We start from the raw sequence: 42,377 nt of genomic DNA, 5'->3' as shown, positions 1-42,377 counted from the left end.
CCCCCGGCCTGCCCAGAATCCGCCCACCGCCCTGGCACCCCGGAGACCCGCGATGACCGAACCGACGAAGCGATCCCTTTGCGCCGCCCTCATGGCCGCCGCCCTGCTGGCCGGGCTGCTGCCCGCCGGCGCCGCGGCCCAGGCGTACCCGACCCGGCCCGTGCGCCTGATCGTGCCGTGGGCGCCCGGCACGCCGGCGGACGTGGCGGGCCGCGTGGTGGCCGAGCGCATGGCGGGCGGGCTGGGCCAGACCGTGTTCGTCGAGAACCGGCCGGGCGCGGCCGGCACCGTGGGCCTGGGCGAGGTGCTGCGCCAGCCGGCCGACGGCTACACGGTCTACATGCTGTCGTCGGCCTCGCTGGTGGCGCCGCTGCTGTTCCCCGGCCAGTCGCTCGACCTGCTCAAGAGCCTGGAGCCGGTCGGCATGACGGCCTGGAGCTACAACGTGCTGGTGGCGCCCGCCGCCTCGACGCTGGGCTCGCCGCGCGAGCTGGAGGCTGCGGCCAAGGCCCGGCCGGGCACGCTGAGCTTCGGCTCCGGCGGCAACGGCACGCCGGCGCACCTGGCCGGCGCGCTGTTCGCCCAGCAGACCGGCAGCCAGCTCACGCACGTGCCGTACAACCAGTTCCCGATGGCGGTGGGCGACCTGCTGGCTGGCCGCCTGGACACCATGTTCCTGACCGCGTCGGCGGCGCTGCCCCACATCCAGGCCGGCAAGCTGCGCGCGCTCGCGGTGACCGGTGCGCACCGCCTGCCGGCCCTGCCCGCCGTGCCCACGATGATCGAGCAGGGCTACGCCGGCTTCGAGCTGCGCTCCTTCGACGGCATGACGGTGCGCAGCGGCACGCCGCGCGAGATCGTCGAGCGGCTCAGCGACGCGCTCGCCAAGGCGCTGGCCGCGCCCGAGGTGCGCGAACGCCTGGCCACGCTGGCGCTCGAGCCGGAGCCGATGACGCCGGCGCGCTTTCGCACCGTGCTGGCGGCCGAGTCGGACAAGTGGCTGCGCCTGGGCCGCAACGCCAGCATCAAGGCCGACTGAGCGCGCGATGCAGGCAGACATCGTGATCGTCGGCGGCGGCTCGGCGGGCTGCGTGCTGGCCGCCCGCCTGAGCGAAGACCCCGCGCTGCAGGTGGTGCTGGTCGAGGCGGGGCGGCCCTCGCGCAACCCGTGGCTGCGCATTCCCATCGGCTACTTCAAGACCGTGGGCCACCCCCGGCACGACTGGCGCTTCGAAACCGACCCCGAGCCCGACATGGCGCGGCGCCGCCTGCCCTGGCCGCGCGGGCGGGGGCCGGGCGGCTCCAGCCTCATCAACGGCATGCTGTACCTGCGCGGCCATCGCGCCGACTACGACCAGTGGGCCGCCCTGGGCAACCCGGGCTGGGACTGGGACAGCGTGCGCCCCTACTTCGACCGGTCGCAGCCCGCGGCCGACGGGCCGCTGTGGGTGTCCGAACTGCCGCGCGATGCCCTGTCCGATGCCTTCATCGCCGCGGCGGCGCATGCCGGCATCGCGCCCACGGCCGACTTCAACGGCGGCGACAACAGCGGCGCCGGCTACTTCCGGATGACGACGCGCCACGGCCGGCGCATGGACACCGGGCGGGCCTTCCTGGCGCCGGCGCGGGGCCGGCCCAACCTGCGCGTGCTGTCGGGCGCGCAGGCGACCCGCGTGTGCTTCGAGGGGCGGCGCGCCGTCGGCGTGGACTGTGTGCGCGACGGCAAGGCCGAACGCGTCTCGGCGCGGCACGAGGTGATCCTGAGCGCCGGCGCCATCCAGTCGCCGCAGCTGCTGCAGCTCTCGGGCGTGGGGCCGGCCGGGTTGCTGGGCCGCCTGGGCCTGCCGGTGGTGGCGCCGCTCGAGGGCGTGGGTCGCAACCTGCAGGACCACCTGCAGGTGCGGCCCAGCTACCGCTGCCACGGCATCGAGACGCTCAACGACATCGCCCACAGCCGCTGGCGCAGCGCGCGCGAGTTCATGCGCTACCTGCTGACGCGCGGCGGCGCGCTCAACGGCGGCGTCTACCGCGCCGGCGCCTTCTTTGCGGCGGGCGACGACGCCGCGGGGTGGCCCGATGCGCAGATCCACTTCGGGCTGGTGAGCTTCGAACGGCCGCACCAGCCGCCGCATCCGTTCCCGGGCGTGACGCTGTCGGCCTGCCTGCTGCGCCCGCACAGCCGCGGCGAGATCATGCTGCGCTCGGCCGATCCGCTGGCGGCGCCGTCGATCCAGCCGCGCTACCTGTCGCACGAAGCCGACCGCGCGCTGGCCGTGCGGCTGGTGCGCAAGATGCGCGAGATTGCCGCCGCGCCGCCGCTGGCGCGCTACTTGGCGCAGGAGCACGAACCCGGGCCCGCGCTGGCCAGCGACGCGCAGCTGCTGGACTGGGTGCGCCGCCGCGCCGGCAGCATCTTCCACCCGGTGGGCACCTGCGCCATGGGCCCCGCCGACGACACCGCAGCGGTGGTCGATGCCCGCCTGCGGGTCCACGGACTGCAAGGGCTGCGCGTGGTGGACGGCTCGGTGATGCCGCGGCTGGTGTCGGGCAACACGAACGCGCCGATCATCATGATCGCCGAGCGCGCCGCCGACCTCGTCAGGCACGACCTGCGCGCCTGAGCGGCCAAGCGCCAAGCCGCTTGGGCGATGAGGTTAATGCTATTTATCTAGTAGCACCGCAAAGCATCCACACGCCGGTGTCGGCGGACGAGAGCGCCTAGAATCGGCCGGTGTCTTCTACTCTCAATGCCGATCTTCACTGCCACTCCGTGGTCTCCGACGGCACATTGACGCCCGAAGCGCTGGCCGCCCGCGCCGCCGCCAACGGGGTCGAGCTCTGGGCCCTCACCGACCACGACGAGGTCGGCGGCCAGCACCGCGCTGCCGCGGCCGCGCGCGAAAACGGCATGCGCTACCTCACCGGCACCGAGATCTCGGTGACCTTCGCGAACGAAACCGTGCACATCGTCGGCCTGGGCTTCGACCCCGACGACGCCGCCATGTCTCAGGGCCTGTACGACACGCGCGGCGGGCGCGGCAAGCGCGCGCAGGAAATGTCCGAGGGGCTGGCCAAGGTCGGCATCCACGGCGCCTACGAAGGCGCGCTCAAGTTCGTCGGCAACCCCGAGCTGATTTCGCGCACGCACTTCGCGCGCTTCCTGGTCGAACAGGGCCATTGCCGCGACACCCCCGAGGTGTTCCGCAAGTTCCTCACCGAAGGCAAGCCCGGCTACGTGCCGCACCGCTGGGCCTCGCTGAAGGACGCCGTGCACTGGATCACCGCCGCCAAGGGCATGGCCGTGATCGCGCATCCGGGCCGCTACAAGTTCACGGCCAACGAGGAGTACGCGCTGTTCCTCGAATTCAAGGCGCACGGCGGCCAGGCGATTGAAGTCGTCACGGGCAGCCACACGCCGGCCGAGTTCGTCGAGTACGCCGACAAAGCGCTCGAGTTCGATTTCGCCGCCTCGCGCGGCAGCGATTTCCACAGCCCCGACGAGAGCCACTGCGATCTCGGCAAGCTGCCACCGTTGCCCGGCAGCCTCACGCCGGTGTGGGAACTGCTCGGCCACCGCATCCAGCAGTGAGCCAGAGCCCCGGGCCCGGCATCGACAACGCGGCCAGCGCCGCGCTGGCCCAGGCACGCGCCGCAGCGCAGACCCGCCGCCGCACCGAATCCGAACGCATCCTGGCGGGCATCGGGCTGGTCATCCTGGCGGTGGCCTGCTTCGCCACGCTCGACACCGCCACCAAGTACTCGACGCTGGCCGTGCCGATCCTCATGGGCGTGTGGTTCCGCTATGCCTTCCAGGCCATCGCCACCACGCTGGTGCTGCTGCCGCTGCGCGGCACGGCCCTGCTGCGCACGCAGCACCCGCGCTACCAGGCGCTGCGCGGGGCGCTGCTGCTGGGCTCGAGCCTCTTTGCCTTTTTGAGCCTGCGCTACATGCCGTTGGCCGAGTTCACGTCGATCGTGCTGATCGCGCCGCTGGTGATCACGCTGCTGGCCGCCACCACGCTCAAGGAGCAGGTGTCGCCGCTGCGCTGGACGCTGGTGGCCGGCGGCTTCATCGGCACGCTGGTCATCCTGCGTCCGGGCGGCGGCAGCTTCAGCTGGGCCGTGCTGCTGCCGCTGGGGCTGGTGCTGACCAACGCCTGGTTCCAGGTGCTCACCAGCAAGCTCGCGCAGACCGAGAACCCGCTGACCATGCACTTCTACACGGGCTGGGTCGGGACGCTGCTGGCCTCGGTGGCCGTGCCCTTCGCCTGGACCGCCCTGCCCTCGTGGGAATGGTGGGCGCTGCTGTGCCTCATGGGTTTCATGGGCACGGTGGGCCACTTCATGCTGATCCTGGCTTATCAGCGCGCGCCGGCGTCCACCCTCACCCCGTACCTGTACGCGCAGATCGCCTTCGCGATGCTGGGCGGCTGGCTCATCTTTTCCCACGTGCCCGACCGCTTCTCGCTGATCGGCATGGCGATGATCGCCGTGTGCGGCGCCGCCGGTGCGTGGCTCACCGTGCGCGAGCGGCGCGTGCCGATCGAACCGGCGGAATCCTGATCAGGAGCAATTCACCATGGCCCAGTACTTCGAAGTCCACCCCGAGAACCCCCAGCAGCGCCTCTTGAAGCAGGCCGTGGCGCTGCTCGCGCGCGGCGAGGTCGTGGCGGTGCCCACCGACTCCAGCTACGCGCTGGCCTGCCACCTGGACGACAAGGACGCGGTCGACCAGCTGCGCCGCATCCGCCAGGTCGACGACAAGCACCACCTCACGCTGCTGTGCCGCGACCTGAGCGAGCTGGCCAACTACGCGCGCGTCGACAACAAGCAGTACCGCCTGCTCAAGGCCGCCACGCCCGGCCCCTACACCTTCCTGCTCGAAGCCACCAAGGAAGTGCCGCGCCGCGTGAGCCATCCGCAGCGCAAGACCATCGGCCTGCGCGTGCCCGACCACAAGGTGCTGCTGGAGCTGCTGGAACTGCACGGCGCACCGCTGCTGGCCACCACCCTCATCGCCCCCGGCGAGACCGAGGCGCTGAACGATGCGCAGGAAATCCGCGAGCGCTTCGAAAAGCAGATCGGCGCCGTCATCGACGCCGGCGCCTGCCCGTCGCAGCCGACCACCGTGGTCGACCTCACGCCCATGGGCTCGGGCGACGACCCGGTCGTGGTGCGCCAGGGCCGGGGTGCGCTCGCGGTGCTTGGCCTCTGACGAACGGCTCGGCCGCCTCTTTCCTCTCTGACACAATCGCGCAGTGGATATTTCCAATCTGATACAGACGGTTCTGATTTACGCACTGCCGGTGATCTTCGCGATCACCGTGCACGAAGCGGCGCATGGCTACGTGGCGCGCCACTTCGGGGACAACACCGCCGCCATGATGGGTCGCGTGACGCTCAACCCCATGAAGCACATCGACCCCATCGGGACCATCCTGATGCCGTTGATGCTGTACTTCGCGACCTCGGGCGCCTTCTTGTTCGGCTATGCCAAGCCGGTGCCGGTCAACTTCAACCGCCTGCGCCATCCCAAGCGCGACATGGTGTGGGTCGCGCTCGCGGGCCCGGCCTCCAACTTCATCCAGGCCATCCTGTGGGCCGTGCTGCTCATCGTGATCGTCGCGGCCGGCGTCAGTGAAACCTTTTTCATCAAGATGTGCCAGGGCGGCGTGCTGGTCAACCTCGTGATGTGGGCCTTCAACCTGTTCCCGCTGCCCCCGCTCGACGGCGGCCGCGTGCTGGCCGGCCTGCTGCCCAGCGGCCCGGCGCAGAATTTCCTGGCGCGCATCGAGCCCTACGGTTTCTTCATCGTGATGGCGCTGGTGCTCGCCGGCATCGTCAGCAACTACTGGCTGCGCCCGCTGATGGATGCCGGCTACTTCGTGGTCAACCTGCTCATCACGCCGCTCAAGGCAATGCTGCTCTAAGTTTCTCCTTCCGTCCCATGGCTTCGTCTTCTCCAGCTCCCCTGCGCGTCCTGACCGGCATCACGCCGTCGGGTACGCCCCACCTCGGCAACTACGTCGGCTCCATCCGCCACTCGGTGCGCCAGAGCGTCGCGGCCGGCGTCGAGAGCTACTTCTTCCTGGCCGACTACCACGCGCTCATCAAGGTGCAGGAGCCGGCGCTCATCCAGCGCTCCACGCTCGAAATTGCCGCCAGCTGGCTGGCCTGCGGGCTCGACCCCGAACGCGTCACCTTCTATCGCCAGTCGGACATCGCCGAGATCACCGAGCTCACCTGGTTCCTGACCTGCGTCACCGGCAAGGGCGTGCTCAACCGCGCCCATGCCTACAAGGCCCAGCTCGACAAGAACATCGCCAAGGGCGAAGAGCCCGATGCCGACGTCACGGCCGGCCTGTTCATGTACCCCGTGCTGATGGGCGCCGACATCCTGATGTTCAACGCCCACAAGGTGCCCGTGGGCCGCGACCAGGTGCAGCACATCGAGATGGCGCGCGACATGGCGCAGCGCTTCAACCACCAGTACGGCGAGCACTTCACGCTGCCCGACGCCGAGATCGACGATGCGGTCGCCACCTTGCCCGGCCTCGATGGCCGCAAGATGAGCAAGAGCTACAACAACACGATCCCGCTGTTCGCGCCGCGCGCGCAGCTGCAAAAGCAGATCGCCAGCATCGTCACCGACTCGCGCGCGCCCGGCGAGCCCAAGGACACCGAGGGCTCGGCCCTGTTCCAGATCTACCAGGCCTTCGCCAGCGCCGAAGAAACCGAAGCGCTGCGCAAGGCGTACGCCGACGGCATCGCCTGGGGCGACGCCAAGCAGGTGCTGTTCGAGCGCATCGACCGCGAGGTGGCGCCGCTGCGCGCGCGCTACGAAGCGCTCATGAACGACCCGGCCGAGATCGAACGCATCCTGCTGCTGGGCGCCGAGAAGGCGCGCAAGCTGTCGCGCCCCTTCATGACCTCGCTGCGCCACGCGGTCGGCCTGCGCAACCTTGCGGCAGGCCGCGACGGCGCCGGTGCCAAGGCCGCCAAGGTGGCAAAGCCCAGCTTCAAGCAATACCGCGAGAAGGCCGACGGCCTTTTCTATTTCAAGCTGCTCGATGCGCGCGGCGAAACCCTTTTGCAAAGCCGTGGATTCGCGTCGCCGCAGGAAGCGGGCCGTACCATCGCCGACTTGCAGGCGCAACGCGGCGCGGCGCTCACGGCACTGGCCGCGCAGCTCGAACCGGTCGACGCGCAACAGGCTCGCGCCGCCACCGAGGCGCTGGAGGCACTGGCGGAGGCAACGTCCACCACCCAGGGACATTGATCCGGCAACAACCCGCGGGCCATCCGCCGGCGGGTGTGACAAGAGAGAAGACGGTGCGATCACAAAGGAAGAAAACATGAGCATTTATGTCATCGACGACCACCCCCTGATGCGCGACGCGATCGTGATGGTCCTGCGTCGCCTGCGCCCCGCCGAGAACATCGTCGAGCTCGAGCGGCTCGACAAGCTCGCCAGTTCGGTCCAGCAGCGTGGCGCGCCCACTCTCTTCTGCCTGGACCTGAAGCTGCCGGACACCAATGGCGTCTCGGGCGTGATCGCGGTCAAGCAGGTCTATCCGAACGTGCCGATCGCCGTGTACTCGGCAGCCCCGGCCGCCGACATGGAAGACGCCTGCATCGAGGCTGGCGCTGATACCTACATCGAGAAGTCGGCCAGCTCCAACGAGCTGGCAGCCGCCCTGCGCGGCCTGCTGATGGCCGGGTCGGAAGACGACACCGAGGAGATGCCGGCCGCTAACAGCGGCAAGCTCTCCAAGCGCCAGACCCAGCTGATCGCCATGCTCGACAAGGGCATGAGCAACCGCGACATCGCGACCGACCTGGAGATCAGCGAACACACGGTGAAGGTGCACCTGTGGCGCCTGTTCCGCCGTCTGGGCGTGAAGAGCCGTACGCAGGCCCTTCACTATGCACGGACGAATGGATTGCTGTCGGGCTGAGCCCGCGAAGCTGCTGGCTTGATCAGGAACCGCGCCTCGTGCGCGGTTTTTTTATGGCCGGGGCAACAACCGTCGCTCAGCCGCCCGACGCACTCACCCGCGCCTGCGCCACCGCCTCGTCGGCGTCGTGCAGCGCCACGCGGAACACGCTGCCGCTGCCCAGGCGCGAACGCACGCTGACCGGGTGCCCAAGCACGTGCGACAGCCGTGCGACGATGGCCAGGCCGAGGCCGAAGCCGTCGGAGGTGCCGGCGTGGTCGGCGACCTTGTAGAACTCCAGGAACACGTCGCGCAGGTGCTCGGGCGCGATGCCGATGCCGGTGTCCCACACCTCCACGCGCATGCCCTCGCGGGTCTGGCGCGCGGCCAGCAGCACGCCGCCTTCGGTCGTGTACTTGATGGCATTGGCCAGCAGGTTGCCGATCATGCGGCGCACGCGGATCGGGTCGGTGAGGAACGAGCCCTCGGTCACGTGCACCCGGAAGTCCAGGCCCCGGCTCTCGGCCACGGGGCGGTACTGCAGCTCGAGGTCATGCAGCAGCTCGGCCACGTCGACGCGCTCGATGTGCAGGCGCACCTGGCCCGCGTCGATGCGCGCCAGGTCGAACATGGAGTCGAACAGCGCATTCACCGCGTGGGTGGCGCGCACGATCTTCGGGGCCAGTTCGAGCACCAGCTCGGGCTCGTTGCGCAGCCAGTCGGCGTACAGCGACAGCGCCAGCACGGGCTGGCGCATGTCGTGCGCGGCGCTGGCCAGGAAGCGGTTCTTCATGGCCACGGCCGACACCGCCGCCTGCCGCTGCTGCGTGAGCGACTTGATCAGGATGTGGTTGTGGAACAGCAGCTCCAGGCTGTTGCGCGCGGTCTCATGGATGTTGCGGCCGGCGCGCAGCAGCAGGAACCAGTGCAGCGCCGGCAGCAGCGGCATGAGGTAGCCGTACTGGAAATGCGGGTGCTGCATGGTGACGGCCACGAGGCGCACCAGCACCGCGCCCAGCATGGTGATGAACAGCGTGTTGACGTAGCGCTTGAGCAGCGGCGGGTGCAGCGCCAGCCCGTTGAGCGGGAAGGTGCCCACGCCGGCCACGATGAGCCAGCTCATGAACTGGTTGACCTGCGGCGTGCGCTCGAAGAACAGCAGCACCGAGCAGCCCCAGACCACCGCGCTCGTGCTCCACACGAAGCCGTAGCGGTCGGTGAACTGCTGCTGTGCGACCGCGCTGCGCCCCGCATAGCGCACGGCGTACACGCGCGCGCCCCAGGCCCGGCAGGCGGTGGCGATGATGCCGGCGGCCAGCCAGGTCAGCAGCTCCCAGCGGGGCACGTGGCCCCAGCTCAGGCCGACCATGGCGGGCATGAGCGCCGCCGAGACGAGGTAGGAGCCGCGCGCCGAGCGCATCAGGCTGCGGATGAGTTCCCCGCGCACCCACGACTCGGCCTCGTCGGCCGACGCCGGAGCGGGTGTCACGCTTGCGATCGACGCATTCGCCATGGATGCATGACCGTGGTGGATTCGGCCAAACCAGAGAAAGATGGAGACAGGCGCCTGCGCAGGCGCCGGAAGTTCGCGATCTTAACGGCCTGTCGGCCATGGTTTCGGGAAGTAACCGCAGAAAATCCGCCCGCCCCGCGCAGCGGTCCGTCGCGACGCCCCGTTTACCATGCGGGCTGCCGACACACACCGCATGCCATGCTGAACAACATCACCCCTTTCCTCGTCCACTGGGCCATCACCGGCATCTCGCTGTGGGTCGCCAGCCATCTCTTCAAGGGACTCAAGTTCGACAGCACCTCGGCGCTGATCGTGTCGGCGCTGCTGCTCGGGCTGGCCAACGCCATCGTCAAGCCGCTGCTGATCTTCCTGACGCTGCCGCTGACGCTGCTGACCTTCGGCCTGTTCCTGCTGGTCATCAACGCGCTGATGATCCTGCTGGTGGCGGCGCTGGTGAAGGGCTTCAAGGTGTCGGGCTTCTGGACCGCGCTGTTCGCGAGCATCTTCGTCTCGCTGCTGAGCATCGTCATCGGCTCGTTCGTGACGGGCGGCGACCCGGCCGAGCAGATCCAGATGCCGCAGGGCGGCAACTGGCTCTGAGCGAGCCCCCGCCGGCGGAGACGGTGATGATCCCGTTCCACATCGAGCAGCGCGAAAGCGCCTGAGGCGGTTGCGCGCGAAATGCCGCGCGCTCTTCGGAATCAGTGCGACGACCGGTGTGGCTTCGCGGGAAACCCGTGCGCACGCGATGTCCAGGCAATCAAAAGGCCGGGAAGCAGCAGCACCAGCAGTGCCCATGGAAAAGCGCCGACGCCCGATGTCTCCAGCAGCACGCCACCGACGATGCCGCCGCCCGCGATGGCGATGTTCCACACCGTCACGAGAATGGATTGCGCCACGTCCGCGCCGGGGCCGGCTGCTTCGGCCGACGCGGTCTGCAGCAAGGCCCCGGAGCCGCCGAAGGTCAGCCCCCACGCGGCCACCGCGACATAGACCACCACCGGTTGCGTGCCGGCGACGCCCAGGGCCAGCGACGCCAGCGCAAAGCCCGCGAGGGCGAGCAGCACCAGCGAGCGCAGCATGCGGTCGATGAGCAGCCCGCTGATCCAGATGCCGGCCAGCGATGCCACGCCGAAGACCAGCAGCACCGCATCGACCCGATCGGACAGGCCGGCCGGCGCCAGGAACGGCATCACGTAGGTGTAGAGAATGCTGTGCGCCAGCACCCACAGCGCAAGCACCGCCAGCACCGGTCGCACGCCGGGCGTGACGAAGACCCGGCGCACCGGCGCGCGCTTTTCGGCCGCCTGCCCCGGATAGTCGGGCACCTGCAGGAAGACCCAGGCCATCACCGCCAGCGTGAGCAGCGACATGCCGCCGAACGCGGTGCGCCAGCCCAGCGTGGCGCCCATCAACGTCCCCAGCGGGACGCCCAGCGACAACGCCAGCGGTGCGCCCAGCCCGGCCACTGCCAGCGCGCGCCCCTTGAGGTGCTCGGGCACCATGCGCCGCGCATAGCCCGCCAGCATCCCCCAGATCAGGCCGCCCGCCATGCCGGCCATGAAACGCGCAACCAGCGCGACTGGATAGCTCGACGTCAGCGCCGTGAGCGTGTTGAAGGCCAGCACGGCGACCAGCGCCGCGATCAGCAACGGTCGGCGCCGCCAGCCCAGCGTCGCCGCCGTCAGCGGGATGGCCGCAACCAGCGAGCCGATGGCATAGAGGGTCACGAACTGGCCCGCGAGCGCTTCCGACACGCCCAGGTCCTGGCTGATGCGCAAGAGCATGCCGGCCGGCATCGTTTCCGTCAGCAGTGCCAGGAAGCCGGTCATCGACAGGGCCAGCAAGGCGGCCACGGGCAGTCGTTCAGTGCGCTCGCCCCCGGTGGCGGTTGTGGTGGTCATTCAGTTGTTTTCCATCGTCTGTGCCCGCGTTGGCCGGGTGGCCCGCGTTGGCGTTCACCGCAGTGTGGGCGGGAATGCATCAATGAAAAATGGGCTAAAGTTTCAAATACATATGACTCTCCAGTCATCAATCAAAGTCGCTCCATGGAAAACCTGGGTTCGCTGAACGTCTTCGTTCGCGCCGGCGAAACGCGCAGCTTCACCGCCGCGGGGCAGCAGCTGGGCATCTCGGCCTCGGCCGTCAGCAAGGCCATCGTGCGGCTCGAAGAACGGCTGGGCGTGCGGCTGTTCCATCGCTCCACGCGCACCGTCCACCTGACGCCGGAAGGCGCGCTGTTCCTGGAGCGCTGCCGGCGCATCCTCTGCGAGGTGGAATCGGCCGAAGCGGAACTGCTACAGACACAGAGCGCACCTCGCGGCAAGCTGCGCATCAGCCTGCCGTCGGTGGGCACGCTGTTCATGCCCAAGCTGGCGGCGTTCAAGCGGCTCTACCCCGACATCGAACTGGACATCGACTACGCCGACCGGCTGGTGGACGTCATCGAGGAAGGCTTCGACGCGGTCATCCGCACCGGCGAGCCCAGCGATTCACGGTTGATGGCGCGCCGCATCGGCTCCTGCCGCAAGGTGATCGTCGGTGCGCCGGCCTACTTTCGCCGGGCCGGCGTGCCGCGCGAACCGCAAGACCTGGCAAGCCACGCCTGCCTGCTCTATCGCTTTCCCAGCACCGGCAAGCTGGACGTGTGGCCGTTGGGCCTGGCGGCCGGCGCGCCCGCCATCGACCTGCCGGCCAGCATGGTGACCAACACGCTCGATCCGCAGGTCTGCTTTGCCGAGCAGGGGCTGGGCATTGCCTGCGTGCCGGAGATCGCCGTGCGCCCGCAACTGGAACAGGGCCGCCTGGTCACGGTGCTGGACGACTACAACCGCGAACACATGATCTTCCACGTGCTGTGGCCGTCGAGCCGGCAGCTGTCGCCCAGGATCCGTGTGTTCGTGGACTTCATCGCGCAGCACCTGTTTCCGCTTTCGGATGCGCTGGAGCAGCCGATTCGCTCAGGTCAGCGCTGCGCGCCCGCCATGTAGTCCACCGTGAGCTGCGTCAGCGTGCGCACGCCCACCAGCAGGCTGGCCTCGTCGACGAAGAAGCGCGGCGAGTGGTTGGGCTCGGCCTTGTTCGCGTCGCGGCCGGGCGGCGTGGCGCCGATCATCACGAACAGGCCGGGCGCCTTCTGCGCGAAGAACGAGAAGTCTTCGCCGCCCGTGCCCTTGGGGATCACGATCGGCGTGGCGCCGGGCACGCGCTGCAGGCTGGGCACCATCTTCGCGGTCAGGGCCGGGTCGTTCACGGTGGGGGCGTAGCCATCGGCCTCGACGCGGACCTCGGCCGTGCCGCCGCCGCTTTGCGCGATGTGCGAGGCGGTCTCGCCCATGCGCTTGATGATGAACTGGCGCATCTCGTCGTCGTAGGTGCGCAGCGTGCCGCTCATCTCCACCGAGTCGGGAATGATGTTGTAGCGCGTGCCCGCGTTGAAGGTGCCCACGCTGAGCACCGAGGGCTCCTTGGTCACGTTGACCTGGCGGCTCGCGATGGTCTGGAAGCCCAGCACGATCTGCGAGCCCAGCACGATCGGGTCGACCCCGCTCCAGGGCTGCGAGCCGTGCGTCTGGCGGCCCTTCACGCTGACCTTGAAGGTGTCCGAGCTCGCGGTGATGGGGCCGCTCTTGTAGCCGATCTGCCCGGTGTTCAGCGCCGAGACCAGGTGCAGGCCGAACACCGCGTCGGGCTTGGGCGCGTCGAAGGCGCCTTCGGCCAGCATGCGGCGCGCGCCGCCGATCTCGGCATTGGGCAGCTTCTCTTCGGCCGGCTGGAAGATCAGCTTCACGGTGCCGGGCAGCTGCGCCTTCATCGAGGCCAGCACCTCGGCCACGCCCATGAGGATCGCCACGTGGCCGTCGTGCCCGCAGGCGTGCATGACGTCGACCGTCGCAAAGCCCCACTGGGCGCGCGCCTTGGAAGCAAAGGGCACGTCGACCTGTTCCTTCACGGGCAGCGCGTCCATGTCGGCGCGCAGCGCCACCACCGGGCCGGGCTTGCCGCCGCGCAGCGTGGCGACCACGCCGGTCACGGCCACGCCTTCGCGCACCTCGTAGCCCAGCGCCTTCAGGTGGGCCGCGACCAGCGCGGCGGTGCGCTTTTCCTGGTTGCCCAGCTCGGGGTGCTGGTGGATGTCGCGGCGCCAGTCGATCACCTTCTGCTCGATGGCCTTGGAACGCTCGGCGATCAGCGGGTACAGCGGCACGGCGGCGGCCGGTGCGGGCGGCGTGGCCGCAGCAGGCGCCTCCTGCGCCGAGGCGCACAGGGACGAGACGGCAAGGACGATGGGCAGGCACAGGCGCGCGGCCGGACGGAATCGGTGGGACATGGTGATGTGTTGTGAGAAAAGCAAGAAAGGGAAGGACCCGCCGGGCGGGAGCCCTTCGTCCGCACGGCCCCCTCGGGCCGGCAGCCGATGCGCCCTTGTCTGCCGCCCGACCCCGTGAGCGTAGGAAGGCCATCGATTGGCGTCCAATCGCTTTTGCATCGACTGATAATGATTGCCTATCGATGGCCGCCGACACGCCCACACCCTCTTCCGTGCTGCACGAGCGGCTGCTCGCGCGCCTGCGCCTGCGCCACCTGAAGCTCATCGACGCGCTGGCCGCGCACTCGCACCTGCGCCGCGCGGCCGAGGCGATCCACATCAGCCAGCCGGCGGCCACGCAGATGCTGCAGGAGGTCGAGGGCCTGCTCGACACGCCGCTGTTCGAGCGCCACGCGCGCGGCATGCGCATCACCGAGGCCGGGCGCCTGCTGGCGCTGCACGCGCGCATGGTGATCGACGCCATGCGGGTGGCCAGCGACGGCCTCGCGGCGCTGGCCGCGCAGGAGACGCGCGCGCTGCGCATCGGCGCCATCGAGGCGGCCATCGCCAGCGTGCTGCAGCCCGCGCTGAACCTGCTGCATGCCCAACACCCCAAGCTGCGCCTGTTCATCGAGGAAGGCAACATCGAGCGGCTCACGATCGGCCTGCGCGCGGGCGCCTTCGACGCCGTGCTGCTGCGCCAGCCGGCGCGCGTGCCCGACGCCCACCGCTTCGTGCCGCTGCGCAGCGACGAGGTGGTGGTCATCGCCGGCATCGGCCACCCGGCCGTGCAGCGCAAGCGCCTGCGGCTGCGCGACCTCGCCGATTCGCGCTGGGTGCTGCCGCCCGCGCACTTCGCGGTGCGCCAGGTGATGGAGGCCGCCTGGGCCGCCGAACGGATCGTGCCGCGCCCGCATGCCATCCAGGTGCTCACGCCGCAGCTGGTGCGTGCCCTGCTCTCGCAGCCCGACGTGGTGGTGCCGGTGCCGCGTACCGTGCTCGACCAGCTCGACCGCGCGGCCGTGGCCGAGCTGCCGCTGCGCATGAATGCGCCCATCGCGCCGCTGGGCATCCTCTACCGCACCGACAACGAGGTCGGCCCGCTGCCGCTGCTGGTCGATTTCCTGGTCGCGCAGGCGAAGAAGAAGCCATAGAGAGCGCTTCAGGCGGGTTTTTCATGCGGGCAATGCCCCGCTTCACACCCGCTTAACTGTGGGGCCGCACACTCGACGCCACCCGCCAGTCCCCTCGGGACATGGCACGGTTTCCGCTCTGTAAAGTTCGCCGCCCTCGCGCCGCGGCATTGAACTCGACGGCGCGAGCCCGCTCCATCTTTGGCTTTCGTTACTTCTGCCTGTCCATGCCCGTCCACTTTGCCTCCCGCTCCGCCCCGCTCCTCACGGCCCTGTGCATCGCCGCCGCCCTCGCGGGGTGCTCGCGCACCAATGTGGAGGCCCCCGGCGCGGCCAAGGCGGCCAACGCCCCGGCAAAAGAAGTCGGCATCGTCACGCTCAAGTCCGAGGTGCTGGCCCTGAGCACCGAGCTGCCCGGGCGCACCGCGGCCCCGGTGATCGCCGAGATCCGCCCGCAGGTCGGCGGCATCCTCAAGGAGCGGCTCTTCACCGAAGGCTCGCAGGTCAAGGCCGGCCAGGTGCTCTACCAGCTCGACCCCGCCTCGCTGCAGGCCGCCCATGCCAGCGCGCAGGCCAGCGTGCGCAAGGCCGAGTCGGCACTGGCCACGGCCCGCACCGTGGCCAAGCGCAATGCCGAGCTGGTGAAGATCGACGCCATCAGCCGCCAGGTGTTCGACGAGACCCAGGCCGCCGAGCAGCAGGCCGAGGCCGACCTCGGTGTGGCCCGGGCCGCCGAGCAGACCGCGCGCATCCAGCTGGGCTACACGCGCATCACCTCGCCGATCACCGGCTGGGCCGAGCTGTCCACGGTCACGCCGGGCGCGCTGGTCACAGCCAACCAGGCGGCGGCCATGACCACCGTGCAGCAGCTCGACCCGATCCACGTGCACGTCACGCAGTCCAGCAGCGAGCTGCTGCGTCTGAAGCGCGAGCTGGCCAGCGGCCGGCTGCAGCGCGCCAGCGAGGCCGAGGCGCGCATCCAGCTGCTGCTGGAAGACGGCAGCCCCTACCCGCACGCGGGCCGCCTCACCTTCAGCGGCGTGACGGTCGATGCCGGCACCGGCAGCGTCACGCTGCGCGCCGTGGTGCCCAACCCCGACAAGCTGCTGATGCCCGGCATGTACGTGCGCGCCGTGCTGCAGGAAGGCGTGAACGACGCCGCGCTGCTGGTGCCGCAGCAGGCCGTCACGCGCGCGCCCGACGGCAGCGCCTCCACGCTGGTGATCGATGCCGAGGACAAGGTCCAGAAGCGGCCCATCCGCATCGGCCGTGCCATCGGCACGCGCTGGCAGGTGATCGACGGCCTGGCCGCGGGCGACCGCGTGCTCATGGAAGGCTCGCAGCGCGTGAAGGTGGGCGACAAGGTGCGCACGGTCGACCTGGGCGCCAGCCCGGCGGGTGCCGCCGTGGCGAGCGCCACGCCCGACGCTGCTTCCACCACCCTCGCACGCTGAGGCCGACCCATGGCCCAGTTCTTCATCGACCGCCCCATCTTCGCGTGGGTGCTTTCCATCGTCGTCATGCTCGCCGGCCTGATGGCCATCCGCACGCTGCCTCTCGAGCAGTACCCCGACATCGCGCCGCCGCGCGTGTCCATCAACGCCACCTACACCGGCGCCTCGGCCAAGACGGTCGAAGACTCCGTCACCCAGGTCATCGAGCAGCAGATGAAGGGGCTGGACAACCTGCTGTACATGCAGTCGACCAGCAACTCCTCGGGCGTGGCGCGCCTGTCGCTCACCTTCAACGCGGGCACCAACATCGACGTGGCGCAGATGCAGGTGCAGAACAAGCTGCAGCAGGCCATGTCGCGCCTGCCGCAGCAGGTGCAAAGCCGCGGCGTCACCGTCACCAAGGGCGGCAACGACTTCCTGCTGATCGTCTCGATGTTCTCCGGCGACGGCAGCGCCTCGGCGGTGGACGTGGGCGACTACATCAGCAGCAACCTGGTCGACGTCATCAGCCGCGTCGACGGCGTGGGCGAGGTGCAGACACTGGGCACCGGCTACGCCATGCGCCTGTGGCTGGACCCCGACAAGCTGCGCAAGTACGCGCTCATGCCCTCCGACGTGGGCAACGCCATCACCGCGCAGAACGCGCAGGTCTCGGCCGGACAGCTCGGCGCGCTGCCGGCCGGTGCGCAGCAGCAGCTCAACGCCACCATCACGGCGCGCAGCAAGCTGAAGACGGTCGAGGAGTTCGAGAACGTGGTGCTGCGCGCCACGCCCGACGGCGCCGTGGTGCGCCTGCGCGACGTGGCGCGTGTCGAGCTGGGCGCCGAGAACCTCACGGTGCGCTCGGTGCTGGGTGGGCGCCCGGGCGCCGGCATGGGCATCGTGCTGGCCGACGGCGCCAACGCGGTGCAGGTGGCCGAGGCCGTGAAGGCCAAGGTGGCCGAGCTGCAGCCGCTCTTTCCGAACCAGATGCAGACCTTCGTGAGCTACGACACCACGCCCTTCGTGAGCGCGTCGATCGACGAGGTGGTGAAGGCGCTGGCCGAGGCCATGGTGCTGGTCGTGCTGGTGATGTACATCTTTCTGCAGAACTTCCGCGCCACGCTGATCCCGGCCATTGCCGTGCCGGTGGTACTGCTGGGCACCTTCGGCGTGCTCTCCGTGGCGGGCTACTCGATCAACACGCTCACCATGTTCGGCATGGTGCTGGCCATCGGCCTTTTGGTGGACGACGCCATCGTGGTGGTGGAGAACGTCGAGCGCGTGATGCACGAAGAGGGCCTGTCGCCCAAGGAGGCCACGCGCAAGTCGATGGCCGAGATCACGCCCGCGCTCGTGGGCATCGCGCTGGTGCTGTCGGCCGTGTTCATCCCGATGGCCTTCTTCGGCGGCTCGACCGGCGTGATCTACCGCCAGTTCTCGATCACCATCGTCTCGGCCATGGCGCTGTCGGTGTTCGTGGCGCTCACGCTCACGCCGGCGCTGTGCGCCACGCTGCTCAAGCCTGTGGCCAAGGGCGGCCACGCGGCCCCGCGCAAGGGCGTGCTGGGCGCGGTCGACCGCTTCTTCGCGGGCTTCAACCGCCGCTTCGATCAGGGCGCCGACCGCTACCAGGGCATCGTCGGCGGCATCGTGCGGCGCGGCAAGCGCAGCCTCGTGGTGTACCTGCTGATCGCGGCCGTGATGGCGCTGCTGTTCATGCGCCTGCCCACCTCCTTCCTGCCCGATGAAGACCAGGCCTTCCTGCAGGTGCAGGTGACGCTGCCGCCGGGCGCGTCCGACGCGCGCCTGCAGCCGGTGGTCACGCAGATGCAGGACTACTTCACGAAGCAACCCGAGGTGGTGAGCGTGAACGTCATCACCGGGCAGAACGGCGACCAGAGTTCGGCGCGCGCCTTCGTGAAGCTGAAAGACTGGGCCGAGCGCGAAGGCGCCGGCCAGTCGGCCGCCGAACTCGCGCGGCGCGCCAACAAGGAACTCTCGACCATCCGCGACGCGCGCATCTTCGTGCTGCTGCCGCCGGCGGTGCGCGGGCTCGGCGCCAACGCGGGCTTCAACTTCCACCTGAAGGACATCAACGGCCTCGGCCACGACGCGCTGGTGAAGGCGCGCGACCAGCTCATCGACCTGCTCTCCAAGCGCCCCGAGGTGGCGAACGTGCGCAGCAACAACCTGGACGACACGCCGCAGTTCGCGGTGGACATCGACGACGCGCGCGCCGGCGCGGCCAGCCTGGCCACGTCCGACATCGACAGCACCTTGTCGAGCGCGATGGGCGGCACCTACATCAACGACTTCCTGGACAACGGTCGCGTCAAGCGCGTGTACATGCAGGGCGACACGGCCTTTCGCATGCTGCCCACCGACATCGACCGCTGGAGCGTGCGCAACAGCCTGGGCCAGATGGTGCCGTTCCCGGCCTTCTCCAGCTCGCGCTGGACGTACGGCTCGCCGCAGCTGCAGCGCTACAACGGCAGCCCCAGCTATGAGTTCGTCGGCGATGCCGCGCCCGGCGTGAGCTCGGGCGACGCCATGGCCGCCGTCGACGAAGTCATGAAGCAGATGCCCGCCGGCATCGGCTACGAATGGACCGGTGCCTCGTTCCAGGAGCGCCTGTCGGGCGCACAGGCGCCGCTGCTCTACGCCATCTCGATCCTGTTCGTGTTCCTGTGCCTCGCGGCCCTGTACGAAAGCTGGTCGGTGCCGTTCTCGGTGATCCTCGTGGTGCCGCTGGGCATCGTCGGCGCACTGCTGTTCACCAGCCTGCGCGGGCTGAGCAACGACGTGTACTTCCAGGTCGGCCTGCTGACCACGGTGGGGCTATCGTCGAAGAACGCGATCCTGATCGTCGAGTTCGCCAAGCAGCTGCAGGAGCAGGGCAAGGGCGTGATCGAGGCCACGCTGGAGGCCGTGCGGCTGCGGCTGCGGCCCATCCTCATGACCTCGCTGGCCTTCGGCTTCGGCGTGCTGCCGCTGGCCATCGGCACGGGTGCGGGCGCAGGTGGCCGCCAGTCGATCGGCACCGCGGTGCTGGGCGGCATGGTGGTCGGCACGGCGCTGGGCATCTTCTTCGTGCCGCTGTTCTTCGCGATGATCCGCGGCTGGCTGGAAGGCCGCCGCAAGCCGGCCGACACGCCGCCGGATGCCTTGCCGGCAGAGCACGGAGCCCAGTGATGAAGCGCACCACCCTGCCCCGCCTTCCCCTGCGCGCACTGGCCTGCGCCGCCCTGGCCTCGGCCGTGCTCGCGGGCTGCGTCAACCTCGCGCCCGCGTACGAAACGCCGGCCTCGCCGGTGCCCTCGGCCCTGCCCTCGGCTGGCGTCGCCACGGCCACGCCGCTGGACATCGGCTGGCGCGACTTCTTCGTCGACAAGCAGCTGCAGGGCGTGATCGAACTCGCGCTCGCCAACAACCGCGACCTGCGCGTGGCAGCGCTCAACATCGAGCGTGCGCGCGCACAGTACGGCATCGCGCGGGCCGACCTGTTCCCCACCGTCAACGCGGGCGCCGCCGGCACGCGCTCGCGCACGCCGGGCAGCCTGTCGACCAGCGGCGAATCGCGCATCACCTCGCAGTACAGCGCCAACCTCAGCATGACGGCCTACGAGCTCGACCTGTTCGGGCGCGTGCGCAACCTCGGCGAATCGGCGCTGCAGGGCTACTTCCAGACCGAGGAGACGCAGCGCAGCACGCAGATCAGCCTCGTGGCTTCCGTCGCCACGGCGTGGCTGCAGCTGGCCGCCGACGAGCAGCGCCTGCAGCTCGCGCGCGGCACGCTCGAGAGCCAGCGCAAGTCCTTCGAGCTGGTGCAGCGCAGCCATGCGCTCGGCGCGCAGTCGGGCCTGGCGCTGGCGCAGGCGCAGAGCACCGTCGATGCCGCGCGCGCCGACGCCGCGGCCTTCGACAGCCAGGTCGAACAGGACCGCAATGCGCTGGCGCTGCTGGTCGGCGCCACGCCGCCGCCCGAACTGCTGCCGACCGCCGCCACGACCGCCGACGTCGCGCAGCTGCTCGTGCCGCCGGCCGGCCTGTCGTCGAACGTACTGCAGCAGCGGCCCGACGTGCGCGCCGCCGAGCACGCGCTGCGCGCGAGCAACGCCGACATCGGCGCGGCGCGCGCGGCATTCTTCCCGCGCATCGCGCTCACCGCCTCGGCCGGCACCGCGAGCAGCACGCTCTCGGGCCTGTTCGCGAGCGGCAGCAAGGCCTGGAGCTTCGCGCCATCGATCAGCGTGCCGATCTTCGACGGCGGCGCCAACCGCGCCAACCTGCAGGTGGCGCAGGCGCAGCAGAAGATCCAGATCGCCACCTACGAGAAGGCCGTGCAGACCGCCTTCCGCGAAGTCGCCGACGCCCTGGCCGAACGCCGCACGCTGGCCGAGCGCCTGGACGCACAGCGCTCGCTGCGCGCCGCGACCTCGCGCAGCTTCGAGCTCTCGCAGTCGCTCTTCAAGAGCGGCGCCGCCAACTACCTCGACGTGCTGGACGCGCAGCGCAGCGACTATGCGGCGCAGCAGACGCTGATCGGTTTGCAGCTCACGGAGCAGACGAACCGGCTGGCGATCTACAAAGCGTTGGGGGGCGGGTGGAGCGAGGCGTCCGGCACGCAGCAGCCTGCGCAAGGCGACTGACGCACCACCGCCCTACGCGCCGGCCACGGCATAGGGCGTGAACCGGCTTTCGTTCTCGTTCACGTCCAGCGGCCGCCCGATGAACGGGAAGGCCCGCTGCGGGCAGGCCACGCGCTCGCACACCTTGCAGCCCATGCCGATGGGCGTGGGCACGTCGGGGTCCTTCAGATCCAGGCCCTTGGCGTAGACCAGGCGCGGGGCGTGGCGGATGTCGCAGCCCAGGCCGATCGAGAAGGTCTTGCTCGGCGAGCCGAAGCCGCGCTGGCCGTGCGACACGGTGCGCGCGATCCACAGGTAGGCGCGGCCGTCTGGCATGCGCGCCAGCTGCGGCAGCACGCGCCCGGGCTGCGCGAAGGCCTCGTACACGTTCCACAACGGGCAGGTGCCGCCGGTCTTCGAGAAGTGGAAGTGCGTGGCCGATTGCCGCTTGGAGATGTTGCCGGCCCGGTCCACGCGGATGAAGAAGAAGGGCACGCCCGACGCGCCCGGGCGCTGCAGGCTGCTCAGGCGATGGCACACGGTCTCGAAGCCGACGCCGAACTGGCGCGCGAGCAGGTCGATGTCGTAGCGCAGCGCCTCGGCCGCCTGCAGGAACGGGCCGTAGGGCAGCAGCACGGCGGCTGCGAAGTAGTTGGCCAGCCCGATGCGCGCGAGCGCGTGGGCCGGGGCGTCGCCGAAATCGGCCTGCACGACCAGCGACTCGATGAGCGCGGCCTGCTCCAGCAGCGCGAGCTGCGTGGCCAGTTGGAAGGCCTGCTGGCCCGGCTCCAGGCCGGCCGACAGGCGCAGCACGCGGCGGGCCGGGTCGTAGCGGCGCTGGCTGTCGAGCGCGCCCTCCCCTTCGTCGCCCGGCACCACGCGCACGCCGTGGGCCGAAAGAAGCCGCTGCTGGAGCCATTCGGCGAGCGGTCCGCCGTTCGCACGGGCCTCGGCGGCGAGCGATTCGGCGGCGGTGTCGAGCGGGTCGAAATGGTTCTGGTGGGCAAAGAAGAAATCGCGCACCACCTCGAAAGGCATGGGCCGGCTGCGCGAGATGTCGCCGCGCCCGTCGCCGAGTTCGGCGGCCATGAGCTCCAGCCGCTCCTGCGCCTCCTGGTGGCGGCGGTGCAAGGCGAGCAGCGCGCGCGCCACGGCCGGCATCTGCGACGCCACCTCGCGCAGCTCGGGCAGCGCCACGGCCTCGCCGCCGGGGTTGTCCGCCAGCGCCTCGCGCATGCTGGCCACGAGCCGCGCTTCCTCGTCTTCGGAGAACTGCTGCACGTCGACGCCGAGTGTCTTGCTGATGCGCAGCAGCACCGCCACGGTGAGCGGGCGCTGGTTCTGCTCGATCTGGTTCAGGTAGCTCGGCGACAGGCCCAGCATCTGGGCCAGCGCCACCTGCGTGAGGCCGCGTTCGGCGCGCAGCGTGCGCAGGCGCACGCCCATGAAGGTCTTGCTCATCGGGTCACCTCGTGGGTCTTTGCGATATTCGCAATATTTGCAAAATCAGCCGTCTTCATTCGCAATGATTCGCCAATTCAGGCCTTCATTATGGGCGTTGGATTGCGTAAATTGCGAAGCATGACCAACCGATCCGCCGCCATCGAGCTGACCGACATCGTGTTCCCCGAGCACGCCAACCACTACGGCACGCTGTTCGGCGGCAACGCCCTGCTGCTGATGTCGAAGGCCGCGTTCCTCGCCGCGCGTGCCTTCGCGAAGTCCGACGTGGTGATGGCCAGCCTGGGCGACGCGCAGTTCCTCGCGCCCGTGCCCGTCGGCCATGTGCTGCGCCTGCGGGCCTGGGTGACGCGCGCCGGGCGCAGCTCGCTCACGGTCTGCGTCACCGGCGCGGCCGAGCCGCCTGACGGCGAGGCCCGCCCTTCGCTGAAGGGCCTGTTCGAGATGGTGGCGGTCGACGGCCGCGGCCGTCCCGCGCGCCTGCGCAACGCCTACCTGCACACCGACAAGGAACCCGCATGAACGACACCGCCACCCCCACCGGCTTCAAGCCCAAGAAATCCGTCGCCCTGTCGGGCGTGACCGCCGGCAACACCGCCCTGTGCACCGTGGGCCGCACCGGCAACGACCTGCACTACCGCGGCTACGACATCCTGGACATCGCCGAGGTCTGCGAGTTCGAGGAAATCGCGCACCTGCTGGTGCACGGCAAGCTGCCCACGGCTGCCGAGCTGCGCGCCTACAAGGCCAAGCTCAAGGCGATGCGCGGCCTGCCCGCGAGCCTGAAGGAGGCGCTGGAACAGCTGCCCGCCAGCGCGCACCCGATGGACGTGATGCGCACCGGCGTCTCGTCGCTGGGCTGCCTGCTGCCCGAGAAGGAAGACCACAACCTGCCCGGCGCGCGCGACATCGCCGACCGCCTGATGGCTTCGCTCGGCTCGATGCTGCTGTACTGGTACCACTGGTCCACGCAGGGCCGGCGCATCGAGGTCGAGACCGACGACGACTCGATCGGCGCGCACTTCCTGCACCTGCTGCACGGGCGCAAGCCCAGCGCGCAGTGGGAGCGTGCGATGCACACCTCGCTCAACCTGTATGCCGAGCACGAGTTCAACGCCTCCACCTTCACGGCGCGCGTGGTCGCGGGCACGGGCTCGGACGTGTACTCGGCCATCACCGGCGCCATCGGCGCGCTGCGCGGCCCCAAGCACGGCGGCGCCAACGAGGTGGCCTTCGAGATCCAGAAGCGCTACGACGCGCCCGACGAGGCCGAGGCCGACATCCGCCGCCGCGTCGCCGCCAAGGAGGTCGTGATCGGCTTCGGCCACCCGGTCTACACGGTGAGCGACCCGCGCAACGTGGTCATCAAGGGCGTGGCGCGCACGCTGTCGCAGGAGGCCGGCTCGACCAAGATGTTCGACATTGCCGAGCGGCTCGAGGCCGTGATGTGGGACGTGAAGCAGATGTTCCCCAACCTCGACTGGTTCAGCGCCGTGAGCTATCACATGATGGGCGTGCCCACCGCCATGTTCACGCCGCTGTTCGTCATTGCGCGCACATCAGGCTGGGCGGCGCACATCATCGAGCAGCGCATCGACAACAAGATCATCCGGCCGAGCGCCAACTACACGGGCCCCGAAGACCTGAAGTTCGCGCCGATCCAGGATCGGAAGTAAAAACACGAGAAGAAGAAAAGCGCCCGTGCCTGCGCGCGGGTGCCGAGCGACAAGCGCCCCCATGAACACCGACTACCGCAAGAACCTTCCCGGCACCGCGCTGGACTACTTCGACGCACGCGAAGCCGTCGAAGCGATCCAGGCCGGCGCCTGGGCCGCGATGCCCTACACCGCGCGCGTACATGCCGAAAACCTCGTGCGCCGCTGCGACCCGGCGATCCTCGTGCAGAGCCTCACGCAGCTCGCCCTGCGCCAGCGCGAACATGACTTTCCGTGGTTCCCCGCGCGCGTGGTCTGCCACGACATCCTCGGCCAGACCGCGCTGGTCGACCTGGCCGGCCTGCGCGACGCCATCGCCGAACAGGGCGGCGACCCGTCGCAGGTGAACCCCGTGGTGCCGGTGCAACTCATCGTCGACCATTCGCTGGCGGTGGAGTGCGGCGGCTTCGACCCCGATGCCTTCGCGAAGAACCGCGCCATCGAGGACCGGCGCAACGAAGACCGCTTTCACTTCATCGAATGGACGAAGCGGGCCTTCCGCAACATGGAGGTGATCCCGCCGGGGAACGGGATCATGCATCAGATCAATCTGGAGCGGATGTCGCCCGTCGTGCATGCGCAGGACGGCGTGGCCTACCCCGACACGCTGGTGGGCACCGACAGCCACACGCCGCACGTCGATGCGCTGGGCGTGGTCGCCGTCGGCGTGGGCGGGCTCGAGGCCGAGAACGTGATGCTGGGCCGCGCCTCGTGGATGCGGCTGCCCGACATCGTCGGCGTGCGCCTCGCGGGCCGGCCGCAACCGGGCATCACGGCCACCGACGTCGTGCTCGCGCTCACCGAGTTCCTGCGGGCGGCGAAGGTGGTGGGTGCGTACCTGGAGTTCCACGGCGAAGGCGCGGCCAGCCTCACGCTGGGCGACCGCGCGACCATCTCCAACATGGCGCCCGAGTACGGCGCCACCGCCGCGATGTTCGCCATCGACACGCAGACGCTCGACTACCTGCGCCTCACGGGCCGCGCCGACGAGCAGGTGCGCCTGGTCGAGGTCTATGCGAAGCAGGCGGGCCTGTGGGCCGACACGCTGAGCGAGGTCGTGTACGAGCGCGTGCTGCAGTTCGACCTGTCGACGGTCGTGCGCAACATGGCCGGCCCGTCGAACCCGCATGCGCGCGTGGCCACCGCCGACCTCGCCGCGCGCGGCATCGCCGCCCCGTGGGACGAGGTGCCCGGCCAGATGCCCGACGGCGCGGTGATCATCGCGGCCATCACCAGCTGCACCAACACCAGCAACCCGCGCAACGTGATCGCCGCGGGCCTGCTCGCGCGCAATGCCAACCGCGTGGGGCTGACGCGCAAGCCGTGGGTCAAGACTTCGCTGGCGCCCGGCTCGAAAGCGGTCACGCTGTACCTGGAAGATGCGGGCCTGATGCGCGAGCTCGAACAGCTCGGCTTCGGCGTGGTCGCCTATGCCTGCACCTCGTGCAACGGCATGTCGGGCGCGCTCGACCCGGCCATCCAGCAGGAGATCGTGGAGCGCGACCTGTACGCCACGGCCGTGCTCTCGGGCAACCGCAACTTCGACGGGCGCATCCACCCGTATGCGAAGCAGGCCTTCCTGGCCTCGCCGCCGCTGGTGGTGGCCTACGCGATTGCGGGCACGGTGCGCTTCGACATCGAGAAGGACGTGCTCACCGTCGTCGACGGCAAGGAGATTCGGCTCAAAGACCTCTGGCCGACCGACGAAGAAATCGACGCCATCGTGAAGGCCAGCGTGAAGCCCGCGCACTTCCGCCAGGTGTACGAGCCGATGTTCGCGATCCAGCCTGACACCGGCGAGCAGGTGGCGCCGCTGTACGACTGGCGCCCCGCCTCCACCTACATCCGCCGCCCGCCTTACTGGGAAGGCGCGCTGGCCGGCGAACGCACGCTGAAGGGCATGCGCCCGCTGGCGATCCTGCCGGACAACATCACGACCGACCACCTGTCGCCATCGAACGCGATCCTGCTGGACAGCGCGGCCGGCCAGTACCTGCACCGCATGGGCCTGCCCGAGGAAGACTTCAACTCCTACGCCACCCACCGCGGCGACCACCTCACGGCGCAGCGCGCCACCTTCGCCAACCCCACGCTCAAGAACGAGATGGTGCGCAAGGCCGACGGCACGGTGCGCGCCGGATCGCTGGCGCGCGTGGAACCCGAGGGCGAGGTGATGCGCATGTGGGAGGCCATCGAAACCTACATGCTGCGCAAGCAGCCGCTGATCATCGTGGCCGGTGCCGACTACGGCCAGGGCTCGTCGCGCGACTGGGCCGCCAAGGGCGTGCGGCTGGCCGGCGTGGAAGCGATCGCGGCCGAAGGCTTCGAGCGCATCCACCGCACCAACCTGATCGGCATGGGTGTGCTGCCGCTCGAATTCAAGCCGGGCACCAACCGCCTCACGCTGGGCCTGGACGGCACCGAGACCTACGATGTGACCGGCGCGCGCACCCCGCGCGCCGACCTCGTGCTGGTCGTGCACCGCCGCAATGGCGAACGGCTCGACGTGCCCATGACCTGCCGCCTCGACACCGCCGAAGAGGTCTCCATCTACGAAGCCGGCGGGGTGCTGCAGCGCTTCGCGCAGGACTTCCTCGCCGCCACGAAAGCCGACTGACGATGCCGCACACCCCGCAGATCAAGATCCCCGCCACGTACATGCGCGGCGGCACCAGCAAGGGCGTTTTCTTCCGCCTGCAGGACCTGCCCGAGGCCGCGCAGGTGCCGGGCCCGGCGCGCGACGCGCTGCTGCTGCGCGTGATCGGCAGCCCCGACCCCTACGGCAAGCAGATCGACGGCATGGGCGCCGCGACGTCGAGCACCAGCAAGACCGTGATCCTCTCGAAGAGCGAACGGCCCGGCCACGACGTGGACTACCTGTTCGGCCAGGTGTCGATCGACCGGCCCTTCGTCGACTGGAGCGGCAACTGCGGAAACCTCTCGTCGGCCGTGGGCCCGTTCGCGATCAGCAACGGCCTCATCGATGCGGCACGCGTGCCGCGCGATGGCGTGGCGGTCGTGCGCATCTGGCAAGCCAACATCGGCAAGACCATCGTCGCGCACGTGCCGATGACCCACGGCGCGGTGCAGGAGACCGGCGACTTCGAACTCGACGGCGTGACCTTCCCCGCGGCCGAGGTGCAGCTCGAGTTCATGGACCCCGCCGCCGAAGAAGACGGCGCGGGCGGCGCGATGTTCCCGACCGGGAACCTCGTCGACGACCTGGAGGTGCCCGGCCTCGGCACGCTGCGGGCCACGATGATCAACGCCGGCATCCCCACCGTCTTCGTGAACGCCGAGGCGCTCGGCTACACGGGCACCGAGCTGCAGGACGCGATCAACGGCGACGCCGCCGCGCTCGCCCGCTTCGAAGCCATCCGCGCGCACGGCGCGCTGCGCATGGGCCTCATCCGCACGCTCGACGAAGCCGCCAGCCGCCAGCACACGCCCAAGGTCGCCTTCGTGGCGAAGCCCGCGGGCTACACCGCATCGAGCGGCAAGGCCGTGGCGGCCGGCGACATCGACCTGCTCGTGCGCGCGCTGTCGATGGGCAAGCTGCACCACGCCATGATGGGCACGGCGGCCGTGGCCATCGGCACGGCCGCCGCCATTCCCGGCACGCTGGTGAACCTCGCGGCCGGCGGTGGCGCGCGCGAGGCCGTGCGCTTCGGCCATCCCTCGGGCACCTTGCGCGTGGGCGCGCAGGCCAGCCAGGTCGAGGGCGAATGGCAGGTGACCAAGGCGGTGATGAGCCGCAGCGCCCGCGTCTTGATGGAAGGCTGGGTCCGTGTGCCCGGCGACACCCTTTGAGCTTTCAGATTCATTCACAGGAAATCCCGATGTCGACTCGCAAGACCCTCCGTTCCCTCGCCGAGGCCCGCCGCGGCGTGCTGGTGCCGGGCGCCTTCAACGCGCTGTCGGCGCGCGTCATCGAAGACCTGGGCTTCGAAGCCCTCTACGTCACCGGCGCGGGCGTCACCAACATGTGGTTCGGCCTGCCCGACCAGGGCTTCATGGGCCTGCACGAGATCGCCGACCACACGGCGCGCATCCGCGACGCCGTGAACCTGCCGCTGATCGTCGATGCCGACACCGGCTTCGGCAACGCGCTGAATGTGCGGCACACGGTGCGCGTGCTGGAGCGCGCGGGCGCCGACTGCATCCAGTTCGAGGACCAGGTCGCGCCCAAGCGCTGCGGCCATTTCTCGGGCAAGGAGGTGATCTCCACCGAGGAAGCGGTCAACAAGATCAAGGCCGCGGTCGATGCACGCACCGACCCCGACCTGCTCATCATGGCGCGCACCGATGCGGCGGCCACGCTGGGTTTCGAGGCCGCGATCGAGCGCGCGCAGAAGTTCAGCGAGGCCGGCGCCGACATCCTCTTCGTCGAAGCCGTCACCACGGCCGACGAGATCCGCGCGCTGCCGCAGCGGCTGGCGAAGCCCCAGCTCATGAACATGGTGATCGGCGGCAAGACACCGATCTTCGGCGCCGAGGAACTCGGCGGTCTCGGCTACGGCATCGTGCTGTACGCCAACGCCGCGCTGCAGGGCGCGCTGGCCGGCATGCAGAAGGCGCTCACGGTGCTGCGCGACACGCGGCGCATGGACGAAGACCCGGCGCTGGTCGCGCCCTTCGCCGAGCGGCAGCGGCTGGTGCGCAAGCCCGAGCTCGATGCGCTGGATGCACGCTACGCCAGCTGAGGTTCTCTACAAAGAGTCCTTCAGCTTCGCACGCAGCCGGCTCACCGCCTGGCCGTGCAGCTGGCACACGCGCGACTGGCTCACCTCGAGCACCGCGCCGATCTCGCGCAGGTTCAGCTCTTCCTCGTAGTAGAGCTTGAGCAGCAGCTGGTCGCGCTCGGGCAGCGCGCCAATGGCATCCACCAGCTGGTGGCGAAAGCCGCTTTCGAGCAGGCGCGCCAGCGGGTCGTCGAAGTCGCCGCGCCCCTTGCGCACCTCTTGCGCATGCAGGTCGAGAAAGGGGTTGTCGGGGTCGCCCTTGGCGAAGTCTTCGACGTACAGCAGCTGGCAGCCCTGGATGTCCTGCAGCATCGACTGGTAGGTGTCCAGGTCGACCTTCAGCTCCTTCGCGATCTCGCCTTCGGTGGGCGCGCGGCCCAGCCGGTGGCCCAGCGCCTGGATCGCCTTCTCGATGCCGCGCGCCGACTGGCGCAGCCCGCGCGACCCCCAGTCGCTGGCGCGCAGCTCGTCGAGCATGGCACCGCGGATGCGCTGGCTGACGAAGGTCTCGAACTGCGCGCCGCGGTGGTCCTGGTAGCGGCTCGACGCATCGAGCAGGCCGAGCATGCCGGCCTGGATCAGGTCGTCCAGCTCCACGCTGGCCGGCAGCCGGGCCATCATCTGCAGCGCGATGCGGCGCACCAGCGGCTGGTGCTGTTCCAGCAGATGCGATTTCTCGATGGTGCCCTGTGCGGTGTACACGGCCGTCCGTCCTCGTGGTCGTGTCTCAGGCTGCGAGCGCCTGCGGGAACACGGCCGGCCGCGCGGGCGTGCGCCAGGTCCAGCGGCCCATGTCGTCGGCGATGGCGCGGAAATCGACCGCCGCCGCGCTGGCCGGAAAGGCCTCGACCACGGTCTGGCGCAGCCGCGCCGCATCGGCCAGCCACGGGTCGGTGCGCACCCAGCCCACGGGCAGCAGCGACAGCGCGAGGTAGCGGCTGGCGGCTTGCGCGAGGTTGTGCATGACCTGCTGCGCCGTGCCCGCATCGGCCACGCCGTTGAGCATAAAGCGCAGCTGCTTCAGCGCATGCGCGCGGTGCAGGCGCTTGATGCCCGCGTAGGCCGAGGTGATGGCCGCCGGGTGCGGCTGCAAAACGAGCAGCAGTTCGTCGGCGCCCTGCGCCAGCGGCGACAGGCAGCCTTCGTCGTCGAAGGCCGCATCGACGAGCACGATGCCGCGCGGCCACAGCGTGCGCGGGTCGATGCTCGCGCCGGGCGATGCGGGCAGCACCTGCACGCCGCACACCGCGCTCGCAGCGGCCTGATCGATGCGCAACCGCCGACTCGCCACATCGGCCAGCGTGCCGCGTGGGCCGAGCGCCCATACATCGCACACCGAGCGCATCGTCGGATGGTGCTCGTCGAGCAGAAGAACGTCCTTGCCCTGCTGCGCCAGCGCCGCGGCCAAGCTCATCGCGGCCGTGGTCGCACCCGCGCCGGGGCCCATGCCCGCGACGGCGACGACGCGCACCGGCGCCTGCCCGAGCAGCCGGCGCAGCCCGTCGGCCTGGTCCGTGACGCGTGCGCTCATCGCCTTCAGCCCAGGCGTTCCAGCGCGCGCGGCGCTTGAGCTGGTGCTGCCGATTCGGTGCCCAGTGCATCGAGCAGCAGGAACAGCTTGCCCACGCCCGCGTACAACGCGCCGCCCGTCAGCGCGCGGCCGGCGCGCGTGGCGCGGCCCGTGAGCTGGCCCAGCAGCAGGCGCGTGCGGTCGGCCCACTCGCCCTCGGCCTGCAGCAGGCGCCACACGGTGGTCGTGACCTGGCCGGCAACGAGCAGGCGCTTCATCATGTGCGGATCGCCGGGCTCGCCCATGCCGCCCACGAGCTGCACGCCGTCGCGCAGCAGGCGGAAGCACGGCTCGGCGTCGGCGGCCCAGCCCTGCCATTGCGCGAGCTGCGATGTGTCGACCTCGGCACCGAGGTTGGTGAGCACGCAGGTGTGCGACAGCAGCTTGCGGCTGCGCGCGTCGACCACACGCACGGCCACGCAGCGCAGCGTGGGCAGGGTGTCGCGGTCGAGCGCGGTACGTGGCAACACCTCGACCTGCGCTTCGCATTGCAGCGCAGCCTTGCCGCGATAGCGCACGGGCCGTTCGGTCGTGTCGTCGAAAACGAAGGCCAGGCGCGCGAGCGTGGTCGCGGCGCCGGTGTGCGCATCCGTCACGGCCGTGCTGCCCGGCGCGCGCGCCAGCCACTTCGAGCCCTCGGCCTGCCACGACAGCATCTGTTCGACCGCCGGTGGCTTGCCCAGCACGTGCACGAGCCGCTTGCCGAAATCCTGTTGCTGCAGCCACTGCACCTGACGCTGGCCCGGTGCAGCCGCCTGGCGCGCCGCAGCGGTCGAAAGCCACTGGTTCGGTGCCGCCAGCGGCAGGCCGCTGCGATCGGACAGCAGCAGGCTTCCATGGCACACGTAGGCATCGCCGCTGTCGGTCGCACGCAGGCCCACCTGCCCGGCCAGCGCGAGCACATGGGTGTCGCATCCCGCAGCCACCTCGCCGCGCGCAAACGCCGACAGCTCGTGCAGCACAGTCTTGGCATCGACAGCCTCATCACCGGCCTGCCCCCACAGCGTGCGCGCGCCATCGAAGCCGATGTGCGCACCGGCCAGCGCGCCGGCCGTCGTCGCCAGTTCCTGCGCGTCGTGCGCCATCGCACGGATCAGGCTCTGGTAGCGCAGGCGCAGGCGATCGGTCTCGCCCTGTGCCTGCGGCGAAGGCGCGGCCTCGTCGGGCAGGTCGGCTTCGGCCGGCACGAAGAGCGGGCTGTGCTGGCGCGGCTGGAACACGCTGTCCACCAGCTGCACGCGGTCGGCGCGCACCAGGTTCTCGGGCACCTTCTGGCCGCCCGAGATGTAGTGCACCGGCAGGCGGTGGCGGATCACGGTGTCGATCAGCGCGCCCGGGTGCGTGGCCTCGTCGACCTTGGTGAAGATGCAGCCCGCCAGCGCATGGCCCTGGCGGTAGGCGTGCACCACCTCGTTGAGCGTGTCGCCGTGGCTGGTGGCGTTGAGCAGCAGCAGCCGCTTCACCGGGCGCTGGCTGCTGCCGAGCATGGCGATCTGCTCGGGCACGGCGCGGTCGCGCTGGCTCATGCCGACGGTGTCGATGAGCACCATGTGGCGGTCGCGCAGGTCGTGCAGCACCAGCTGCAGGTCGGCCGCGTCCTTCACGGCATGCACCGGCACGTTGAGGATCTGGCCGTAGATGCGCAGCTGCTCGTAGGCGCCGATGCGGTAGCTGTCGGTGGTGACGAGCGCGAGCTTGTCGGCGCCGAAGCGCATCACGCAGCGCGCCGCCAGCTTGGCGGTGGTGGTGGTCTTGCCGACGCCGGTCGGGCCCATCAAGGCATAGACGCCGCCCTGCGCGAACAGCGCGTCTTCGTCTTCATGCACCGGCACCGCGCGCACGAGCTCGGAACGCACGAAGGCCATGCCGTCGGCGTAGCTCTGGCCCGTGGGCAGCTTCTCGAGCATGGCCTTCGACAGGCGCGCGCTGAAGCCCGCGCCCAGCAGCGTGCGCAGCAGGCGACCGCGCACCGGGTCGCGGCGCTGGCTGTCGCTCCAGACCACGCTGGCGAGCTGTTCCTCGATCATGCCGCGCATCGAATGGAGTTCGCTGAGCACGGTGGGGTCGGCGGAAGCGGCCGTGGCAGGTGCGGCTGCGGGCACTGCGGCCTGCACCGTCTGCTGCACATCGCCCTCGGCCATGGCGACGATCTCGACGCCCTGCGCGGTGGCGCGGTGCGTGAGCACGATGGCCTCGGCGCCGAGCGATTCGCGCACCAGGCGCAGGGCCTCGCGGCCGGTGGCGGCGACGAATTTGCGTGCGGTGGTGCGCACGTCGGTCTGTGGATTCAAACGGCTCGTCCTCCAATGGCGGCGGTGATCTTGATGGTCCGGGCGTCAGGGATCTCGGCGTGCGAGAGCACCTTCAGCTGCGGCAGGCTGCGCCGCAAAAAGCGCGACAGCAGCACGCGCAGCGCGTGCTGCACGACCAGCACCGGCGCCAGCCCCATCTGCTCCTGGCGCACCATGGCGGCCTGCGCCTGCTTGAGCAGGTTGTCGGCAATGCCCGGCTCGATGCCGCTGCTGTTGTTCAGGGCCTGCTGCAGCACGCTGTCGAGCGAGCCGTCCAGGCCGATCACCTGCATCTCCTCGTCGCCCGGGAACAGCTGCTGCGTGATGGCGCGGCCCAGCGCCAGGCGCGTGAGCGTGGTGAGCTCGGTCGGGTCTTTCACCGTGGGGGCGTGCTCGGCCATCACGTCCAGGATGGTGCGCATGTCGCGGATCGGCACCTCTTCGTCGAGCAGGTTCTGCAGCACCTTGTGCAGCGTGCTCAGCGACAGCACCTTGGGCACCAGGTCTTCGGTGAGCTTGGGCGCGGTCTTGGCGATCTGGTCGAGCAGCTGCTGCACTTCCTGGCGGCCCAGCAGCTCGGCCGCGTGGGTATGGATCAGGTGGTTCAGGTGCGTGGCCATCACGGTGCAGGCATCGACCACGGTGTAGCCGTACACCTGCGCCTGCTGGCGCAGGCTGGCGTCGATCCAGGTGGCCTCCAGGCCGAAGGCCGGGTCGCGCGTGGGCGTGCCCGTCAGCGTGCCCGTCACCTGGCCGGGGTTGATCGCCATCCACTGGTTGGGGAAGGCCTCGCCGCGGCCGATCTCCACGTCCTTCAGGCTGATGACGTAGGCGTTGGGCTTGATCTCCAGGTTGTCGCGGATGTGGACCACCGGCACCAGGAAGCCCAGCTCCTGCGCGATCTTCTTGCGGATGCTCTTGATGCGGCCCAGCAGCTCGCCCTGCTGCGACTGGTCCACCAGCGGGATCAGCCGGTAGCCGACCTGCATGCCCAGCGGATCGACCATGGCCACGTCGTCCCAGGTGGCTTCGGCCTGCTCGGCCGAGGCCGGCACGCCCGCCCCTTGCGTGGCGGCGGCAGCGGCGGCCTGCTTCGCCGCCTCCTGCGGCTTGCGCTGCACCAGCCGCCGCCCGAGCCACACCAGGCCGCCCGCGATCAGCAGGAAGGCCAGGTTCGGCATGCCGGGGATCATGCCCAGCAGGCCGACGATGCCGGCCGTGAGGAACAGCACCTGCGGGTTGGAAAAGAGCTGGCCCGTGAGCTGGCTGCCCACGTCCTCGTCGGTGGTCACGCGCGACACGATCACGCCGGCCGCAGTCGAGATCACCAGCGCCGGAATCTGCGCCACCAGGCCATCACCGATGGCCAGCAGCGTGTAGGTCTTGCCGGCGGTCGAGAAGTCGAGCCCGTGCTGCAGCATGCCGACCACGAGCCCGCCGATGATGTTGATCACCATGATGAGCAGGCCCGCGATCGCGTCGCCGCGCACGAACTTGCTGGCGCCGTCCATCGAGCCGTAGAAGTCGGCCTCCTGCGCCACCTCGGCCCGGCGCTTGCGGGCGATCTCTTCGCCGATCAGGCCGGCGTTGAGGTCGGCGTCGATCGCCATCTGCTTGCCCGGCATGGCGTCGAGCATGAAGCGCGCCCCCACCTCGGCGATACGGCCCGCGCCCTTGGTGATCACCATGAAGTTGATGAGCACGAGGATGATGAACACCATCACGCCCACCGCGAAGTTGCCGCCCACCAGGAAGTGGCCGAAGGCCTCGATCACCTTGCCGGCCGCGTCGGGCCCGGTGTGGCCGTGCATGAGCACCACGCGCGTGGAGGCCACGTTGAGCGACAGGCGCAGCAGCGTCGAGAACAGCAGCACCGCCGGGAAGGCCGCGAAATCGAGCGCCTTCATGGTGTACATGCTCACCAGCAGCACCATCACCGACAGCGCGATGTTGAAGGTGAACAGCAGGTCGAGCAGGAAGGGCGGCAGCGGCAGCACCATCATGCTCAGGATGAGGATGATGAGGATCGGGCCCGCCAGGCCCTTGAACTGCGAGCCGGAGAAGATCCGCGCCGGCAGGCGCATCAGGTCGTTCAGTCCGTTCATGCGACCGCCGGCGAGTACTGCAGGTCGGCCGGCACGGGCAGGTCGGTCGGCGTGCGCGGCGCCTCGCCGCCCTCGCTGTTCCAGCGCTTGAGCTGGTACACCCAGGCCAGCACCTCGGCCACGGCGGTGTACAGGCCGGCCGGAATCTCCTCGCCCAGCTTCGTGTGGCGGTAGAGCGCGCGCGTGAGCGGCGGCGCCTCGAGGATCGCGACCTTGTGTTCCTTCGCCATCTCGCGGATGCGCGCGGCCACCAGCTCGGTGCCCTTGGCCACCACGCGCGGCGCGCGCATGTCGCTGTCCAGGTACTGCAGCGCGACGGCGAAGTGCGTCGGGTTGGTGAGCACGATGTCGGCCTTGGGCACCTCGGCCATCATGCGGCGGCGTGCCATCTGCTGCTGTTGCCGGCGGATCTGCGCCTTGATGTGCGGATCGCCTTCGCTTTCCTTGTGCTCCTGGCGCACGTCCTCGCGCGACATGCGCAGCTTGCGGTAGTAGTTCCACAGCTGGAACGGCACGTCGACGAGCGCGACGAGAAAGAGCGTGGCGGCGATGAGCGCGCAGTGCTTGGCCACCAGCACCAACGCATGCGGCAGCGCCTCGTGCGCGGGCTGCGACATGAGCGCCATCACGGCCTCGATGTCGTCCACGATGACCCACCACGCCACACCGCCGATCAGCGCCGACTTGGCCAGCGCCTTCACGAGTTCGGCCAGCGCCTGCGCCGAGACCATGCGGCCGATGCCGGCCAGGGGATTGAGCTTGCCGAAGTTGGGTGCAACGGCCTTGCCGGAGAACATCCAGCCGCCGAGCATCAGCGGCGCCGCCACGGCGGCCACGACCATCATGGCGAACAGCGGCCCGATGGCCATGAGTGCATGCAGCACCATGAGCCCGCTCTGCGAGAGCATGTGCGCGGGGTCGAAGGCGCTGGCGCGTTCGAACTGCAGGCCGCGGCGCAGCGCGCCGCTCAGGCTCGCGCCGAGCGACTCGGCCGCCAGCCACAGGCCTGCGCTCGCGGTGGCGAGCATGACGAAGGTGGTGAGCTCGCGCGAACGGGCCACGTTGCCTTCCTCGCGCGCCTTCTCCAGGCGCCGCTCGGAGGCGGGTTCCGTTTTCTCGAGATCGCTTTCCTCAGCCATTCATGCTCCGAACCAGCACTGGCGAAGTACGCCTTGCCCAGAACCAAATTATTGGATCCGGTGGTGCGGAACAATCTGCCGATCAGGGCCGGTATCGCCCTGCAATTCGGCCAATCAAGCAGGCTGCAAGCGGCTCAGAAGCCGAGGCTTTCGAGCAGGTCGTCGACCTGCGCCTGGTCGGTCACGGCGTCGGGGTTGCCGGGCTTCACCTGCGGTCCGTTCTGCAGGCTCTGCACGGCCTCGTGGCGCTTCTCGGGCGGCGAGTTGTCGATCAGCACCTGCAGCAGCTGCGTCTCGACGTCGTTGACGACTTCCATCATCTTCTTGATGACCTGGCCGGTGAGGTCCTGGAAGTCCTGCGCCATCAGGATCTCCATGAGCTGCGTGTTGATGGCGCTGGCGCGCTGGGGCACGTCGTTCAGGTAGCCGCGCGTGTCCAGCACGAGCTCGCGCGCCTGGTCGAGTTCGATCGGGTTCTCGAACCACTGGTCCCAGCGCTGCGTCAGGGCCTTGGCGTCGGTGGCCAGGGCTTCCTGCAGCGGCTGCGCGACGTCGATGGCGTTGAGCGCGCGGTGCGCCGCCCGCTCGGTGGTGGCCGCCACGTAGTTGAGGCGGTCGCGCGCATCGGGAATGGCCTGCGCGGCCTTGGCCACCTGCTTGTCCAGGCCCAGCTCGCGCAGGCCTTCGCGCAGCTGGCGCGTGAGGTGGCCGATGCGGCCCAGCAGTTCTTCGGTGGTGTTGTTGGTGGCGTCTGCCGCGCCGGCGGTGTCCTGGCTCATGCCTTGGCCAGCTTCTCGAAGATCTTGGTGATCTTCTCTTCCAGCGTCGCCGCGGTGAAGGGCTTCACCACGTAGCCGTTGGCGCCGGCCTGCGCGGCCGCGACGATGTTCTCCTTCTTGGCCTCGGCCGTGACCATCAGCACCGGCAGCGTCTTCAGCTCGGGGTCGGCGCGGATGGTCTGCAGCATGGTCAGGCCGTCCATGTTGGGCATGTTCCAGTCGGAGACCACGAAGCCGAAGCTGCCGCCGCGCAGCTTCTCCAGGCCGGCCACGCCGTCCTCGGCCTCGTCGACGTTGAGGAACTCCAGCTCCTTCAACAGGTTGCGCACGATGCGCCGCATGGTCGGGAAGTCATCCACCACCAGGATCTTGATGCTCTTGTCGATCACGATTTTTTCCAGCTCCACAGGTCGTTGTTCAAACTCGTCATACCCGGTTCGCACGTTCACCGAACGTGCGAAGGTGCGCCATCACGCGGCGACTGATCTCGTTCAGCGGCGACACCTCGTCCACCGCGCCCAGCGCCACCGCCTCGCGCGGCATGCCGAAGACCACGCAGCTGGCCTCGTCCTGCGCCAGCGTGTGCGCGCCCGCGCGCCGCATGCGCAAGAGGCCCTCGGCGCCGTCCTTGCCCATGCCGGTGAGGATGATCCCGATGGCGTTCTTGCCCGCGTGCTTGGCGGCCGAATCGAACAGCACGTCGATCGACGGCCGGTGGCGGTTCACGGGCGGCTCCTGGTCCAGGTGCGCCACGTAGTTGGCGCCGCTGCGCGCCAGCGACAGGTGAAAGCCGCCCGGCGCGATGTAGGCATGGCCCGGCAGCACGCGCTCGCCCTGCTCCGCCTCCTTCACGCGGATGCGGCACAGGCCGTCCAGCCGCTGCGCGAAGGAGCGCGTGAAGCCGGCCGGCATGTGCTGCGCGATGAGCACCGCGGGCGCGTCGGGCGGCAGCGGCTGCAGCACCTCGCGGATGGCCTCGGTGCCGCCGGTGGAGGCGCCGATGATGAGCAGCTTCTCGGTGCTCAGCAGCGGGCTGCGCAGCAGCGCCTCGGGCGCGGCTTCGTGGGCGGGGCGTGCCGCCGTGGCCGCTGGGCGCGCAGGCAGCAGCCGCGCGCTGGCGGCCGTCCGGATCTTGCCGGCGATGAGCTCGGTGTAGTTGAGCAGGCCGTCGCGCACGCCCAGGCGCGGCTTGGTCACGAAGTCGATGGCGCCCAGCTCCAGCGCGCGCAGCGCGATCTCCGAGCCGCGCTCGGTGAGCGAGGACACCATGACCACCGGCATCGGCCGCAGGCGCATGAGCTTCTCGAGAAACTCCAGGCCGTCCATGCGCGGCATTTCCACGTCGAGCGTGAGCACGTCGGGGTTCGTGACCTTGATGAGGTCGCGCGCCACCAGCGGGTCGGCCGCGGTGCCGACCACGGTCATGTCGCTCTGGCTGTTGATGATCTCGCTCATCACGCTGCGGATCAGCGCCGAATCGTCGACGCAGAGCACCTTGATCTTTTTCTTGCTTGGCAGGCTCACCGGCTTCCTTTGGTTCTGTCGATCTCGTGCGGCGCAGCGGGCACCGACAGCCGGCGCAGCAGCTCGCCTTCGTCGCGGCGCACCCGCAGCACCTCGGTCTGCGCGCGCAGGCGGCGCACCACGGCCTTGCCGCTCTCGGGCAGGAAGCACACGCGGCGTGCGTGCGGTCCGCGCAGGTCCTGTGCCGCCACTTCGATGCGCTCCGCCTCCAGGTAGCGCAGCACGAAGTCGGCGTTGCGGTCGCCGATGTTGAGCGTGGTCATGCCGGCCAGCACGGCGCCGCCGCCGAACACCTTGGCCTGCAGCCGCTCGCGCCGCGCACCCGCGCGCACCAGCTCGCGCACCAGCACGTCCATGGCGTAGGCGCCGTAGCGCATCGAGCCGCCACCGGGCTCGCCGTCGTCGGGCAGCATGAAGTGGTTCATGCCGGCCACGCCCGCCTGCGCGTCGTGCAGGCAGGCGGCCACGCAGGAGCCGAGCACGGTGCTCAGCACGGTGTGGTCGGTGGTCACGTAGTACTCGGAGGGCAGCAGCTTGACGGCCATGCGCCCGACATCGCGGTCGAAGTAGTGGTGGCTCGCCAGGCTCATGCGAGGCCCGGCGTGCGCGACAGCTCGTACACCGTCTGCCCCAGCGGGCGGAAGGCCGGGTTGACGAGCGAGGCGTTCTCGGAGTGCCCGGCGAACAGCAGGCCGCCCGGCTTGAGCAGCGGCGCGAAGCGGTCGAGCACCTTCTTCTGCGTCGGCTTGTCGAAATAGATCATCACGTTGCGGCAGAAGATCGCGTCCACCGGCTCCTTCACCGACCAGGCGCTGTCCAGCAGGTTCACGCGCGAGAACTTCACCAGCGTGGCCACCTCGGGCCGCACGCGCACCTTGCCGGCATTGGTGCCGGTGCCCTTGTTGAAGAAGCGCCGCAACCGCTCGGGCGACAGGCGCCGCACCTGCTCGGTGGTGAAGACGCCGGTGGCGGCCTTGGCCAGCACCGCGGTGTCGATGTCGCTGGCGATGACGCGGGCCGAGCCGGCGCGCTCGCCCAGCGCTTCCATCAGCGTGATGGCGATCGAGTACGGCTCCTCACCCGTCGAAGCGGCGGCGCACCACACGGTGACCGGGCCCGGCCGCTTGCGCACATGGTCGGCCAGCGTGGGAAAGTGGTGCGCCTCGCGGAAGAACGAGGTGAGGTTGGTGGTGAGCGCGTTGATGAACAGCTGCCACTCGTCGCCGTCGTGGCGCGCCTCGAGCTGGTCCAGGTACGGCGCGAACGCCGGCAGCTGCAGCTCGCGCAGGCGCCGCGACAGCCGGCTGTACACCATCTGCCGCTTCTGCTCGCCCAGGGCGATGCCGGCGCGGCGATGGATGAGGGTCCGGATTCTGGAGAAGTCGTGGTCGGTAAAGTGGAACTCGGTCGTCACAGCCAGCCTGGAAGCGTGACTTTCAATGGTCACGGAAACCGCCGTTTCCAATCGGCCGATCAGACGCGCAAAAGCCTTGCATTTCCGGGGGTCAGGCGGGCGGAGCGGTCACGGCCGGGCCGGCGTCGAGCGCCCACACCAGCGCCGACAGCTGCGCGGCGTTGACCTGCGCGGCGCTCAAGAAGAGCGCCTCCGACAGGCGCGCGGCGCGGCCGTCGTCGGTCTCGCAGCTTTCGGCCAGGGCCACGAAGGGGCCGTAGACGCCGCTGCGCGACAGAATCGCCTGCTGCACCGCTTCGGTGAGCTGCACCTTGCGCAGCACGCCTTCCATCGGCACGCCCAGCAGCTGGTCGAGCAGCGAGAACATGCCCGCGACGAACAGGTTGTCGGCCTCGCCGGGCGGCAGCATGCCCTGCCCCATCAGCTCGACGAAACGCCCGCGCAGGATGGCCTTCTTCATCATGAAGGGCGAGCTGACCTTGTTGCTGGTGGCCAGCAGCAGCGACAGCCAGCGGTACAGCGGCGAGTAGCCCAGCATGGCGACCGCATGGCGCAGCGAGTGGATCTCCACCGCCAGGCCGACCGAGGGCGAGTTGATGTAGCGCAGCAGCCGGTAGGTGAGCGCGGCGTCGTGCTTGAGCGCGCCCTCGATGGCGCGCACGTCCTCGTTGCGCAGGATCATCTGCATCAGGTGCACGATGAGCTGCGACTCGGGCTGCAGCGCATCGGCGCTGTCGCGCGCCGGCGGCAGGCGCACGGCGCCGTCGACGAACACTTGCACGCCGCGTGCGGCGCAGGCCTCGAACTCGGCCCAGCTCGCCACGCGCGCGGCGATGGGCGCCGGGCCGGCGGGCGACATGTCCGCCAGCAGGGAAGGCAGCACCTCGCGGTGCGTGACGATGGCGCGCAGCTCGTCGTCGTCCGGCAGCGCGACGCCGCCGCACAGCATGAAGCCGAAGCCCTGCTCGCGCAGGAACAGCAGGATGGAGCGCATGTCGGCGTCCATCAGCTCGTCGGCCTTCATGCACAGCACGACGTTGCGCGGCGGCAGCGACTGCAGCTCGCTCTGGAACAGCGCATCGACCGTGACGTCGACGAACACCATCTGCCCGCCCAGCAGCCAGCCGTGGCCGCCGGGGTTCAGGTGCAGGCCCAGCGTGTCCATGAGCGCCTTGACACCGGCTGCGGCGCCCGCGTCGGTGCCCTGCCCGGCCGCGCGCCAGGCCATGCGGTAGCCGACCACGCGGCGCTTGCCGTCGAGCAGCATGGCATAGGCCACGTGGCCGTCGGCGCCCACGGCGGGCGTGATGGCGGGCGTTGCATCGGCTTGCGCGCCGTTGCCGTCGACGCCGGGGCGCCGGAAGAAATCGAACCTCATGCGGCCGTCCCTCGCGTCGGGATCAGGAAGCGAACGCGTCGGTGCGGCGCGCGGCACCCGCCAGGGCCGCCGCGCTGGCGGCCTGCGCGCGCTGGATGCGCGGCATCGCGCCCACGTCGACGATGAAGGCCACGCTGCCGTCGCCCACGATGGTGGCGGCCGAGATGCCCGGCACCTTGCGGTAGTTGGTCTCCAGGTTCTTCACCACCACCTGGTGCTGGCCGAGCAGCTCGTCGACCAGCAGCGCGAAGCGGCTGTCGTCGGCCTGCACGATCACCAGGATGCCTTGCGTGGGCTGCGTCTGCGCGCCGGCCACGTCGAACACGCGGTGCAACTCGATGAGCGGCAGGTACTCGCCGCGCACGCGGATCACGTGGCCGTCGGCGGTGATGGAGTGCAGGTGCTCTGGCAGCGGCTGCAGCGACTCGATCACGTAGCTCAGCGGCAGGATGTAGGCCTCGCTGCCCACGCGCACCGACATGCCGTTGAGGATGGCCAGCGTGAGCGGCAGCACGATGCGCGTGGACGTGCCTTGGCCGCCGCGCGAATGAATCTCGACGTGGCCGCCCATCTCCTGGATGTTGCGCTTGACCACGTCCATGCCCACGCCGCGCCCCGAGATGTCGGTGACCTGCTCGGCCGTGGAGAAGCCGGGCGCGAAGATCAGCTGCCACACCTCTTCGTCGGGCATGGCATCGCTCACCGGCAGGCCCTGCTGGCGCGCCTTGTCGAGGATGCGCTCGCGGTTCAGGCCCGCGCCGTCGTCGCTCACCTCGATCACGATGTTGCCGCCGTGGTGCTGCGCCGACAGCAGCAGCTGGCCGGTGGCATCCTTGCCCTTGGCCAGGCGCACCTCGGGGGCCTCGATGCCGTGGTCCAGGCTGTTGCGCACGAGGTGCGTGAGCGGATCGACGATGCGTTCGATGAGGCCCTTGTCGAGCTCGGTCTCCTTGCCGTAGGTGTCCAGGCGCACCTGCTTGCCGAGCTTGGCGCTCACGTCGCGGATCACGCGCGGGAAGCGGCTGAACACGTAGTCCATCGGCATCATGCGGATCGACATCACCGATTCCTGCAGGTCGCGCGCATTGCGCTCCAGGTGGCCCAGGCCGCTCAGGAAGCGCTCGTAGGCCACGGGGTCGAGCACGGTGGCGGCCTGCGTGAGCATCGACTGCGTGATGACGAGCTCGCCCACGAGGTTGATGAGCTGGTCGACCTTCTCGACATCGACGCGGATGGAGCTGGACTCCTTGGCGCTGGCGGGCACGGCCGCGGCCGGCGCGGGGGCCGGCGCGGGGGCCGGTGC

35 protein-coding genes are annotated in these 42,377 nt (G+C 69.8%); 19 read left to right on the top strand and 16 right to left on the bottom strand.

The genetic code is table 11. The annotated features are described in order from the left end of the window. Positions 1-52 precede the first annotated feature (52 nt). The 8 genes from AC07XP_RS26515 to AC07XP_RS26480 all read left to right on the top strand — a co-directional run bounded on the left by AC07XP_RS26515 (position 53) and on the right by AC07XP_RS26480 (position 7,958). Positions 53-1,039, top strand: coding sequence for a Bug family tripartite tricarboxylate transporter substrate binding protein (locus AC07XP_RS26515; RefSeq protein WP_495266357.1), 987 nt, complete (start codon positions 53-55; stop codon positions 1,037-1,039). A 7-nt stretch (positions 1,040-1,046) separates the two neighbouring features. Beyond that, positions 1,047-2,621 (top strand): GMC family oxidoreductase, encoded by a 1,575-nt coding sequence (locus AC07XP_RS26510; protein ID WP_495266356.1) that lies wholly within the window; start codon positions 1,047-1,049, stop codon positions 2,619-2,621. 110 nt (positions 2,622-2,731) lie between these two features. Then, positions 2,732-3,589 (top strand): 3',5'-nucleoside bisphosphate phosphatase, encoded by an 858-nt coding sequence (locus AC07XP_RS26505; RefSeq protein WP_062482136.1) that lies wholly within the window; start codon positions 2,732-2,734, stop codon positions 3,587-3,589. Continuing rightward, positions 3,586-4,563, top strand: coding sequence for a DMT family transporter (locus AC07XP_RS26500; RefSeq protein WP_495266355.1), 978 nt, complete (start codon positions 3,586-3,588; stop codon positions 4,561-4,563). Before AC07XP_RS26505 ends, AC07XP_RS26500 begins: the two co-directional genes overlap by 4 nt. Positions 4,564-4,579: 16 nt before the next feature. Then, entirely contained in the window at positions 4,580-5,215 is a 636-nt protein-coding gene (locus AC07XP_RS26495) for an L-threonylcarbamoyladenylate synthase (RefSeq protein WP_159278054.1), read from the top strand. Between the two features lie 43 nt (positions 5,216-5,258). Further along, positions 5,259-5,930, top strand: coding sequence for a site-2 protease family protein (locus AC07XP_RS26490; protein ID WP_062482125.1), 672 nt, complete (start codon positions 5,259-5,261; stop codon positions 5,928-5,930). A gap of 17 nt (positions 5,931-5,947) precedes the next feature. Continuing rightward, a complete protein-coding gene (locus AC07XP_RS26485) occupies positions 5,948-7,279 on the top strand; it encodes a tryptophan--tRNA ligase (protein ID WP_095744105.1) in 1,332 nt (443 codons plus the stop codon). A gap of 76 nt (positions 7,280-7,355) precedes the next feature. Beyond that, positions 7,356-7,958: a LuxR C-terminal-related transcriptional regulator gene (locus AC07XP_RS26480; RefSeq protein ID WP_056578680.1), complete on the top strand. Its 603-nt coding sequence runs from the start codon at positions 7,356-7,358 to the stop codon at positions 7,956-7,958. A gap of 76 nt (positions 7,959-8,034) precedes the next feature. Here the strand turns inward: AC07XP_RS26480 and shkS are convergent, their stop codons facing one another. After that, positions 8,035-9,450, bottom strand: coding sequence for a surface-behavior sensor histidine kinase ShkS (gene shkS, locus AC07XP_RS26475; RefSeq protein ID WP_070061585.1), 1,416 nt, complete (start codon positions 9,448-9,450; stop codon positions 8,035-8,037). A 198-nt stretch (positions 9,451-9,648) separates the two neighbouring features. On the opposite strand from shkS, the gene AC07XP_RS26470 reads away from it, so the two are divergent. After that, positions 9,649-10,050, top strand: coding sequence for a phage holin family protein (locus tag AC07XP_RS26470; protein WP_062482043.1), 402 nt, complete (start codon positions 9,649-9,651; stop codon positions 10,048-10,050). A 101-nt stretch (positions 10,051-10,151) separates the two neighbouring features. Here AC07XP_RS26470 and AC07XP_RS26465 read toward each other — a convergent pair whose 3' ends face one another. Beyond that, on the bottom strand, positions 10,152-11,354 hold the full coding sequence (locus AC07XP_RS26465; protein WP_495266354.1) for an MFS transporter: 1,203 nt from the start codon (positions 11,352-11,354) through the stop codon (positions 10,152-10,154). Positions 11,355-11,498: 144 nt separating this feature from the next. Here AC07XP_RS26465 and AC07XP_RS26460 point away from each other — a divergent pair, with 144 nt between their 5' ends. Further along, a complete protein-coding gene (locus AC07XP_RS26460; RefSeq protein WP_495266353.1) occupies positions 11,499-12,440 on the top strand; it encodes a LysR family transcriptional regulator in 942 nt (313 codons plus the stop codon). On the opposite strand, the gene AC07XP_RS26455 is transcribed toward AC07XP_RS26460, so the two are convergent. Then, positions 12,416-13,780 carry an amidohydrolase gene (locus tag AC07XP_RS26455; protein ID WP_095946653.1) on the bottom strand — a complete coding sequence of 455 codons (1,365 nt, stop codon included), beginning with the start codon at positions 13,778-13,780 and terminating at the stop codon, positions 12,416-12,418. The genes AC07XP_RS26460 and AC07XP_RS26455 overlap by 25 nt on opposite strands. A gap of 182 nt (positions 13,781-13,962) precedes the next feature. On the opposite strand from AC07XP_RS26455, the gene AC07XP_RS26450 reads away from it, so the two are divergent. The 4 genes from AC07XP_RS26450 to AC07XP_RS26435 all read left to right on the top strand — a co-directional run bounded on the left by AC07XP_RS26450 (position 13,963) and on the right by AC07XP_RS26435 (position 20,977). Further along, on the top strand, positions 13,963-14,913 hold the full coding sequence (locus AC07XP_RS26450) for a LysR substrate-binding domain-containing protein (RefSeq protein WP_495266352.1): 951 nt from the start codon (positions 13,963-13,965) through the stop codon (positions 14,911-14,913). A 206-nt stretch (positions 14,914-15,119) separates the two neighbouring features. After that, entirely contained in the window at positions 15,120-16,346 is a 1,227-nt protein-coding gene (locus AC07XP_RS26445) for an efflux RND transporter periplasmic adaptor subunit (protein WP_495266351.1), read from the top strand. A 9-nt stretch (positions 16,347-16,355) separates the two neighbouring features. Continuing rightward, on the top strand, positions 16,356-19,520 hold the full coding sequence (locus tag AC07XP_RS26440; RefSeq protein WP_495266350.1) for an efflux RND transporter permease subunit: 3,165 nt from the start codon (positions 16,356-16,358) through the stop codon (positions 19,518-19,520). Continuing rightward, positions 19,520-20,977 carry an efflux transporter outer membrane subunit gene (locus tag AC07XP_RS26435; protein WP_495266349.1) on the top strand — a complete coding sequence of 486 codons (1,458 nt, stop codon included), beginning with the start codon at positions 19,520-19,522 and terminating at the stop codon, positions 20,975-20,977. Before AC07XP_RS26440 ends, AC07XP_RS26435 begins: the two co-directional genes overlap by 1 nt. A 12-nt stretch (positions 20,978-20,989) precedes the next feature. Here AC07XP_RS26435 and AC07XP_RS26430 read toward each other — a convergent pair whose 3' ends face one another. Then, positions 20,990-22,417: a short-chain fatty acyl-CoA regulator family protein gene (locus tag AC07XP_RS26430; protein WP_492685903.1), complete on the bottom strand. Its 1,428-nt coding sequence runs from the start codon at positions 22,415-22,417 to the stop codon at positions 20,990-20,992. Positions 22,418-22,537: 120 nt separating this feature from the next. Here AC07XP_RS26430 and AC07XP_RS26425 point away from each other — a divergent pair, with 120 nt between their 5' ends. The 5 genes from AC07XP_RS26425 to AC07XP_RS26405 all read left to right on the top strand — a co-directional run bounded on the left by AC07XP_RS26425 (position 22,538) and on the right by AC07XP_RS26405 (position 28,835). After that, positions 22,538-22,939: an acyl-CoA thioesterase gene (locus tag AC07XP_RS26425; protein WP_139704672.1), complete on the top strand. Its 402-nt coding sequence runs from the start codon at positions 22,538-22,540 to the stop codon at positions 22,937-22,939. Continuing rightward, on the top strand, positions 22,936-24,093 hold the full coding sequence (prpC, locus tag AC07XP_RS26420) for a bifunctional 2-methylcitrate synthase/citrate synthase (RefSeq protein ID WP_062469421.1): 1,158 nt from the start codon (positions 22,936-22,938) through the stop codon (positions 24,091-24,093). Before AC07XP_RS26425 ends, prpC begins: the two co-directional genes overlap by 4 nt. Positions 24,094-24,154: 61 nt before the next feature. Then, positions 24,155-26,749, top strand: a complete 2,595-nt coding sequence (acnD, locus tag AC07XP_RS26415) for a Fe/S-dependent 2-methylisocitrate dehydratase AcnD (RefSeq protein WP_495266348.1) — start codon at positions 24,155-24,157, stop codon at positions 26,747-26,749. 2 nt (positions 26,750-26,751) lie between these two features. Further along, entirely contained in the window at positions 26,752-27,942 is a 1,191-nt protein-coding gene (gene prpF, locus AC07XP_RS26410; protein ID WP_495266347.1) for a 2-methylaconitate cis-trans isomerase PrpF, read from the top strand. A 29-nt stretch (positions 27,943-27,971) separates the two neighbouring features. Then, a complete protein-coding gene (locus AC07XP_RS26405; RefSeq protein WP_495266346.1) occupies positions 27,972-28,835 on the top strand; it encodes an isocitrate lyase/PEP mutase family protein in 864 nt (287 codons plus the stop codon). Between the two features lie 6 nt (positions 28,836-28,841). Here AC07XP_RS26405 and AC07XP_RS26400 read toward each other — a convergent pair whose 3' ends face one another. The 12 genes from AC07XP_RS26400 to AC07XP_RS26345 all read right to left on the bottom strand — a co-directional run. After that, entirely contained in the window at positions 28,842-29,576 is a 735-nt protein-coding gene (locus AC07XP_RS26400; protein WP_495266345.1) for an RNA polymerase sigma factor FliA, read from the bottom strand. A gap of 25 nt (positions 29,577-29,601) precedes the next feature. After that, positions 29,602-30,405 (bottom strand): MinD/ParA family ATP-binding protein, encoded by an 804-nt coding sequence (locus tag AC07XP_RS26395; RefSeq protein ID WP_495266344.1) that lies wholly within the window; start codon positions 30,403-30,405, stop codon positions 29,602-29,604. Positions 30,406-30,410: 5 nt separating this feature from the next. Next, complete coding sequence (gene flhF / locus AC07XP_RS26390; RefSeq protein ID WP_495266343.1) at positions 30,411-32,735, bottom strand: flagellar biosynthesis GTPase FlhF; 2,325 nt, start codon at positions 32,733-32,735, stop codon at positions 30,411-30,413. Then, the gene (flhA, locus tag AC07XP_RS26385; protein WP_495266342.1) at positions 32,732-34,840 is read right to left on the bottom strand and encodes a flagellar biosynthesis protein FlhA; all 2,109 of its coding nucleotides are present in this window, start codon (positions 34,838-34,840) and stop codon (positions 32,732-32,734) included. The genes flhF and flhA overlap by 4 nt, the downstream gene beginning before the upstream one ends. Then, positions 34,837-35,979 carry a flagellar biosynthesis protein FlhB gene (flhB, locus tag AC07XP_RS26380; protein WP_095744088.1) on the bottom strand — a complete coding sequence of 381 codons (1,143 nt, stop codon included), beginning with the start codon at positions 35,977-35,979 and terminating at the stop codon, positions 34,837-34,839. The genes flhA and flhB overlap by 4 nt, the downstream gene beginning before the upstream one ends. A 134-nt stretch (positions 35,980-36,113) precedes the next feature. Further along, positions 36,114-36,758 carry a protein phosphatase CheZ gene (gene cheZ / locus AC07XP_RS26375; protein WP_062469395.1) on the bottom strand — a complete coding sequence of 215 codons (645 nt, stop codon included), beginning with the start codon at positions 36,756-36,758 and terminating at the stop codon, positions 36,114-36,116. Beyond that, the gene (cheY, locus tag AC07XP_RS26370) at positions 36,755-37,147 is read right to left on the bottom strand and encodes a chemotaxis response regulator CheY (RefSeq protein WP_056582361.1); all 393 of its coding nucleotides are present in this window, start codon (positions 37,145-37,147) and stop codon (positions 36,755-36,757) included. Before cheY ends, cheZ begins: the two co-directional genes overlap by 4 nt. A gap of 37 nt (positions 37,148-37,184) precedes the next feature. Further along, positions 37,185-38,276: a protein-glutamate methylesterase/protein-glutamine glutaminase gene (locus AC07XP_RS26365; protein WP_083259225.1), complete on the bottom strand. Its 1,092-nt coding sequence runs from the start codon at positions 38,274-38,276 to the stop codon at positions 37,185-37,187. Positions 38,277-38,278: 2 nt separating this feature from the next. Further along, positions 38,279-38,872 (bottom strand): chemoreceptor glutamine deamidase CheD, encoded by a 594-nt coding sequence (gene cheD, locus AC07XP_RS26360; protein ID WP_095946640.1) that lies wholly within the window; start codon positions 38,870-38,872, stop codon positions 38,279-38,281. Beyond that, positions 38,869-39,729, bottom strand: a complete 861-nt coding sequence (locus AC07XP_RS26355) for a CheR family methyltransferase (RefSeq protein WP_260685006.1) — start codon at positions 39,727-39,729, stop codon at positions 38,869-38,871. The genes cheD and AC07XP_RS26355 overlap by 4 nt, the downstream gene beginning before the upstream one ends. A gap of 58 nt (positions 39,730-39,787) precedes the next feature. Beyond that, positions 39,788-41,074, bottom strand: a complete 1,287-nt coding sequence (locus AC07XP_RS26350; RefSeq protein WP_495266341.1) for an EAL and HDOD domain-containing protein — start codon at positions 41,072-41,074, stop codon at positions 39,788-39,790. A gap of 22 nt (positions 41,075-41,096) precedes the next feature. Next, positions 41,097-42,377, bottom strand: a 1,281-nt coding sequence (locus AC07XP_RS26345; RefSeq protein WP_495266340.1) for a chemotaxis protein CheW, incomplete at its 5' end; no start/stop codon positions are given.

Source organism: Variovorax sp. GW531-E2 (genome assembly GCF_059423125.1).
Note: the sequence above shows the minus strand (reverse complement) of the source record. Positions and strands in the feature narration are given on the sequence as shown.

Excerpts from the sequence above, each read along its gene's own strand:
- prpF (WP_495266347.1), top strand. The coding sequence starts at position 26,752 with ATGCCGCACACCCCGCAGATCAAGATCCCCGCCACGTACATGCGCGGC.
- AC07XP_RS26495 (WP_159278054.1), top strand. The coding sequence starts at position 4,580 with ATGGCCCAGTACTTCGAAGTCCACCCCGAGAACCCCCAGCAGCGCCTC.
- flhA (WP_495266342.1), bottom strand. The coding sequence starts at position 34,840 with ATGAACGGACTGAACGACCTGATGCGCCTGCCGGCGCGGATCTTCTCC.
- AC07XP_RS26460 (WP_495266353.1), top strand. The coding sequence starts at position 11,499 with ATGGAAAACCTGGGTTCGCTGAACGTCTTCGTTCGCGCCGGCGAAACG.
- AC07XP_RS26480 (WP_056578680.1), top strand. The coding sequence starts at position 7,356 with ATGAGCATTTATGTCATCGACGACCACCCCCTGATGCGCGACGCGATC.
- AC07XP_RS26510 (WP_495266356.1), top strand. The coding sequence starts at position 1,047 with ATGCAGGCAGACATCGTGATCGTCGGCGGCGGCTCGGCGGGCTGCGTG.
- cheZ (WP_062469395.1), bottom strand. The coding sequence starts at position 36,758 with ATGAGCCAGGACACCGCCGGCGCGGCAGACGCCACCAACAACACCACC.
- AC07XP_RS26455 (WP_095946653.1), bottom strand. The coding sequence starts at position 13,780 with ATGTCCCACCGATTCCGTCCGGCCGCGCGCCTGTGCCTGCCCATCGTC.
- prpC (WP_062469421.1), top strand. The coding sequence starts at position 22,936 with ATGAACGACACCGCCACCCCCACCGGCTTCAAGCCCAAGAAATCCGTC.
- AC07XP_RS26515 (WP_495266357.1), top strand. The coding sequence starts at position 53 with ATGACCGAACCGACGAAGCGATCCCTTTGCGCCGCCCTCATGGCCGCC.
- AC07XP_RS26440 (WP_495266350.1), top strand. The coding sequence starts at position 16,356 with ATGGCCCAGTTCTTCATCGACCGCCCCATCTTCGCGTGGGTGCTTTCC.
- AC07XP_RS26430 (WP_492685903.1), bottom strand. The coding sequence starts at position 22,417 with ATGAGCAAGACCTTCATGGGCGTGCGCCTGCGCACGCTGCGCGCCGAA.
- shkS (WP_070061585.1), bottom strand. The coding sequence starts at position 9,450 with ATGGCGAATGCGTCGATCGCAAGCGTGACACCCGCTCCGGCGTCGGCC.
- flhB (WP_095744088.1), bottom strand. The coding sequence starts at position 35,979 with ATGGCTGAGGAAAGCGATCTCGAGAAAACGGAACCCGCCTCCGAGCGG.
- AC07XP_RS26395 (WP_495266344.1), bottom strand. The coding sequence starts at position 30,405 with ATGAGCGCACGCGTCACGGACCAGGCCGACGGGCTGCGCCGGCTGCTC.
- acnD (WP_495266348.1), top strand. The coding sequence starts at position 24,155 with ATGAACACCGACTACCGCAAGAACCTTCCCGGCACCGCGCTGGACTAC.
- AC07XP_RS26425 (WP_139704672.1), top strand. The coding sequence starts at position 22,538 with ATGACCAACCGATCCGCCGCCATCGAGCTGACCGACATCGTGTTCCCC.
- AC07XP_RS26465 (WP_495266354.1), bottom strand. The coding sequence starts at position 11,354 with ATGACCACCACAACCGCCACCGGGGGCGAGCGCACTGAACGACTGCCC.
- AC07XP_RS26350 (WP_495266341.1), bottom strand. The coding sequence starts at position 41,074 with ATGAGGTTCGATTTCTTCCGGCGCCCCGGCGTCGACGGCAACGGCGCG.
- AC07XP_RS26470 (WP_062482043.1), top strand. The coding sequence starts at position 9,649 with ATGCTGAACAACATCACCCCTTTCCTCGTCCACTGGGCCATCACCGGC.
- AC07XP_RS26405 (WP_495266346.1), top strand. The coding sequence starts at position 27,972 with ATGTCGACTCGCAAGACCCTCCGTTCCCTCGCCGAGGCCCGCCGCGGC.
- AC07XP_RS26445 (WP_495266351.1), top strand. The coding sequence starts at position 15,120 with ATGCCCGTCCACTTTGCCTCCCGCTCCGCCCCGCTCCTCACGGCCCTG.
- cheD (WP_095946640.1), bottom strand. The coding sequence starts at position 38,872 with ATGAGCCTGGCGAGCCACCACTACTTCGACCGCGATGTCGGGCGCATG.
- AC07XP_RS26435 (WP_495266349.1), top strand. The coding sequence starts at position 19,520 with ATGAAGCGCACCACCCTGCCCCGCCTTCCCCTGCGCGCACTGGCCTGC.
- AC07XP_RS26485 (WP_095744105.1), top strand. The coding sequence starts at position 5,948 with ATGGCTTCGTCTTCTCCAGCTCCCCTGCGCGTCCTGACCGGCATCACG.
- AC07XP_RS26450 (WP_495266352.1), top strand. The coding sequence starts at position 13,963 with ATGGCCGCCGACACGCCCACACCCTCTTCCGTGCTGCACGAGCGGCTG.